47 protein-coding genes are annotated in these 47140 nt (G+C 66.0%); 25 read left to right on the top strand and 22 right to left on the bottom strand.

The window, feature by feature from the left end; genetic code table 11:
* Nucleotides 1–151: 151 nt before the first annotated feature.
* The 4 genes from HUW43_RS10140 to HUW43_RS10125 form a co-directional block, all read right to left on the bottom strand.
* Complete coding sequence (locus HUW43_RS10140) at nucleotides 152–1741, bottom strand: sulfatase-like hydrolase/transferase (RefSeq protein ID WP_188237294.1); 1590 nt, start codon at nucleotides 1739–1741, stop codon at nucleotides 152–154.
* Between the two features lie 61 nt (nucleotides 1742–1802).
* Nucleotides 1803–2495 carry a DsbA family oxidoreductase gene (locus HUW43_RS10135; protein WP_223181451.1) on the bottom strand — a complete coding sequence of 231 codons (693 nt, stop codon included), beginning with the start codon at nucleotides 2493–2495 and terminating at the stop codon, nucleotides 1803–1805.
* Nucleotides 2496–2784: 289 nt separating this feature from the next.
* Nucleotides 2785–3270, bottom strand: a complete 486-nt coding sequence (locus HUW43_RS10130; RefSeq protein WP_223181450.1) for a DUF1465 family protein — start codon at nucleotides 3268–3270, stop codon at nucleotides 2785–2787.
* 90 nt (nucleotides 3271–3360) lie between these two features.
* A complete protein-coding gene (locus HUW43_RS10125; protein ID WP_188237293.1) occupies nucleotides 3361–3558 on the bottom strand; it encodes a YdcH family protein in 198 nt (65 codons plus the stop codon).
* A 124-nt stretch (nucleotides 3559–3682) separates the two neighbouring features.
* On the opposite strand from HUW43_RS10125, the gene HUW43_RS10120 reads away from it, so the two are divergent.
* On the top strand, nucleotides 3683–3841 hold the full coding sequence (locus HUW43_RS10120; protein ID WP_188237292.1) for a DUF465 domain-containing protein: 159 nt from the start codon (nucleotides 3683–3685) through the stop codon (nucleotides 3839–3841).
* Nucleotides 3842–3885: 44 nt separating this feature from the next.
* Here the strand turns inward: HUW43_RS10120 and HUW43_RS10115 are convergent, their stop codons facing one another.
* The 3 genes from HUW43_RS10115 to HUW43_RS10105 form a co-directional block, all read right to left on the bottom strand.
* A complete protein-coding gene (locus tag HUW43_RS10115) occupies nucleotides 3886–4275 on the bottom strand; it encodes a PilZ domain-containing protein (protein ID WP_188237291.1) in 390 nt (129 codons plus the stop codon).
* A gap of 87 nt (nucleotides 4276–4362) precedes the next feature.
* On the bottom strand, nucleotides 4363–4824 hold the full coding sequence (gene dksA / locus HUW43_RS10110; protein ID WP_188237290.1) for an RNA polymerase-binding protein DksA: 462 nt from the start codon (nucleotides 4822–4824) through the stop codon (nucleotides 4363–4365).
* A gap of 709 nt (nucleotides 4825–5533) precedes the next feature.
* The gene (locus tag HUW43_RS10105) at nucleotides 5534–6568 is read right to left on the bottom strand and encodes a hypothetical protein (protein ID WP_188237289.1); all 1035 of its coding nucleotides are present in this window, start codon (nucleotides 6566–6568) and stop codon (nucleotides 5534–5536) included.
* Nucleotides 6569–6696: 128 nt separating this feature from the next.
* Here HUW43_RS10105 and serS point away from each other — a divergent pair, with 128 nt between their 5' ends.
* The 3 genes from serS to HUW43_RS10090 all read left to right on the top strand — a co-directional run bounded on the left by serS (nucleotide 6697) and on the right by HUW43_RS10090 (nucleotide 10080).
* Nucleotides 6697–7971 (top strand): serine--tRNA ligase, encoded by a 1275-nt coding sequence (serS, locus tag HUW43_RS10100; protein WP_188237288.1) that lies wholly within the window; start codon nucleotides 6697–6699, stop codon nucleotides 7969–7971.
* A gap of 103 nt (nucleotides 7972–8074) precedes the next feature.
* Entirely contained in the window at nucleotides 8075–8848 is a 774-nt protein-coding gene (surE, locus tag HUW43_RS10095) for a 5'/3'-nucleotidase SurE (protein ID WP_188237296.1), read from the top strand.
* Between the two features lie 164 nt (nucleotides 8849–9012).
* Nucleotides 9013–10080, top strand: coding sequence for a potassium channel family protein (locus HUW43_RS10090; RefSeq protein ID WP_188237287.1), 1068 nt, complete (start codon nucleotides 9013–9015; stop codon nucleotides 10078–10080).
* Nucleotides 10081–10092: 12 nt separating this feature from the next.
* Here HUW43_RS10090 and HUW43_RS10085 read toward each other — a convergent pair whose 3' ends face one another.
* Nucleotides 10093–10494, bottom strand: a complete 402-nt coding sequence (locus HUW43_RS10085; RefSeq protein WP_188237286.1) for a DUF1761 domain-containing protein — start codon at nucleotides 10492–10494, stop codon at nucleotides 10093–10095.
* An 85-nt stretch (nucleotides 10495–10579) separates the two neighbouring features.
* On the opposite strand from HUW43_RS10085, the gene rimO reads away from it, so the two are divergent.
* Nucleotides 10580–11947, top strand: a complete 1368-nt coding sequence (rimO, locus tag HUW43_RS10080; protein WP_188237285.1) for a 30S ribosomal protein S12 methylthiotransferase RimO — start codon at nucleotides 10580–10582, stop codon at nucleotides 11945–11947.
* A gap of 140 nt (nucleotides 11948–12087) precedes the next feature.
* Here the strand turns inward: rimO and HUW43_RS10075 are convergent, their stop codons facing one another.
* Both HUW43_RS10075 and HUW43_RS10070 read right to left on the bottom strand, forming a co-directional pair.
* Nucleotides 12088–13101 (bottom strand): inorganic phosphate transporter, encoded by a 1014-nt coding sequence (locus HUW43_RS10075; protein ID WP_188237284.1) that lies wholly within the window; start codon nucleotides 13099–13101, stop codon nucleotides 12088–12090.
* A 138-nt stretch (nucleotides 13102–13239) separates the two neighbouring features.
* Nucleotides 13240–14364 carry a DUF47 family protein gene (locus HUW43_RS10070; RefSeq protein WP_188237283.1) on the bottom strand — a complete coding sequence of 375 codons (1125 nt, stop codon included), beginning with the start codon at nucleotides 14362–14364 and terminating at the stop codon, nucleotides 13240–13242.
* 217 nt (nucleotides 14365–14581) lie between these two features.
* Here HUW43_RS10070 and HUW43_RS10065 point away from each other — a divergent pair, with 217 nt between their 5' ends.
* Nucleotides 14582–16093 (top strand): flavin-containing monooxygenase, encoded by a 1512-nt coding sequence (locus HUW43_RS10065; RefSeq protein WP_188237282.1) that lies wholly within the window; start codon nucleotides 14582–14584, stop codon nucleotides 16091–16093.
* 56 nt (nucleotides 16094–16149) lie between these two features.
* On the opposite strand, the gene HUW43_RS10060 is transcribed toward HUW43_RS10065, so the two are convergent.
* The gene (locus HUW43_RS10060) at nucleotides 16150–16980 is read right to left on the bottom strand and encodes a PdaC/SigV domain-containing protein (RefSeq protein ID WP_223181449.1); all 831 of its coding nucleotides are present in this window, start codon (nucleotides 16978–16980) and stop codon (nucleotides 16150–16152) included.
* Between the two features lie 58 nt (nucleotides 16981–17038).
* On the opposite strand from HUW43_RS10060, the gene HUW43_RS10055 reads away from it, so the two are divergent.
* The 3 genes from HUW43_RS10055 to argC all read left to right on the top strand — a co-directional run bounded on the left by HUW43_RS10055 (nucleotide 17039) and on the right by argC (nucleotide 20391).
* The gene (locus HUW43_RS10055; protein ID WP_188237280.1) at nucleotides 17039–18442 is read left to right on the top strand and encodes a leucyl aminopeptidase family protein; all 1404 of its coding nucleotides are present in this window, start codon (nucleotides 17039–17041) and stop codon (nucleotides 18440–18442) included.
* Nucleotides 18443–18516: 74 nt separating this feature from the next.
* Nucleotides 18517–19461, top strand: a complete 945-nt coding sequence (locus tag HUW43_RS10050) for a C40 family peptidase (protein WP_317450856.1) — start codon at nucleotides 18517–18519, stop codon at nucleotides 19459–19461.
* 3 nt (nucleotides 19462–19464) lie between these two features.
* Nucleotides 19465–20391, top strand: coding sequence for an N-acetyl-gamma-glutamyl-phosphate reductase (gene argC / locus HUW43_RS10045; RefSeq protein ID WP_188237279.1), 927 nt, complete (start codon nucleotides 19465–19467; stop codon nucleotides 20389–20391).
* Between the two features lie 110 nt (nucleotides 20392–20501).
* On the opposite strand, the gene HUW43_RS10040 is transcribed toward argC, so the two are convergent.
* Nucleotides 20502–20717, bottom strand: a complete 216-nt coding sequence (locus HUW43_RS10040; RefSeq protein ID WP_188237278.1) for a hypothetical protein — start codon at nucleotides 20715–20717, stop codon at nucleotides 20502–20504.
* A 181-nt stretch (nucleotides 20718–20898) separates the two neighbouring features.
* Here HUW43_RS10040 and HUW43_RS10035 point away from each other — a divergent pair, with 181 nt between their 5' ends.
* Nucleotides 20899–22242 (top strand): PQQ-dependent sugar dehydrogenase, encoded by a 1344-nt coding sequence (locus HUW43_RS10035; protein ID WP_188237277.1) that lies wholly within the window; start codon nucleotides 20899–20901, stop codon nucleotides 22240–22242.
* Nucleotides 22243–22426: 184 nt separating this feature from the next.
* On the opposite strand, the gene dnaN is transcribed toward HUW43_RS10035, so the two are convergent.
* Nucleotides 22427–23542, bottom strand: a complete 1116-nt coding sequence (dnaN, locus tag HUW43_RS10030) for a DNA polymerase III subunit beta (RefSeq protein ID WP_188237276.1) — start codon at nucleotides 23540–23542, stop codon at nucleotides 22427–22429.
* 172 nt (nucleotides 23543–23714) lie between these two features.
* On the opposite strand from dnaN, the gene HUW43_RS10025 reads away from it, so the two are divergent.
* A complete protein-coding gene (locus HUW43_RS10025) occupies nucleotides 23715–24215 on the top strand; it encodes a hypothetical protein (RefSeq protein ID WP_188237275.1) in 501 nt (166 codons plus the stop codon).
* On the opposite strand, the gene HUW43_RS10020 is transcribed toward HUW43_RS10025, so the two are convergent.
* The gene (locus HUW43_RS10020) at nucleotides 24216–25097 is read right to left on the bottom strand and encodes a LysR family transcriptional regulator (protein ID WP_188237274.1); all 882 of its coding nucleotides are present in this window, start codon (nucleotides 25095–25097) and stop codon (nucleotides 24216–24218) included.
* A gap of 149 nt (nucleotides 25098–25246) precedes the next feature.
* On the opposite strand from HUW43_RS10020, the gene HUW43_RS10015 reads away from it, so the two are divergent.
* From HUW43_RS10015 to HUW43_RS10000, 4 genes are all read left to right on the top strand, one after another.
* The gene (locus tag HUW43_RS10015) at nucleotides 25247–25570 is read left to right on the top strand and encodes a UrcA family protein (RefSeq protein WP_188237273.1); all 324 of its coding nucleotides are present in this window, start codon (nucleotides 25247–25249) and stop codon (nucleotides 25568–25570) included.
* A gap of 416 nt (nucleotides 25571–25986) precedes the next feature.
* Entirely contained in the window at nucleotides 25987–27237 is a 1251-nt protein-coding gene (gene rlmN, locus HUW43_RS10010; RefSeq protein WP_188237272.1) for a 23S rRNA (adenine(2503)-C(2))-methyltransferase RlmN, read from the top strand.
* A 295-nt stretch (nucleotides 27238–27532) separates the two neighbouring features.
* Nucleotides 27533–27991: an outer membrane protein gene (locus tag HUW43_RS10005; protein ID WP_188237271.1), complete on the top strand. Its 459-nt coding sequence runs from the start codon at nucleotides 27533–27535 to the stop codon at nucleotides 27989–27991.
* Between the two features lie 86 nt (nucleotides 27992–28077).
* The gene (locus HUW43_RS10000; RefSeq protein ID WP_188237270.1) at nucleotides 28078–28401 is read left to right on the top strand and encodes a YnfA family protein; all 324 of its coding nucleotides are present in this window, start codon (nucleotides 28078–28080) and stop codon (nucleotides 28399–28401) included.
* A gap of 140 nt (nucleotides 28402–28541) precedes the next feature.
* Here HUW43_RS10000 and HUW43_RS09995 read toward each other — a convergent pair whose 3' ends face one another.
* Nucleotides 28542–29228, bottom strand: a complete 687-nt coding sequence (locus HUW43_RS09995) for an arylesterase (protein ID WP_223181448.1) — start codon at nucleotides 29226–29228, stop codon at nucleotides 28542–28544.
* Between the two features lie 45 nt (nucleotides 29229–29273).
* Between HUW43_RS09995 and HUW43_RS09990 the strand changes: the two genes are divergently transcribed.
* Nucleotides 29274–29975, top strand: a complete 702-nt coding sequence (locus HUW43_RS09990) for an ABC transporter ATP-binding protein (RefSeq protein ID WP_188237268.1) — start codon at nucleotides 29274–29276, stop codon at nucleotides 29973–29975.
* A 115-nt stretch (nucleotides 29976–30090) separates the two neighbouring features.
* Nucleotides 30091–32592 carry an ABC transporter permease gene (locus tag HUW43_RS09985; protein WP_188237267.1) on the top strand — a complete coding sequence of 834 codons (2502 nt, stop codon included), beginning with the start codon at nucleotides 30091–30093 and terminating at the stop codon, nucleotides 32590–32592.
* Here HUW43_RS09985 and HUW43_RS09980 read toward each other — a convergent pair.
* The 4 genes from HUW43_RS09980 to thrS are packed head-to-tail and all read right to left on the bottom strand — an operon-like array spanning nucleotide 32589 to nucleotide 37245.
* On the bottom strand, nucleotides 32589–33350 hold the full coding sequence (locus tag HUW43_RS09980) for a sulfite exporter TauE/SafE family protein (RefSeq protein WP_188237266.1): 762 nt from the start codon (nucleotides 33348–33350) through the stop codon (nucleotides 32589–32591). The two genes, HUW43_RS09985 and HUW43_RS09980, sit on opposite strands and share 4 nt — an antisense overlap.
* A 41-nt stretch (nucleotides 33351–33391) precedes the next feature.
* Nucleotides 33392–34549 (bottom strand): hypothetical protein, encoded by a 1158-nt coding sequence (locus HUW43_RS09975; protein WP_188237265.1) that lies wholly within the window; start codon nucleotides 34547–34549, stop codon nucleotides 33392–33394.
* A 9-nt stretch (nucleotides 34550–34558) separates the two neighbouring features.
* A complete protein-coding gene (locus HUW43_RS09970) occupies nucleotides 34559–35245 on the bottom strand; it encodes a helix-turn-helix domain-containing protein (protein ID WP_188237264.1) in 687 nt (228 codons plus the stop codon).
* Nucleotides 35242–37245, bottom strand: coding sequence for a threonine--tRNA ligase (gene thrS, locus HUW43_RS09965; protein WP_188237263.1), 2004 nt, complete (start codon nucleotides 37243–37245; stop codon nucleotides 35242–35244). The genes HUW43_RS09970 and thrS overlap by 4 nt, the downstream gene beginning before the upstream one ends.
* Nucleotides 37246–37390: 145 nt before the next feature.
* Here thrS and HUW43_RS09960 point away from each other — a divergent pair, with 145 nt between their 5' ends.
* From HUW43_RS09960 to HUW43_RS09930, 7 genes are all read left to right on the top strand, one after another.
* Complete coding sequence (locus HUW43_RS09960) at nucleotides 37391–37801, top strand: MerC family mercury resistance protein (RefSeq protein WP_188237262.1); 411 nt, start codon at nucleotides 37391–37393, stop codon at nucleotides 37799–37801.
* 74 nt (nucleotides 37802–37875) lie between these two features.
* Complete coding sequence (locus tag HUW43_RS09955) at nucleotides 37876–38130, top strand: DUF6356 family protein (RefSeq protein WP_188237261.1); 255 nt, start codon at nucleotides 37876–37878, stop codon at nucleotides 38128–38130.
* 127 nt (nucleotides 38131–38257) lie between these two features.
* Entirely contained in the window at nucleotides 38258–39013 is a 756-nt protein-coding gene (locus tag HUW43_RS09950) for an alpha/beta hydrolase (RefSeq protein ID WP_317450855.1), read from the top strand.
* Nucleotides 39014–39022: 9 nt separating this feature from the next.
* Nucleotides 39023–39460: an acyl-CoA thioesterase gene (locus HUW43_RS09945; RefSeq protein ID WP_188237259.1), complete on the top strand. Its 438-nt coding sequence runs from the start codon at nucleotides 39023–39025 to the stop codon at nucleotides 39458–39460.
* A 9-nt stretch (nucleotides 39461–39469) separates the two neighbouring features.
* Nucleotides 39470–39907, top strand: coding sequence for a VOC family protein (locus HUW43_RS09940; RefSeq protein ID WP_188237258.1), 438 nt, complete (start codon nucleotides 39470–39472; stop codon nucleotides 39905–39907).
* 109 nt (nucleotides 39908–40016) lie between these two features.
* Nucleotides 40017–40748, top strand: coding sequence for a hydroxyacylglutathione hydrolase (gloB, locus tag HUW43_RS09935; RefSeq protein ID WP_188237257.1), 732 nt, complete (start codon nucleotides 40017–40019; stop codon nucleotides 40746–40748).
* Between the two features lie 67 nt (nucleotides 40749–40815).
* Nucleotides 40816–41262, top strand: a complete 447-nt coding sequence (locus tag HUW43_RS09930; RefSeq protein WP_188237256.1) for a hypothetical protein — start codon at nucleotides 40816–40818, stop codon at nucleotides 41260–41262.
* A gap of 242 nt (nucleotides 41263–41504) precedes the next feature.
* Here the strand turns inward: HUW43_RS09930 and HUW43_RS09925 are convergent, their stop codons facing one another.
* From HUW43_RS09925 to HUW43_RS09915, 3 genes are all read right to left on the bottom strand, one after another.
* Complete coding sequence (locus HUW43_RS09925) at nucleotides 41505–43334, bottom strand: AMP-dependent synthetase/ligase (protein ID WP_188237255.1); 1830 nt, start codon at nucleotides 43332–43334, stop codon at nucleotides 41505–41507.
* A 128-nt stretch (nucleotides 43335–43462) separates the two neighbouring features.
* Complete coding sequence (gene ggt / locus HUW43_RS09920; RefSeq protein ID WP_188237254.1) at nucleotides 43463–45154, bottom strand: gamma-glutamyltransferase; 1692 nt, start codon at nucleotides 45152–45154, stop codon at nucleotides 43463–43465.
* 197 nt (nucleotides 45155–45351) lie between these two features.
* Nucleotides 45352–46422, bottom strand: coding sequence for a quinone-dependent dihydroorotate dehydrogenase (locus tag HUW43_RS09915; protein ID WP_188237253.1), 1071 nt, complete (start codon nucleotides 46420–46422; stop codon nucleotides 45352–45354).
* A 71-nt stretch (nucleotides 46423–46493) separates the two neighbouring features.
* On the opposite strand from HUW43_RS09915, the gene HUW43_RS09910 reads away from it, so the two are divergent.
* The gene (locus HUW43_RS09910) at nucleotides 46494–47111 is read left to right on the top strand and encodes a DUF885 family protein (RefSeq protein ID WP_317450854.1); all 618 of its coding nucleotides are present in this window, start codon (nucleotides 46494–46496) and stop codon (nucleotides 47109–47111) included.
* The last annotated feature ends 29 nt before the right edge of the window (nucleotides 47112–47140 follow it).

Here is a 47140-nt window from a genome sequence, read left to right as displayed (position 1 = left end):
GGGCTGCCGCCCTGCCGAAGTAGACATCGGCGGGCGTCACGTTGTTCAGGCGCATCCCGAACGCGACTGGACCGAAGCGCGTCGCCGCCTCGCGACGCTCAACAAGCTGATCGCCGGACCGCCGCGCCCGCGCGCGCACTGACGCGCGGGCTCAGCTGCCCGGAAAATCGGCGCCCGCGGTGACGTCGATCGCCGTCTCGCCGCCGGTCGGGATCACCGTGCGCCCGAACCAGACGAAGCGCGCGGTCGGCTGCGCCAAATCGTGGTCATAGCGCGCCGTGACCGCCGCCGGATCATATCCCATCCAGATCAGCGTCGCGGGGAAAATCTGGCTGACCGAATGGCCCCGGCGCGGCGCATCGGCATAGCGCGCCGCGATCCGCGGCGGGAGAAAGGCGAGCAGCGGCACGCGAAACTCGTCGGCCATCGCCTCGCGGCTGCAATGCGGCAGCGCGCCGGGCGACAGATTCTGTCCATGGTCGGACGTATAGATGATCGCCGTCTGATCGCGGTCGACCCCGGCGAGCAGCCGCCCGAAAAAGCCCGCCTTTGACCAGCGGAGCGCGGTCGCATATTGCTGCGCGACAGGGGCGTCCGCGGGGATGGCGCCTGCCGGATAATGATCGCGATACTGGAAATGGACGCCGCGCAGCACGGCAAAGGTAAATGTCTTTGCGTCCCCTTTCAGCGCTCGATTGATCGCGTCGGCCATCTTCAGGTCGGTGTCGATCCCGCCGGGCATCGGCCGATAGGCGTCGATCAGCGCGCGTTCTGGCGGCAGCAGCAGATTCTGCGGCGCCCCCGACGTCTGCCCATCCATCAACACCGTCCGATATCCCGCCGCCTTCGCATAGGCCCAGATCGACGGCGTGCGGCGCAGGTCGGCGCCCGCATCGACGCGGCGCACGTCAACGCCTGAGCGCAGCGCCACCTGCGCGGGCGCGCTGCAATGCCCCATCGCCGCCGCGACCCCGAAGTCGACGTGCGGCGTGTCCGCCAGCGTCGGTGCGATCAGCCGCCGAAAGGGCGCTTCGGCAACGCTCTCGTCGATCACCCACACGATGTGCCGCGGCGTATCGGCGGGCGCGCGCGCCACGATCTCGACCGCGCCGCGTGGCGGGGGCGGCGACGCTGCCGCAAGATCGGCAACCAGCCCATAAAGGCTGCGCTCGGCACCCTCCGGCCACAGCGCGGCATGGCGATAAACGATGCTCGGCGCGATGAGCAGCGCGAGCGTCGCTACCGCCAGGCCACCGCCCCACGGCCAGCGCACCGCGCGCCGCGCAAGCCGCCGCGCCGCGACGAACAGCGCCAGTGCAGCCGCGACCTGTGCTGCGGCCCACAGCAATTCGCCGCCGAACTCGCCTGCGGCATTACCCGCCTGCCGAACTTCGGCGAGCAGCCAGGCAAGCGAGCCCGCATCGAGCAGCTCGGCGACAAGCTGCGCGTAACTGACGTTCACGGCGATCGAGACGCCCGCGAGAAAAAGCAGCACCGCGGCCCAGCGACGCGGAAAAAGCCACAACGCCGCCATCAGCGCCGCCGCCTGGAAGGCGAGGAAAAACAGCGCCGTCGCGGCGCTCGGTGCGTCGCCCGCGGCGAACCGATAGGCGACGCTGTGGATCAACTGAAAGCGGTTGGCGATAATGTAGCCGCCGCCGAACAGCAGCAGCGCGGCCGCCACCTGCGCCATTACGGGCGCGCCAAAGCTCCGCCCGATCTTCGCCCCGATGCCCCTCATCCGCCTCGCCTTAGGCCATAAAGCTTGAAAAATCTCAAAGGATTGGCCTGCACGCGGCCGCTCAGGCGGCGGGCGCCAGGATCTTCCTTTCGATCACGCGGATGAACAGCTCGGCATCCTGCGCTCCCGACACCAGCATCTGCCCGCCCAGAATGAAGGCGGGCACCCCGGTGATGTTCCGCTCCGCCCACCAATGCTCTTCGGTCCGCACCATTTCCCCGAACTCGTCCGACGCCAATATGGCGGCCGCCCGCGTGCGGGCGAGTCCGACCGACGCCGCGACATCGGCGAGCACGCCATGGTCGCTGACATCGCGATTGTCGGTGAAATGCGCGCGGAACAACGCCAGCTTGAGCGCCGTCTGAACGCCCGTCGCCGCCTGTTGGTCGGAAGATTCCAGGGCGCCAGCCCAGGTCAGCAAACGGTGCGCATCGAAACTGTTGCGCATCCGGAAATCGGGGCCACGGTTGAAGGCAAAGCCCAGCTTGTCCGCGATCGCTGCGAGCCGCGCCGCATTGGCGCGGCTCTGATCGGCGCTGATGCCATATTTGCGCATCACATGCGCCGCGGCGTCTTCGCCATCCGGCGGCATGTCGGGATTGAGCTGGAAGGGATGCCACTGAACGCGGAAATCGAGCCGCCCCTTGAAATGATCCATCACCTGCCGGAACTTCAGCCAGCCGATGATGCACCAGGGGCACATGACATCGGACACAATGTCGACACTCAGGCGCGGCAGGTGCGGCTCCGTCAATTGCCTTCTCCCGTTGCGCTCGCCGCAGCGCTCACTTGTCCGATCGGCGGTCCCTGCCTGAGCGCCGGTCGCCCTTGCGACGATCCGGCCCCTGGAAACCGGGATTGTCGGCAACGCGGCGATCGCCAGTCCGCCGTTCCGACCTGGCCCGCTTGTCTCCATCATTGTCCATACGCTTCCTCCCCACTCCAACGGCGATGAAGCGACCCCGCGCCAATTGCTCACAAAAAACTGGTCCTGACAAGCGGAGGCGGCAAAGCTGATTGGTCGCGCGTTGCGCCCGCCCGCGTCACAGCCGCGCTTCGAGCCGGGCGAGCAACTGCTGCACGGGGGGCGTCGCCGCGGGCGCGTTCCAGCCAGCCTCGATCAGCGCAATCCGCTCGAACAAGCGCTCGCTGGCCGCGATGATGCGGCGAAGCGACGCGTCGAATCCGGCGCATATCGCCCAGTCGGCCGCCACAGGTTCGCCGATCCGCGCCGCGCTGTCGTGCGGACCCGCGCCGGGATCGCCCGCCAGCATCGCCCGGCGGTGCAGCAGCCAGGCGATGATGTGCATCAGCCGCGTCGTTGTCTTGAGCGATTCGCACGCCAGCGAAACCTGCGCCAACGCGTCGACCTTTGGTGCGCCGTCGTCGCCGAGGCTCAGGTCGCGCTGCGCCGCAAAGGCCGCGTGCGCCTCGTCGGCGAGCAGCATCGCCTCGACATAGAGATTTTCGACCTGCGCGCGCTGCACCGGCCGCGCCTGCGCATTCAGGTCTGTTCGTTCACCGTCCATGCCAGCGGAAATGCCATGCGGCGCATGGATTGGGCAATGGCGCTAACCATGAAATCTGAAGACGCGGCTGTCCCGCTTTGATCGCGGCGTTCAGGCGATGATGTCGGGGATCAGCTGATCCTCGCACCAGGCGATTTCGTCGCGCAGTTTGAGCTTGCGCTTCTTGAGCCGCGCGAGCTGCAGCTGGTCGGCAACCGCGGCGCTGCCGAGCGCGATGATCGCCGCGTCAAGGTCGCGGTGCTCGATCCGAAGCAATTCGAGGCGCTGGCTGATCTCTTCGGGGCTCACGCATCAACCCTGCCACGTTCACCACTGGTCCGCAACGGGGACCGACTGGCCGAATCGTGACGACATTGCGCCCGATTCATGATTTACTCAGGGCCGTCCATCGAGTCGAAAAGGAGAATGCCTTATGAGCAGGTCGCACCTTTCCACCCTGAAGTCCCGCCACGCGGACCTCGATGCGAAAATTGCGAATGAAGAACGTCGCCCCGCCCCCGATACGGGCTTGCTGGCGCAGCTCAAGAAGCAGAAACTGAAACTCAAGGAAGAAATGCTCGCGATCGGCTGATCGCCAGCGCTATCGCCGGCGGATGCCGCCCCTTACGGGATGCATCAGCGTCGGCGATAGAAGGGGGCGCCGACCAGCCCCCGGTGCCGCAGATGTGGCGGCAGATCAGACTGTGACACCAGTTGACGGCGCACCGCCTGGGGATCAACCAGCCGATCGAACGCGATGCCGAACTTGCCTTCGCCGGTCCAGACCACGCGTCCCGGAACCGGCCCGATGTTGCGCAAATCGACCTCGACCGCCGCTCCCCGTTCGATCGCCAGCGTCGATTCGGCGAGCATCCCGCCCGGCGACAGGTTGCGCACACGCACGGTGGTCCGGTCGGACCGTCCGGCCAGCGCCAGTTCGGCCTGCATGAACAGGCTGTCGCGATCGGCGCTGCGCGACAGCGCCGCAACCTCCTCGTCCACTGTTGCCGGCCGTTGCGAATCCATGGCTGCGCCCCATTTCGTGTCGTTGCGGCACGGAATCTAGGTCGGCGCGGTTGCCGAATCGTAAATGGCTGGGGCGGATGCGCGCGATCAATCCTCGCGCGAAATCCTTTCGTTGCGTTCGTGGCGTTCCTGCGCTTCCAGCGTCATCGTCGCGATCGGCCGCGCCTGGAGCCGCGCGAGCGAGATCGGCTCGCCGGTCACCGTGCAATAGCCATATTCGCCTTCGTCGATCCGGCGGATCGCGGCGTCGATCTTGGCGATCAGCTTGCGCTGGCGATCGCGGGTGCGAAGCTCGATCGCCCAGTCGGTCTCGCTCGACGCGCGGTCGGCAAGGTCGGGTTCGCGCAGCGGGCCGTCCTGCAAATGCGCCAGCGTCGATTCGGCTTCGCTGAGGATCGATTTCTTCCAGGCGACAAGCAGGCCGCGGAAATATTCCTGCTGCCGCTCGTTCATAAACTCTTCGTCGTCGCTCGGGACATAATCCGAATCGAGATTGGATCTGGCTTCGCGAAGCGCGTCAGCGCCAACATCGGCAATCTTGGTCGGCATGAGGGGCTCTCGCGTCCTTTCCTGTCACCGGCGGCCGCAATGCGGCTCGGGGAGTGGCGCGCCTATAACCAGCCGCTTGCGACGATACAAGCGCCGAAGCCGCCGATAGAGATATGGTGTGAAGCCGCGATGAACCGGCGGCGATTCTTGCCGCCCGTCGCCCCTGCCCGCCACGGCCGCGCCGACGATCATTTAGGTCCGAAGATTAACCAATCGTATAGAATCATTGCATTTTACGTTCCGTTTTGGGACAGATAGGGCGATTTGGGTTGATTTCGTGCTCCCTTTCCCGCTGTCGGACAGGCAAATGCGGTTAACGCGATTGCCGCGTTCACAAAGCTTTGGCCTTTCTGCGTCTAGCGAATGGCGAAAGCGGATTGGGGATGCCGGGTCGCTGGCGCTTCGCACCTGCAACGGGAAAGAGAGAAGAACCTATGTCTGTCCGGATGGCTCTCGCCAAGCTCTGTGCCTGCACCTGCGGCGGCGCGATTATCGGCAGCGGCGCGATGCAGGTCGCCGATGTCCCCTCGGCGCGCGCCCAAACGGTCAAATGCTCGCCCTGCGCACCCAAGAAAGTCGTGCGCAAGCGCCACGCCGCCCGCAAGCCGGTGAAACGCGTGCGCCGCGTCGTGACGACGAAAAAAGTGATCCGCACCGCAACGCCGCAGCAGCAAGTGGTGACACAGACCATCCCCCTGCCCCCGATCCCCTATGCCCCCTTTCCGCAAGCGGGCTGGGAAGGCGGTGGCAGCGGCGGCGGCGTCACCGTGATCGGCGGCGGCTTTGGCGGCGGCTTCGGCGGCGGTTTCTTCGGCGGCTTTTTCGGCGGCAGTTCGGGTGGCAGCAGCGGCAGCATCGTCGTGACCTCGACCACCACGGGGGGGCTCAGCACGACGAGCAGCAGCACCTCCGGCGGCGTGTCGACCTCTACCGGGGGCGTCAGCACCTCGACCTCGACGGGCGGCGTCTCGACCTCGACCGGCGGTGTGTCGACCTCGACTTCCACCGGTGGCATCAGCTCGACCACCTCGACAGGCGGCGTCTCGACCTCAACCGGCGGCGTCAGCACATCGACCGGGGGCGTCAGCACCTCAACCGGCGGCGTCAGCACCTCAACCGGCGGCGTCAGCACATCGACTGGGGGCGTCAGCACTTCAACCGGCGGTGTCAGCACTTCAACCGGCGGTGTCAGCAGCACGTCGTCAAGCAGCAGCTCGTCGTCGAGTTCGTCTTCGTCCTCCTCGTCCTCGTCAAGTTCGTCATCGGGCGGCAGTTCGTCGAAGGGCGGCTCGTCGCACGGCAGTTCGAGCTGGGGCGGGTCCAGCGGGTCGAGCGGGTCGAGCGGCAGTTCGGGCGGATCGAGCAGCAGTTCGTCGGGCGGTTCGGGAAGCTCCTCGTCGAGCAGCAGCAGCAGCTCGTCGTCATCCTCATCGTCGAGCAGCACGTCGAGCGGCGCGACCTCGTCGGGCGCGACGGGCGGCAGCAGCAGCTGGGGCTCGACCGGCAGCACCGGCTCCTCCTCCTCTTCGTCGTCGAGCAGCAGCTCGTCGTCGAGTTCGTCCAGTTCCTCCTCTTCAACTTCGTCATCGGGCGGCAGCACAAGCAGCTCGTCGGGTGACCCGACGCCGGTTCCCGCGCCGCCGATGCTGCTTCTGTTCGGCGCCGCGGCGGCCGCGCTCGTCGCACGCCGCCGCGCCGCAAATCGCAACGACGACAAAATCGACGCGGCCTGATCCGAATCCACTGGCGGCCAGGGGGGCTAGCCCTGACCACAGAACTGAGGGCCGCTCCATGGAGCGGCCCTTTTTTACGCACGCCGCGTCCGAGCAACGGGGTTGCGCGCGCCCGGCGGTAACGCCATAGCGCGTGGCCATGCACGACATCCGCTTCATCCGCGACAACCCACACGCCTTTGACGCTGGCCTCGCGCGGCGGGGCCTTGCCCCCCTGTCGGCCGAGATCCTCGCCGCCGACGCCGCGCTCCGCGCGCTGCAGACCGACATGCAGGCATCGCTCGCGCGGCGCAACGAAGCGTCGAAGCTGATCGGGCAGGCGATGGCCGCGGGCGACAGGGACAAGGCCGAGGCGCTGAAGGCAGAGGTCGCCGATCTGAAAGCCGCGCTCCCCGCGAAGGAAGAGGCCGAGCGCGCGCAGCTTGCGGCGCTGCACGACCGCCTTGCGGCGCTCCCCAACCTCCCCGCCGCCGATGTGCCCGATGGCGCGGACGAAGAAGGCAATATCGAGATCGCGCGCTGGGGCACCCCGCGCCGCTTCGATTTCACCCCGCGGGAACATGCCGACTTCGCGCCCGCGCTCGGCCTCGACTTCGAGACCGCGGCCAAGATGTCCGGCGCGCGCTTTGCCTTTCTCAAAGGCCCGATGGCGCGCCTCGAACGCGCGCTGGGCCAGTTCATGCTCGACAAGCAGACGACCGAGGCGGGTTATGGCGAATGTGCCACGCCGCTGCTGGTTCGCGACGACGCGGCTTTCGGGACGACGCAGCTTCCAAAGTTCCGCGAGGATCTGTTCCAGACCACCGACGGCATGTGGCTCATCTCGACCTCTGAAATGAGCCTGACCAACGCGGTGCGCGAAGAGATTCTCGCCGAGGCCGACCTGCCGATCCGCATGACCGCGCTCACCCCCTGCTTCCGCTCCGAAGCCGGATCGGCGGGGCGCGACACGCGCGGCTATATCCGTCAGCATCAATTCTGGAAGGTCGAGCTGGTCTCGGTCACCCGGCCTGAGGATTCGGACGCGGAGCTTGAACGCAAGACACGCGCCGCCGAAGCCATACTCGAAGCGCTGGAGCTACCCTATCGCAAGATGCTGCTGTGCGCCGGCGACATGGGCTTCGCCGCGCGCAAGACCTATGACCTCGAAGTCTGGCTGCCCGGCCAGAACGCCTATCGCGAGATTTCGAGCTGCTCGAATTGCGGCGATTTCCAGGCGCGTCGCATGAACACGCGCTTCCGGCGCGAGGGCGCCAGGGGCAACGAGTTCGTCCACACGTTGAACGGTTCGGGCCTCGCGGTCGGGCGCACGCTCGTCGCGATCCTCGAAAACTATCAGCAGACCGACGGCAGCGTCGATATTCCCGCGGCACTGCTGCCCTATATGGGCGGGATCTCTCGCCTCACCCCCTGAATCCCTTCGCGCTGAGCTTGTCGAAGGGCGGCTCTTTCCTTCAGCGTTGAAGAGAAGGAGGGTGCTTCGCAAGCTCGGCACGAACGGGAAAGAAAGAAACATGATGCGCATCCTCCTCACCAACGACGACGGCTACCACGCGCCCGGCATGGCGGTGCTCGAAGCGATCGCGCGCCAGCTTTCCGACGACATCTGGGTCTGCGCCCCGGCCGAGGAACAATCGGGCGCCGGCCATTCGCTTACCCTCTCGCGCCCCGTGCGCATTCGCCAGCACGGACCGCGCCGCTGGTCGTGCAGCGGCACGCCGACCGATTCGGTGATGATGGCGATCGGCAAGCTGATGCCCGAAAAACCCGACCTGATCCTCTCTGGCGTCAACCGCGGCGCCAATCTGGGCGACGACATCACCTATTCGGGCACCGTTTCGGCGGCGATCGAGGGGGCGCTCGCGGGCATCCGCGCGATCGCGCTGAGCCAGGTCTATGCCCGCGAAGGCATGGGCGACAGCGTCCCGTTCGAAGCCGCCGAGCAATGGGGCGCCAGGGTGCTGCGCCCGCTCATGGCGCACGACATGCCGCCGCGCACGCTCATCAACATCAACTTCCCCGCGATTCCCGCCGCCGAGGTCAGGGGCATCCGCGTCACGCGGCAGGGTTTCCACGACTATGGCCGCGGCTCGATCGTCGAAGGCACCGACCCGCGCGGCTATCCCTATTATTGGTTCGGCCTCCATGGCATCGAGCATAGCCTGGGCCACGACAGCGACCTCGAAGCGATCGACGACCGCTTCATCTCGGTCACCCCGCTCCAGCTCGACCTGACGCACGATCCCTCGCTCGCCGCGCTGCGCGCCGCTTATGGGATGGGCGACGCCTAACCCTTTGCATCCGTCCCCGCGAAGGCCGGAATCTTGCCGGCGGGCGTGGCGCAACGTCGAGAGGCCCGCCCCTTCGACCGCCTTGCAGGCGGTCAGGACAGGCTCCGCGGGAATGACAACAGGGGAACTGGCTTTCCGCCCGCGGCTTTGGCACAAGGGCCGCGATGCGCAAGAGGACCAAAACCCGGCTGCATATCCAGGGCCGCTTCCACCTGCTCAAACGTGCGAGCAAATGGCCGATCTGGGCCGACGTCGTCACGCGTCTCAGCATCGCCTTCGCCCTGATCGGCGTTGTCGTGCTCGTTCACTGGATCGACCGCGACGGATTGATCGACCATCACGATGGCCACATCAGCTTCCTCGACGTCGTTTATTTCACGATGATTTCGGTCACGACAACGGGGTTCGGCGACATTGCGCCGATCTCCGACCGTTCCCGGCTGATCGAGGCGGTGATCGTCACGCCGATCCGCATCGCGGTGCTCTTCATCTTCGTCGGCACCGCCTATAATTTCGTCATCAAGCGCACATGGGAAAAATGGCGTATGGCCCGCATCCAGTCCAAGCTCACCAATCATATCGTCGTGCTCGGCTATGGCGTCAGCGGCGCCGAGGCGGTTCATGAGCTGATCCGGCGCGGCACGGACCCGTCGTGTATCGTCGTCATCGACCAATCGCCCGCGCGCATCAGCGCGGCCGAGGCGGCGGGATGCAATGTGCTCGCGGGCGATGCCTCGAACGACGAAACGCTCGTCGCCGTGCGCGTTGCAGAGGCGCATTCGGTGCTCGTGTCGGCGGGGCGCGACGACACCTCGATCCTCATCGTGCTTACCGTTCGCCACCTCGCTCCGAAGGTGCCGATCAGCGTGGTCATCCGCGCGCAGGACAATGAACTGCTCGCGCGGCAGGCGGGGGCGAACAATGTCATCAACCCGGTCAGCTTTACCGGGCTGCTGCTCGCCGGATCGGCGCAGGGCGCGCATGTCGCCGACTATATGGCCGACCTTGCCAGCGTCGGCGGCCGCGTCCAGCTCCGCGAACGTCCGGTCGCCGCCGAAGAGATCGGGCGCAGCCTCGACCAGCTCGCAAGCGGCGGGCGCGGGCTGCGCGTTTATCGCGCGGGCACGCCCTATGGCTTTTGGGAGCCCCAGGCCGGGCGGCTCGAACCTGGCGATTTCATCGTCGAAGTCATCCGCTGTGAGGACAATGAGGCGGCCGTTTCCGCGGCCTGACAGGTCGCCCGATCAGCCGAGAATGACGAACACCGCACCCATCGCCGCATAGAAGAGCAGCCAGTATCCCGCGTCGATCGCGAACAGCCTGCCGCTCGCGCGGCTGAACAGATAGTTGGTGCCGATCGCCGGAACGACGAAGCCCAAGGCAACGCCCACCGAAATCATCATCGTCGATCGCGCGCTCATCTCGCCGAAATGGGCGAGCAGATGGCCCAGAAAGACCGCCGACACGAAGCTGAGCAAAAAGGTCGTGCCATAGATCAGCGCGAAATTGCCCTGCTTCAGCTCCTCTTCGGTAAAGCCATGCTCCTTCATCCACGCCTTGCCGAACAGCGGCCCGTACCAGATGCCGCCGACAACGAAGCCCGCCGCCGCCGCGACGATGATTGCAATCCAGCTCAGATTGGCCATTTCATCCTCCCCTTCCGGCGCGCATCATGCTCGGTCTCGCCACGCGTGACAAGCGGCGCAAAATCGACTATGCGCGCCGCCGATCATGACAACCAAGACTCTTCCTGCCCAGCCGAAAGTCGGCATGGTGTCGCTCGGCTGCCCCAAGGCGCTTGTCGACAGTGAACGGATTCTGACCAAGCTGCGCGCCGACGGCTATGGCCTTTCCCCGGATTATGCGGGCGCCGACGTCGTGCTCGTCAACACCTGCGGCTTTCTCGATTCGGCGAAGGAAGAAAGCCTTGAGGCGATCGGCGAGGCGATGGCCGAAAACGGCCGCGTCATCGTCACCGGCTGCATGGGCAACGAGGCCGAGGCCATTCGCGCGCGCTTCCCCAACGTCCTCGCGGTCACCGGCGCGCATCAATATGAGCAGGTCGTCGATGCGGTTCACCAAGCCGCGCCGCCGACGCAAGGTCCCTTCGTCGATCTCGTTCCCGAAGGCGGGCTGAAACTGACGCCGCGCCACTACAGCTATCTGAAGATCAGCGAAGGCTGCAACCACAGCTGCGCCTTCTGCATCATTCCCGACCTGCGCGGCAAACTCGTCAGCCGCCGCATCGACGCGGTGCTGCGCGAGGCCGAAAAGCTCGTCGCAGCGGGAACGAAGGAACTGCTGGTCATCAGCCAGGACACATCGGCCTATGGCGTCGATATTAGCCACGACCCGCGCCAATGGCACGGCCGCGAGGTGCGCGCGCACATGACCGACCTTGCGCGCGAACTCGGCCAGCTCCGCACCGGCGAGGGCCGCGCGCCGTGGGTGCGCCTCCACTATGTCTATCCCTATCCGCACGTCGACGCGGTCATCCCGCTGATGGCCGAAGGGCTGCTGACACCTTATCTCGACATCCCCTTCCAGCACGCGAGCCCCAGCGTGCTCAAGCGCATGAAGCGCCCCGCCAATGAAGCGAAGGTGCTCGAACGGCTCAAAAGCTGGCGCGCCATCGCTCCCGACATCGCGATCCGGTCGAGTTTCGTTGTCGGCTTTCCCGGCGAAACCGAAGAAGATTTCCAGTATCTGCTCGACTGGCTCGACGAAGCGCAGCTCGACCGTGTCGGCGCCTTCCGCTTCGAGCCCGTCGCGGGGGCACAGGCGAACGCCCTGCCCGACCCCGTGCCCGAAGAGGTGAAGGAAGAGCGTTTCCAGCGCATCATGGCGAAAACCGCCGCGATCAGCGCCGCCAAGCTGGAGGCCAGGATCGGCCGCACCCTCCCCGTCATCATCGACGAGGTCGGCGACGCCGACGACGAGGGCAGCATCGGCGCAACCGGACGCTCACAGGCCGACGCCCCCGAAATCGACGGCCACGTCTACCTCCGCGACGTCGCGGCGACGCTGAAGGCCGGCGACATCGTCGATGTCCTCGTCGAGGATGCGGACGAGCACGACCTGTTCGGGGTAGTGGCCTGAACGCTGTCCTGCCGAAAATCGTTGTCCTGCATGGCGCGGGTCACATAGGCTTGCGGGATCGTCATGGCCCGCGACCCTGAACGGCGATTGGCGAGCAAGTTACGAAGTTTTCCGCCGCTTTCGCCGCGGCTGCTCCATCCTTAAAACAGCCGCGTAAGCGCGTAGAAGAGCGCCGCCACCGCCGCGCTGGCGGGAATGGTGATGAACCACGCCGCGATGACATTGCCCGCGACGCCCCAGCGCACCGCGCTCGCGCGCCGCGCGACGCCGGCGCCGATGATGCTGCCGGTGATCGTGTGCGTCGTCGATACGGGGATACCGAGCAGGCTGGCGGTGAACACCATGATCGACCCGCCGGTCGAAGCGGCAAAGCCCTGATGATGCGACAATTTGGTGATGCGCCCGCCCATCGTCTCGATGATCTTCCACCCGCCCGACAACGTGCCCAGCGCGATCGCGACATAACAGGCGAACGCGACCCAGTGCGGCACATGGAACTCACCGGACAGATAGCCGGTCGAATAGAGCAGCACAGCGATGATCCCCATCGTCTTCTGCGCATCGTTGAGCCCGTGGCTCAGCGAATAAGCCGCCGACGAAAAGAGGTGGAGATAGCGAAAGGTCGATTCGGCGAATTTTGCGGTCGCGCGGTGCAATGCCCAGCTGCTGGCCAGCATCACCAGCATCGCCAGCAACATGCCGAGCATCGGCGACAGAAAGATCGCGATGACCGTCTTGTTGAGCCCGCTCCACTGGATTCCCTCGAACCCCGCATGGGCGACCCCCGCGCCGACGATGCCGCCAACAAGCGCGTGACTCGACGAGGACGGGATGCCCTTCAGCCAGGTGACGACATTCCAGACCATCGCGCCGACCAGCGCCCCGAACACGACCGCGGGCGTCACCAGATCCTTGTCGATCAATCCCGCCCCGATCGTCTCGGCAACCTTGTGCAGCGCCGGGAAGGCAAGGCTCAGGAAATAGGCGGCAAAGTTGAAAAAGGCCGCGAACACGACCGCCTGCACCGGGCGCAGCAATCGCGTCGCAACAACGGTCGCGATGCTGTTCGCCGCGTCATGCAGGCCGTTCAGGAAATCGAACGCCAGCGCAAGGATGACCAGGCCGACAAGGAGCGGGAACGCGAGTTCATGCATGGGCTTGTCTTCCCGAACGCGGAAGCCCGCTCGCACCGGGCGAAGTCGAGACACGCTTCGGGCCAGCGCCATGCGGACGGGCATCTGGGCTTCGCTGGATGCGAACGGATTGGTGGGCGTGCATTTGCGATTGTCCGCCTAGGCGTGGTCGATGACCAGGCCGTCGATTTCGTTCGCGACATCCTCGAAACTGTCGGTCACGCGCTCAAGGTGACGGAACAGCTCGCGCGCGATCAGAAAGCGCGTCGGGTTCGCCTCGCCATGCTCGCGGAACAGCCGCTTCAGGCCCGATGCGTGGATTTCGTCGGCATGCCCCTCCATCCGCACCAGCCGCTCGGTGAGTTCGTGGAGCCGCGCACCGTTGGCGCCGATGTTGCGGAGCAAGGGCAGCGCTTCCGCCGTCAGGCGCGCGGCATCGACGATGATACCCGCAATGTCGCGCATCTCCGGCTCGAACTCGGTAACGTCGTAGAGGTCGACCGCGCCCGCGGTCTTCTGCATCTCGTCGATCGCATCGTCCATCGACGCGATAAGGTCGGTGATCGCGCCCCGGTCAAAGGGGGTCAGGAAGGTGCGGCGGACGGTCTGGAGCACCTCGCGCGTGATCGCGTCGGCGTCATGCTCGCGCTCGACAATCTCGCGCACATGATCGGCCATGCCCTCGCCGCCCTGCAACATCCGCGACAAGGCGTTGGCGGCTGCGACCAGCGTCGCCGCATGGCTTTCGAACAACTCGAAAAAATTGCCCTGTCGCGGCAGCAGCCGCTGAAACCATGCGAACATCCGCCTTGCCCCCGTCTTGTCATCCCTGTTCGGCACCACGCCGCGCGGCTGCGCGACAGCACGGAAGCCGCCATCACCGAAGGACCGGATCAACGCCTGCAGGTCCGCCTCATCGACCGCCGCTGCCGCGTCGGCGAAGGCGAACCATTTGCGTTCGCGCTCGTCCATTTCCTTCCACTCGTTAAGCTCATTGGTCACCGCGAGCGGGAAAACTTCGACATGATACATGATCGACGCGCCGTTCGCGCGACGCTTGCGATACTGATAACTGCCGATCGGGGTAGGGCAGACGGCGCCGATCACGCCCGCTTCCTCTTCGGCCTCGACCGCCGCGGCGGTGTGGCGTTCCATCCCGGTCAGCGGATTGCCTTTGGGAATGACCCAGCGCTTCGTCTCGCGCGAGGTGATCAGCAGGATTTCGGTCGGACCATCCTGCGCCGGACCCCCGAATCGATAGGGAAGGACGGCGATTTGACGCATAAGGTTCCATCCTTTCCGGGGGTTGGAGTGACCGGGTGTCCGGGGGTTGGAGTGACCGGGTGGCCCAAAGATGACAAATTGGTTTCGCGCCTATGACATTTTTGTGACAGCTACAAGTTGAGCTGCACCAGTTCGTCGCGCTTTCCGTGAACGTCAATTCGATTGCAAAATGCAACGCGGTGCGTAAGCTGCCCGCAAACGACGTCCGGGAGATGACATGATGGCGAACAGGGCAAGCCCCGTGGATCAGGATGTGCTGATCGTCGGCGCGGGCATATCGGGCATCGGCATGGCGGTTCACCTCCAGATGCACTGCCCCGACCGCAGTTTCGCGATCGTCGAGCGCCGCGCGCAGCTCGGCGGCACCTGGGATCTTTTCCGCTACCCCGGCATCCGTTCGGACAGCGACATGCACACGCTGGGCTTTATCTTCGAGCCGTGGAAACATGAAAAATCGATCGCCGACGGCCCCGCGATTCTTGAATATCTGAACCGCATCGTCGACGAACGCCACATCCGCGAACGCATCCGCTTCGACCGCAAGGTCGTCGGCGCCGATTGGGACAGCGCCGCCGCGCGCTGGACGGTGAGCATGGAGGACAGCGAGGGCCGGGTTTCGACAACGACCGCGCGCTGGCTCTATCTGGGGGCGGGCTATTACGACTATGACGAGCCGTTCGACGCCAATTTTGCGGGGCGCGAGGATTTCCAGGGCCAGATCGTCCACCCGCAATTCTGGCCCAAGGACCTGGATTACAGGGACAAAAAGGTCGTCGTGATCGGATCGGGCGCCACCGCGGTGACGATCGTTCCTTCGATGCAGGAGGCGGCGCATGTCACGATGCTCCAGCGCACCCCGACCTGGTATTTCATCCGCCCGGCGAAAGACGGCCTGGCCAATTTTCTGCGCAAGATCCTGCCCGAAAAACTCGCGTACAAGATCACGCGCTTCAAGAACATCCGGCTTCAGGACATCGCTTTCCGCCGCGCGCGCGAAAAGCCGGAGAAGGTCAGGGAGTTCCTCACCAAGAAACTGAAAGCGACCCTTGGCGACCATTATGATGCAGAGGCCTTCACCCCGCCCTATAACCCGTGGGAACAGCGGCTCTGCCTCGTCCCCGACGCCGATTTCTTCGAAGCGATGAAGGCGGGCAAGGCGTCGGTCGTCACCGATCATGTCGAGCGTTTTGACGCGAATGGCATCCAGTTGAAATCGGGCAGGCATCTGGACGCCGACATCATCATCACCGCGACCGGGCTCAAGCTGGCGGTCGCGGGCAAGATCCCGGTGCGCGTCGATGGCGATCGGATCGATTGGCACGAGCATTTCTATTACAAGGCGTGCATGTTCTCGAACATCCCGAACTTCTCGGCGGTGTTCGGCTATCTCAACGCCAGCTGGACGCTGCGCGCCGACATTGTGTCCGAATATGTCTGCCGCGTGCTGAACCACATGAAAGCGACGGATACGCTCGTCGCAACGCCGGTGCTTGCCGATCCGTCAGCCCTTGAGGAAGAAAATGTCTTCGACTTCTCGTCGGGCTATATCCAGCGCTCGCTGCATATCATGCCCAAAAGCACGGCGTCGCTGCCGTGGCGGCTCAGCCAGAACTATGTCCAGGACCGCATCGACATGCGCACCGGCGCGATCGACGACGGCATTTTGACCTTCACCAACGCGAAGGCGAAAGCAGAACCGGCGCCAACCGAACTCGAAGCCGCGGAATAAGGATCAAACGACCTGTTCGGTTTTACCCGTGCCGAACCATGTGTCGACTCACTCGCTCAGTTGAGCGGCAGAACGTCGCGCGCAAACTCGTCCTTCACGACTTTCGCCACCGCGCGGGTCATCGGCACGTTGATCCGGTAACTCCCCTCGGCATAGGGTCCGACTTCATAGGGGGCGATCGCGATCGTCAGGCGGTCGAGATAGCGGCCGTCGGACGAGCCGATCCAGACCGTTTGCGCCGATGCCGGCGGGCATTGGGCAAAGGGGCTGTCGGCCGCCTCGTCGACCATGATCCCTTTCGCGGCTTTCGCGCGCCTGATCCCGGTGCAGAAGGCATCGCGGACCGCGACATCAAAGGCGGCGCTGCTCTCGAACAGGTCGAGCGGGTTCATCCGCTTGCGTCGGCCCCGATCCCAAAGCAGCGTGTCGAACAGCTGCATCCCGTGGGCACCGCCCATATAGGTATCGACCTCGGCCGACAGGCTGAGGAAGCGCGGCGTGTCGGTCACGCGCTGCCAGGTCTGGCGATGGCTGTGCGGGCGATAGGGATAGCCGTTCGTTTCGGCCGCGGCCTTGTCGCGTTCCGCCGCCGCGACCAGCGCTGCGCGCTTGGCCGCGCGGTCCGCGTCGAGCGCCGTTGCGAGTTCGGGAATACGCGCGGCGTCGGCCGGATAACTATAGCTGAAATCGATCAGGTCGTTGCTTTCGCTGACATGCGATGCCGGGGCATTTTTGGCCGCTTCGTCGGTGGCGCCACTGGGCGGCGCACCGGGAACGGCGGCCGCGGCCGCCTTTTCCGCCGGCGTCGGCTGGTCTTCGGAACAGCCCGCGAGCAGCAATGCACCGGCAAGCAAAGCGATGGTGGTCGGCCATGGTCTGCAGATCATCATGTCCGCATAACGCCGGGAATCGACAAAATATCCCGAGCAGCCTAGCACCGGCCGCATGACCGACTATTCCGACCTGATCCAACCCGACAAGGGGCAGGACGCCCGCCCGATCCATCTCGTCGACAAAAAACGCTATGACGAATGGCTGAAAGGCCGCAGCGCCCGCGAACGCGCGCATCTGGCCGCGGTTGATTTCAAGCCCGATGCCTATGTCCACGCGATCCTTCCGGGCGACGATCCCGACAAATGGTCGGTCGTCACGACGGTCGCCGATGTGGAAAGCCTGTCGGCATGGTGCCTTGCCAAGCTCGGCCAGATTCTGCCCGAAGGCCGCTACCGGGTCGAGGGGAGGCAGCCCGGCAAGGCGATGTTCGGATGGATGAGCGCGCAATATCGTTTCGATAGCTATAAATCGAAACCGACCGCAAAGGGACCGCGCATCCTGCTCACCAGCGACGTCGCGGCGATCGCGCCCATGGTGGCCGAGGCGCGCGCGGTGGCGCTCGTTCGCGACCTCGTCAACACGCCTGCCGCCGACATGGGACCGGCAGCGATCGAAAAGGCCGCCGAACGCATCGCCAGGGCGCACGGCGGCAAGCTGACCGTCACCAAGGGCGAGGCGCTCGAACAGGGTTATCCGATGATCCATGCGGTCGGGCGTGCGGCGGCCAAACATCACGCGCCGCGGCTGATCGAAGTCGAGTGGGGCAAGGAGGATCACCCGCGCATCGCGCTGGTCGGCAAGGGGATCAGCTTTGACAGCGGCGGACTCGACATCAAGCCCGCAGCGGGGATGCGGCTGATGAAGAAGGATATGGGCGGCGCGGCGCATGTGCTGGCACTGGCCGAACTGGTGATGGCGAGCGGCCTTCCCGTGCGGCTGCACTGCCTGGTCGCGGCGGCCGAAAACGCCATTTCGTCCGATGCCTTTCGCCCCGGCGACGTGCTCAAAAGCCGGAAGGGGGTGACCGTCGAAATCGGCAATACCGACGCCGAAGGGCGGCTGGTGCTTGGTGATGCACTGGCAAAAGCCGCGGAGTCGGAACCCGAACTGATCGTCGATTTCGCGACGCTGACGGGTGCGGCGCGCGTCGCGCTTGGTCCCGACCTGCCGCCGCTGTTCGCCAATGACGATGCACTGGCGGAGGCGATACTGGCAGGCGGGATCGATCGCGACGATCCGCTGTGGCGGATGCCGCTGTGGGACGGCTATGCCGACCTCCTCGAAACCGACATCGCCGACCTTGGCAATGCCGGCAGCTCGTCCTTCGCCGGGGCGATCACCGCAGCCTTGTTTCTGAAGCGCTTTGTTCCCGACGGGACGGCGTGGGCGCATATCGACACCTTCGCCTGGCGCCCGTCGGCGAAACCCGGCCGTCCAAAAGGCGGCGCGGCGCTGGGTCTGCGCGCCGCATGGGCGATGCTGCAAGCGCGCTACGACCGCCGCGGCAAGGCTTGATAAAGCCTCTTCCGCTGGTCTAATGGCCCGCGATCGTCCGCACCCCCGCGGACCCGGTTGCAACAGGACGGCAAGTGACAGCAGACAGCGGTGACAATTCAGCGGCGAGCCGCGTGCGCATGGGACGCCCCGGCACCGTCGGAGCGGGCCGCGACCGTTTTGGCCTGACCGGGACGTCGCAGGCCTTCGATCCGCGTATCGTCGCGATCCGTCCCGACCTTGCCGACATTGCGGTCGCCGGCACCTATTTCGCGCCACATTATGCAGCGCCGATGATGCGGAGCGGGGTGTTGCCCGCCGCGGCGCTGCGCGCATCGCCGTCGCTGGACGCCGAACAGACGAGCGAATTGCTGTTCGGCGAAGGCTTTGCGCTGCTCGACCTGACCGGCGGCTGGGCGTGGGGCTATTGCCTGGCCGACCATTATGTCGGCTATCTCGCCGCGGAAGCGCTTGGCGCGCCGATCGCGCCGACGCATCGCGTGCAGATGGTCGAGGCGATGCTGCACAGCGCGCCCGATGCCGCAAGCGGCGGTCCGGGCGTGCTGCCGCGCGGCGCGCTGGTCATGGGGGAAGCCGAGGGCGAATGGCTGGCGACCGCGCACGGCTATCTGCCGCTCGCGGCGCTGGTGGAGGTCGGGGCGGCCGAGAACGACCCGGCGGCACTGGCCGAAGAGATGATCGGCACGCCTTATGTCTGGGGCGGCCGCACGGCCAAGGGCATCGACTGTTCGGGGCTGGTCCAGATTGCCTGGGCAGCGGCGGGAATCCAGTTGCCGCGCGACACCGATCTGCAACTCGCCGCGCTCGGCGCCGACAAGGATGTCGATCCCGCCCGGCTCGCACGCGGCGACCTTGTCTTCTTTCCCGGCCATGTCGGGATCATGGCGGACGCGGCGACGATCATTCACGCCAGCCAGCACTGGATGGAAGTGCGTGCCGAACCGCTCGCCGACCTGATTGCGCGAACAAAGGCCGATGGGCATGAGGTGCCGGTTAGCGGCGCGAAGCGGCTGATTTAGGCCATGACCCGCAGCATATTCATCGACGGCGCCGCGGGAACGACGGGCCTGGAAATCGCCGAACGGCTTGCAGGGCGAAGCGAATTCACGCTGATCGCGCTCGACGAGGCGCGCCGCAAGGATGCCGCCGCGCGGCGCGAAGCGCTCAACGACGCCGATTTCGTCATCCTCTGCCTGCCCGACGATGCGGCGCGCGAGGCGGTGGCGATGATCGGCAATGACCGCACCCGCGTGATCGACGCCTCGACCGCGCACCGCGTCGCGCCGGGCTGGACCTATGGCTTTCCCGAAGTCGTCGGCCCCGATGCGGTGGCCACGGCCGCTCGCGTATCGAACCCCGGCTGCTATTCGACCGGCTTCATCGCACTTGTTGCGCCGCTGGTGGGCGCGGGTCTCCTGCCTGCCGACTGGCCCTATGTCTGCCACGCGGTCAGCGGCCATTCGGGTGGCGGCAAGGCGTTGATCGAACGTTTCGAGGGCGATCGCGACATCGCCTGGCGCGGCTATGCACTGACGCTCGGCCACAAACATGTGCCCGAAATGATGGCGCACTGCGGCCTGTCGATCGCCCCGCTGTTCTCGCCCGCGGTGATCCCGGCGCATCGCGGGATGGTGGTCGAAGTGCCCTTGCCGCTCGGCGCCATGCCCGGCGCCGCCGCGCCCGATACGCTGCGCGCTGCGCTCGTCGATTTTTACGGCGCGAGTCCGGTCGTCGTCATGGGCGACGCGCCGACAGACGGCGAAATGCTGCTCCGCGCGTCGGACACGGGGGATGACCGCATCGCATTGTTCGTCTTTGCCAATGCCGACGCCAGCCAGGCGCGGCTCGTCGCGCGGCTCGACAATCTGGGCAAGGGCGCCAGCGGCGCCTGCGTCCAGAACCTCAACATCATGGCGGGATTGCCCGAAACTGCGGGTTTGCGTCTGTAAGCCTTGCCATCAGTCGCCGTGATCCCGACGACAGCCGGGATATCGACCTCAGGTCGAAAAACGATGACAAGGCCCCAGCCGTCGCCGGGATGCGGTGGTGAAATCCCCGCTCAATGAACCGTGTCGAGGACGTCTTCGACCGACAGATAGGTGATCAGCCGTTCGATCTGGCGCCAGCGGGCGAAATGGACGTGGTTGCCCAGCACACGATATTGTTCGGCGCGGGCAGCCGCCGCAAAACCGGCTTCTTCGCCGTGCAGGCTGATGAGCGCATGGGCATCCTCGACCGCGGCACGGTCGACAAGAAAAGGGGCTGGCAGGTGCATCGACTTCCTGGTCCGTAACGTGATCGCCCGCTGTAAACCCTGCGCCTAACCGCGCCGTTCCCAACCGTGATGAACGATCGGGTAAGGTTAATCCGATGCCGCGCCGTCTTAACCAAACAGCTCCGCCGGGCATATGTTTCGCCCCTTTGCCGCCGCGCTTTGCCCGTGTAGACAGGGCATTATGCGCAAGATCCTGAAATATGTCGGCCTCGCCCTTCTGCTGCTGCTCATCGTGGGCGGCGTCACCCTCTATTTCATGTCGCGGCCCGATGTGGCACGTTTCTCGACCGCCGAACTCAGCGGCCGTGTGCCGGTGATGGCGTCGCAGCGCACCGAAACATTCCCGACGATCAATGTGCCCGAAGCGACAAGCTGGCCCGCCGGACAGGCGCCGCGGGCCGCGCAAGGGCTGACCGTCCAGCGTTTTGCGGAAGGACTCGACCATCCGCGCACGATCCTCGTCCTTCCGAACGGCGATGTGCTGGCCGCCGAATCGCAAAGCCCGCCGCGCAAGGATGGCGGCGTGCAGGGCGCGGTGATGAAGAATCTGATGGGCAAGGCCGGGGCGGGGCGCAAACCGTCGGCGAATCGCATCACCCTGCTCCGCGATGCCGATGGCGACGGCAAGGCCGAGGTGAAGACCGCCTATATCACAGGACTTAATTCTCCTTATGGCATGGCGCTGGTCGGGGACACGCTTTACGTCGCCAACACCGACGCGCTGCTCGCCTTTCCCTATGTCGAGGGCGAGACGAAGATGAGCGGCAAGCCGGTCAAGGTCGTCGACCTGCCTGCCAAGGGCACCAATCGCCACTGGACCAAGAGCCTGGCCGCGGCACCGAACGGCTGGCTCTATATCGGCGTCGGTGCCGATTCCAACATCGGCGAAGCGGGCATGAACCGCGAGTTCCGCCGCGCCAGCGTGCTCGAAGTGCGGCCGGAAAATAAATATATCCGCACCTTTGCCGCGGGCATCCGCAATCCCGTCGGGCTGGCTTTCTATCCGGGCAGCGACCGGCTGTGGACCGTGGTCAACGAGCGCGACATGCTGGGCAGCGATCTGGTCCCCGACTATCTGACCGATGTCGACGAGGGCGACTTTTACGGTTGGCCCTGGTATTATTGGGGCGGGTTCATCGACCCGCGCGTCGAACCCGAAGCCGAGGACCGGCGCCAATATGTCAAGCGGCCCGAATATGGGCTGGGCGCGCACACCGCACCGCTTGGCTTTACCTTCACCGAAGGGCTTGATCTGGGCGAGCGTTGGACGAACGGGGCACTGATCGCCCGGCACGGGTCGTGGAACCGCGAACCGGTCGCGGGTTATGATGTCGTGTTCGTCAAGTTCGGGGCGAACGGCAAGCCGCTGGACGCGTTGCCGATCACGCTGCTCGACGGCTTTCTCGCCGCCGACGGCAAGACGACTCGCGGCCGCCCGGCCGATGTCAAGGTCGCGAAGGACGGCAGCGCGCTGGTTGCCGACGACACCGGCGGGGTGATCTGGCGGGTCGCGAAGGCGGGGTAAGGCCCTCCCCCTTGACGGGGGGCGGCACCGAAACTTGCGAACCTGTTCGCTGGTTGCAGCGGTGGGGTGCGCTGTCGCCGTGAAACGACGACGCGATGACGCACCATTGCCCCCATCCAACTCCGCCTGATGCCCTTGGCATCAGGCTTCATATGCTTCTCCCGTCGAGGGAGAAGCAATGGGACTATACCCGCATCGGCATCAGCACGTAGAGCGCCGGGCTCTTTTCGCTCTCACGGATCAAGGTCGGCGCGTTGGCGTCGGCGAGGTGGAGTTCGACGCTGTCGCCGTCGACCTGCCCCAAAATGTCGCTGAGGTAGCGGGCGTTGAAACCGATCTCCATCGCGTCGCTGTCGTAACCCGCGGCGAGTTCTTCGGCCGCCGTGCCGTTTTCGGGGCTGGTGACGCTGAGCGTGATGCGGTCCTTGTCCAGCCCGACCTTGACCGCGCGCGTCTTTTCGCTGGCGATCGTCGATACGCGGTCGACGCCCTGGAACAGGCTCTTCGGATCGACCTTCAAAAGCTTGTCGTTCGCGGTCGGAATGACGCGACTGTAATCGGGGAAGGTGCCGTCAATCAGCTTTGAGGTGAGCACCGCATTGCCGAGCTGGAAGCGGATCTTGCTCGCCGACAGGCTGATCTCGACGTTGCCCTCGGCCTCGTCCAGCAGCTTGCGGATTTCGCCGACGCATTTGCGCGGCACAATCACATCAGGCATCCCTGCGGCGCCGTCGGGGCGCGTCACCGTGTAACGCGCGAGGCGATGACCGTCGGTCGCCGCGGCCTTCAGCACCGGCCCCGTCGCATCCTCGGCGACGTGCAGGAAAATGCCGTTCAGATAATATCGCGTTTCCTCGGTCGAAATGGCAAAGCGCGTCTTGTCGATGATCTGGATGAGCTCGGCGACGGGCAATTCGAAATTGGTCGGCAGATCGCCCTCGGCGATCACCGGGAAATCGTCGCGCGGCAAGGTCGGCAGGTTGAAGTTCGAGCGCCCGGCCTTGACCTGCATCTTGCCCTCGGCGGCGGCCAGGCTGACTTCCGCCCCTTCGGGCAGCTTGCGCGCGATCTCGAAGAGCGTGTGCGCCGATACGGTGGTGGTGCCGGCCGTTTCGACCTTGGCCGCGATCGTTTCGACGACCTGCAGGTCGAGGTCGGTCGCCATTAGTTTGAGCTGGCCCGATGCGTCGGCTTCGATGAGGACGTTCGACAGGATCGGGATCGTGTTGCGCCGTTCGACCACCGACTGAACATGGCCGAGGCTCTTCAACAAGACTGCGCGTTCGATCGTCGCTTTCATTCCTAATCCGCCATCCTGTTTGTTTCGCGGGAGAAGTCCCTTGAGAGACAGAGGAACGGAGGCGATTCGTGCCCCGATTCTGGCCCCTGAAAATGCCCACCTTCCTTAACGCACGCAACGCGCCGTGCAAGCCATGCTTGCAAAGCGGCGGCAATCGCGCAAACGAGGCGCGATGCGGCGCTGGTCCCTTTCCCTGATGATGCTGGCGGCGATGCCGGCCGCGGCCCTTGCCGCCGCGGCACCGACCGCGCTCGGCATTTTCGATGGCTGGGGCGCCTTTCGCGATGCCGCGCGGGCACGCTGCTATGCGATTGCCGCTCCCTCGGCAACGGTCGGCCCGCCACAGGTCAAAGCCTATGCCAGCGTCGGTTACTGGCCGAAATCGCGCATTCGCGGTCAATTCTATGTCCGGCTGTCAAAGCCGCGCGCAGCGGAGCGCGATTTGCGCCTGACGATTGGCAGCCGCCGCTTCATCCTGACCGGCCAGGGCGTCCATGGCTGGGCGAGCGACGCGCGGATGGACGCCGCAATCGTCGCTGCAATGCGTTCGGCGCCGAGCATGAGCGTCGAAGGCCGCACAGCGACGGGCGGCGCGATCGCCGACACCTATCGCCTGCGCGGCGCCGCGACGGCGATCGACGCGGCGGCGCTGGGGTGCGCGCGGTCGAAATAGTCAATCGCGCGCCAGCCTGGTCAATTCCCTCGCCAGAAAATCGAGCACCATCCGCACGCGCGGCACATGCCGCAGCCGTTCGTGGGTGAGAAGCCATAATCCCGTGGTGTCGTCGCTCTTGGGCGGCAGGCAGCGGATGAGATCGGGTTCGCGGTCGGCGAGATAGGCCGGCAGCACCGACAACCCCATCCCCGCGCGCACGCCCGACAGCAGACCGGTCGCCGTGTCATATTGCATGACCACCGCTTCCTCTAGCCCATATTGGCGAAGCCATGCGCGATAAGGCTGCCACACGCCGCCCCCACCGCCGATGAAGGGGTGCGCCGCAAGTTGTTCGCGCGTGTGCGGGACGCCGTGGCGTTCGGCATAGTCGCGGCTGCAATAAACGGTCCACGGATTGTCGGCGATGCGGCGCCCGACAAGCCCAGCGCCCGACGGCTGCTTGCTGCTGCGGATCGCTATGTCGGCGACGCCCGCGGCCAGGTCGCGCGGCTCGTCCGACGTGTCGAGCTGGATATGGATGCCGGGATGTTCGGCGCGCAGGTCGCGCAGGATCGGCGGCAGGATCGTCATCGCGATGATTTCCATCACCGTCAGGCTGACCGTCCCCCCTGCGTCGCGCGAGCGCGCGCCCGCGGCCTCGCCGAATCGTTCGGCAGCATCGCGCACCGCAGCGGCGCTCGGCAGCATCGCCTCCCCCACCGGAGTCAGCGCATAGCCCGCCTGCCGCCGTTCAAAGAGCGTGACCCCGGTTGCCGCCTCGAGCGCAGCGATACGCCGCGCCACGGTCGTCTGGCTGACGCGCATCGCCTGCGCGGCGGCGAGCGTGCTGCCCGTTTCGGCAACGGCCAGAAAGGCCTTGAGGTCGTTCCAATCGTACATGGCGCCTTGTGCGCCATAATCGCCCTTGCCTCATTCTGCAATTTTGCAGAATGATCGCGCAACATCGTTGCTCCATCGCGAATGTCCGGCGCGATATACCGCGTCTTACCGGCTTCCTCCCCTCCCCAGCCGGCCGATGGAGACACAAGATGCAAAAGCTTATGATCCTCACCGCCGCCGCTGCCGCCCTCGTCGGCCAGCCCGTATCGGCAGAACCTGCCCAAACCAGCGTTGCGGTAGCGCACCGCGACCTTGACCTTGGCACCGAGGCCGGTACCAGGGCGCTCGATCGCCGCATATGGCGCGCCGTCGTGGCAGTGTGCGGCGAAGCGCCCGGCTATGACCTCGCCGGCAAGAATGACGTCCGCCAGTGCCGCCGCGACACGCGTGCCATGGCGACCGCACAGGCCGAAATCGCGATAGCGGGCGCCATGCGCAATCGGGCGATCCAGGTCAGCGCGATCCGTAACTGACCGCGAACCGAAGTTGCACGGTTCGTCAGCGCCGGGGCCGCGATCAGGGCACGATCGCGGCCCCGGCTTGTTGCGGGCTGGACGGAGTCTTTTCCTGTCAGGGTGCGATGGGGCAGCCTGGGGCGGATTCGAGACCTTCCCTTCTTTCCGTTCGTGTTGAACCGTTCGACTGCCGTGCGGCCGCTCAGGATAAACTTCGACCTTTGGTCGAAGTCGAAGCACGCATCGACACCGCACAACGCCGACAGGCATTTCGACTTCGCTCGATGCGAACGGATTGATCGAGACGGCGATGGCCGATTCCGCTGGCTTTTTTTGACCTTGCAGCTCAGGCCCCTCGCCACGGCTTCGCCACAGGGAGGATCGACCGCGCACAATTGCGCTTTTCCGCCTTCGCCCCTATATGCGCGCCCATCATGCAGATTCCCGGCCATATCGACCCCGTCACGACGGGCAGCGTGCCCTTGCGCGGGGGCAATCGCATCGACCTTGTCGGGCTGTCGCGCGAGGCGATCGGCGGCGTGCTGGTCGAGGCCGGGCTCGATGCCAGGGCCGCGAAGCTGCGTGCCAAGCAGATCTGGCACTGGATCTATCACCGCGGCGTCACCGATTTTGAAGCGATGACCGACATCGCCAAGACGATGCGCCCATGGCTGACCGACCGCTTCATCATCGGCCGCCCGACGGTGCGCGAGGCGCAGGTGTCGAGCGACGGCACGCGCAAATGGTTGCTCGCCGCCGCCGACGGGCAGGAATATGAGATGGTGTTCATTCCCGACGCCGATCGGGGAACACTCTGCGTGTCCAGCCAGGTGGGCTGCACGCTCAATTGCCGCTTCTGCCATACCGGCACGATGCGGCTTGTCCGCAACCTGGGCGCGGGCGAGATCGTCGGGCAGGTGCTGCTCGCGCGCGACGCGCTCGGCGAATGGCCGAAGGGGACGATGGCGGGCTTTGGCGCCGACCCGGAAGACGAGGACGCCGACGACGATGCGGTCGGCCATTACACCGCCGACGGCCGGATGCTCACCAACATCGTGATGATGGGCATGGGCGAGCCGCTCTATAATTTCGACGAGGTCAAAGCCGCGCTCAAGATCGTGATGGACGGCGACGGGCTGGCGCTGTCGAAGCGGCGGATCACCCTGTCGACCAGCGGCGTCGTGCCGATGATGGCCCGCGCGGGAGAGGAGATCGGCGTCAATCTGGCCGTCTCGCTCCACGCGGTGACCAAGGAAATCCGCGACGAAATCGTGCCATTGAACCGCAAATACGGGATCGAGGAACTGCTCCAGGCATGCGCCGATTATCCGGGCGCGAACAATGCGCGGCGCATCACCTTTGAATATGTAATGCTGAAGGACAAGAATGACCGCGACGAGGATGCGCGCGAACTCGTCCGACTCATCAAACACTATAAACTGCCCGCAAAGGTCAATCTGATCCCCTTCAACCCCTGGCCCGGCGCGCCTTATGAATGTTCGACCCCTGAGCGGGTGCGCGCGTTCAGCAATCTTATTTTCAAGGCGGGCATCTCCGCTCCGATCCGCACCCCGCGCGGGCGCGACATCATGGCGGCGTGCGGGCAGCTGAAGAGCGCCGCGACCAGGCCGACGCGCGCCGAACTCGACCGCATCGCCGAGGAAAAGCAGGCCGCGCTGGGATAGCCGGACAAGCCTGCCGTCATTCCGGCGAAGGCCGAAAAACGCGCCGCTGGCGCGGACCGCACGGGCGATATCCCCGCCTTCGCGGGGATGACGGAATCTGAAAAGCCCGCCTTTTCCGCCGGTTTGACGGCGTTTCCATCGCATAGCTATTCCATACTGTGTGGTAAAAATAACACAGGTAAGAAAATTGTCATAATCTGAACGATCCATTCATTGAAGCGACAGGCCCAAACGCCATCTAGGGGCCGGACGCGACCCAAAGGGCGTGGTCCTGATCTGAATGAAGGAAGAAAAAATGAAAAAATTCGCAGTTGCAGCCGCTCTCCTCTCGGCCGTTGTCGCCACCCCCGCGCTCGCCGCCGAAGGCGGCGAAGGCCGCGTCGAAGTGCGCGGCGGTCTGATCACCGGCAACGGGATCGACGAAGGCACGCTCGGCGTGGCCGCCGGTTATGATTTCGACCTTGGGTCGGCCGCTTTCGTCGGCGGTGAAATCGCCGGTGACAAGGTGCTGGTCGACGGCGCGAATGTCCAGTTCTCGGCCGGCGCGCGCGCCGGCGCCAAGGTTGGCGCCAACGGCAAGCTTTACGCCACCGGTGGCTACACCTTTGGCGACATCGACGATCCCTATGTCGGTGCCGGATACCAGCACAAGCTGGGCCAGAACCTGTACGCGAAGGGCGAATATCGTCACCAGTTCATCGAGAATTTCGGTGACTTCGACAGCTTTGTCGTCGGCGTCGGCTTCGCTTTCTGATCCTTCGGACCAGCGATGAAACAGGAAGGGGCGGCCCGCCGGGTCGCCCCTTTTCATTTGCGCGCCATCGGGGCACGATGCCGCCCATGATGGCATGGGCATATATCGGCGCGGCGCTGGCCGAGATCGCGGGCTGCTTTGCCTTCTGGGCCTGGCTCAGGATGGACAAGTCGGTGTGGTGGGTCGCCCCGGGGATAGCGTCGCTTGCGCTGTTCGCCTGGTTGCTCACGCTGGTCGAAGCCGAGCACGCCGGGCGCACCTATGCTGCCTATGGCGGCGTCTATATCACCGCGGCGCTATTCTGGCTGTGGGCGGTCGAAGGGGCAAAGCCCGACCGCTGGGACCTGATCGGCGCCGCAGTGTGCCTGGGGGGCGCGGCGATCATCCTGTTCGGGCCGCGCGGGAGTTAAGGCTAGCCCATCCGCATTGAAGCGTCGGCATCCCCGCAAAGGCGGGGATCCATCGCCTGCGGGGCGCGAGTTGGCGTCGGCCGGTGACAGATCCCGCCTTCGCGGGAGTTCAGGGCGTTATCATGCACGGGCCGCCGGTTTCAGTCCGCATCCGGCAGCGCCTGCTCGACAAGCGGCGCCAGTGCTTTGGCCACGACTTTCACGCCCTCGGCATTGGGGTGGAGATTGTCGCCAAGCATCAGCGATTTGTCGGTGATGACATTGTCGAGGATGAACGGATAGAAGCTCACGTCATATTTCGCCGCAAGGTCGGGATAGATGGGGTTGAACCTGGCCGCATAGTCGCTGCCGAGGTTGGGCGCAGCCATCATGCCGGTGAGCAGCACCGGGATGTCACGCTTGCGAAGCTCGGCGAGCATCGCGTCGAGATTGGCACGCGTCTGATCGGGGCCGATCCCGCGCAGCATGTCGTTGCCGCCAAGCCCCAGCACGACGAGCGCGGGCTTTACCTTTGCATTGTCAAGAACATAGGTCAGCCGCTGGCGCCCCGCCGCGCTCGTGTCACCCGACACACCCGCATTCTGCACCCGCGCAATCACGCCGTCCTCGGCGAGCGCGGCCTGAAGCTGCGGCGCGAGCCCCTCCCTGGGGCCGAGCTGGTATCCCGCATAAAGGCTGTCGCCGAACGCGATGACGAGCGGCGCATCGGCGGGGATGGCCGCGGTCTTGGGCGCAGCAGCCTTGTCGTTCGTCGACGCCGGTGGCGCCTCCGCCGAGCCGCAGGCGGCAAGCGGTTGGCAAAGCGCGATGACGCAACCATATATCAAGGCAGACCGCCATCCGGCCGTTTTCTTTTCCAAAGGGTTCTCTCCTTGCCCGACGTTTCCCGACCGTCGCCGGATCTGGCGATCGCCGCCCATAATGTGACGCTGACCCTGGGGAGCGACAAGGCCCCCGTCGAAATTTTGCGCGGGGTCGACCTGGAGGTCGCCGCGGGCACCTCGGTCGCGCTGCTCGGCCCGTCCGGGTCGGGCAAAAGCTCGCTGATGGCGGTGCTCGCGGGGCTTGAACGCGCGAACGGCGGCTCGATCAAGGTCGCGGGGCTCGATTTCGCGGCGATGGACGAGGACGGCCTGGCGCGCGCGCGGCGCGGCCGCATCGGCATCGTGCTTCAGGCCTTTCACCTGCTGCCGACGATGACCGCGCTCGAAAATGTCGCGGTGCCGCTGGAGCTGGCGGGCATCGCCGATCCGTTCGGCCGTGCCGCAAAGGAACTGGAGGCGGTCGGGCTCGGTCATCGTCTCACTCACTATCCCGCGCAATTGTCGGGCGGCGAACAACAGCGCGTCGCGATCGCGCGCGCGATGGCGAGTTCGCCCGCCATCATCTTTGCCGACGAGCCGACGGGTAATCTGGACACCGCGACGGGTCATGCGATCATCGAGCTGATCTTTGCGCGCCGCGCGGCGCTGGGCGCGACCTTGCTCATCATCACGCACGATCCCGAGCTGGCCGGGCATTGCGACCGGGTGGTGGTGATGCATGACGGGCGGATCGAGGAGCGGGCGGCGTGATGACCGTTCCATCCCGCTCGCATCGAGCGAAGTCCGGCTGCCCCGCGACCCTGCTTCGTTTCGTCGCCTGTCTCGACTTCGCCCGACATGAACGGTCTGGGAAGGGGCCGCTCTGATGCTGCCCCTCGCCTCGCTCTGGCGGATCGCGCGCCGCGATCTTGCCGCGCGTATTCGCGGGCTGCGCCTGCTCGCAATCTGCCTGTTCCTGGGCGTTGCAACGCTGGCGGCGATCGGCAGCCTGACGCGCGGCATCACGTCCGAGCTGGAAGTGCGCGGGCAAACGATCCTGGGCGGTGACATCGAGTTCAGCCTGCCGCAGCGCGAGGCCACGCCGGAGGAAATGGCCGCTTTCCGCCGCGTCGGCACGCCATCGGCCACGGTGCGGATGCGCGCGATGGCGAACGATCCCGATGGCGACGCACTGCTGTCCGAGCTGAAGGCGGTCGATGACGCCTATCCGCTCTATGGCCAGCTGCGGCTCGAAAGCGGCGCGCGGCAGGGGCCGCCGCCCGCGGGCGCGATCTGGATCGGCAAGGATATGGCCTCGCGGCTCGATCTGGCGGTCGGCGACGCGGTGAAGTTTGGCGACAAAAGCTTTCGCATCGACGGCATCATTGCCGAGGAACCCGACCGGCTGGGCGAAGGCTTCACGCTGGGGCCGGTCGCAATCATCGGCCTTTCGGACCTGCCCGCGACGCAGCTGATCCAGCCGGGCAGCCTCTATGAAAGCAAATATCGCCTCCGCCTGCCCGTGGGCGCCAATCCCGAAGCGGTCGGCAAGGCGCTGAGCGACCAGTTTCCTGACGCCGGATGGGACATCACCGACCGCAGCAACGGTGCGCCCGGCACGCGGCGCTTTATCGAGCGCATGGGGCAATTCCTGTCGCTCGTCGGGCTGGCTGCGCTGGCGATCGCCGGGATCGGCGTCGGCAACGGCGTTGCAAGCTATCTCGCGGGCAAGCGCCCCGGACTCGCGACGCTGAAGGTGCTCGGCGCCGACAGCGCGACGGTGCTGCGCATCTATGGGTTGCAGATATTGGCGGTCGCGGCGGTGTCGATCGTCGCAGGGCTGGCGGTCGGCGCACTCGCGCCCGCCGCCATCGGCTGGATCGCGGGCGATGTGCTGCCGGTGCGGCCGGGGTTCGCGCTCTATCCGCTGCCGCTTGGCGTCAGTGCCGCCTATGGCCTGCTCATCGCCATCGCCTTTGCGCTGCCCCCGCTCGCGGCGACCAAGCATGTGCCCGCGGCGGGGCTGTACCGCGCCACGGTCGACCGCGCGGCGCGGATCGACCGGCCCGCGCTGATCGCCGTCGCGGTGGCCTTTGCGGCGATCGTCGTGCTCGCGGTTGGCACCGCGCGCGAACCGCTGTTCGCGCTGGGCTTCGTCGGCGCGGCGGTCGGCCTGCTCCTGATTCTGGTTGCGCTCGGCTGGCTGGTGCGCCGCATCGCAAGCCGCCTGCCGCGTCCACGCCGCCCGCTGCTGCGCCTCGCGCTCGCGAACCTGCACCGCCCCGGCGCGGCAACCGGCGCGCTTGTCGTCGCGCTCGGCCTTGGCCTGACGCTGTTCGTCACGCTCGCGGCGATCCAGACAAGCATCACCGCCGAAATCACCCGCACCGTGCCGCAACGCGCGCCGAGCTTCTTCGTGCTCGATGTGCCGCGCAGCGACGCCGCGCGCTTCCGTTCCCTTGTGACCGGCGCAGATACACAGGCCGAGATCAACATGATCCCCGCGCTGCGCGGCAGCATCACCGAATTCGGGGGGCGGCGCGTCGACGAACTCGCCGAACTGCCCGAAGGCGCTTGGGTGCTGCGCGGTGACCGCGGGCTGACCTACAGCCCCGGATTGCCGAACGGCAGCGAACTGGTCGGCGGCAACTGGTGGGCGGCCGATTATGCGGGGCCGCCGCTGGTCAGCGTCGAGCAGGAGGTGGCGACCTCGCTCGGCCTGAAGCTTGGCGATACGCTGTCGGTGAATGTGCTGGGGGTCGAGGTGCAGGCGAAGGTCGCATCGTTCCGCACCGTCAACTGGGACAATTTCGGGCTGAACTATGCGCTCGTCTTTTCGCCCGGCACGTTCGACGCCGCGCCGCACAATATGGTCGCGACCGTCGCCGTCAACGGCGCGGCCGAAGAAGCGCTGGCGCGCAGCATACCCCGCACATTTCCGTCGGCATCGCTGATCGCGGTGCGCGATGTCGTAAGTCAGGTGACGCTGCTGCTCACCCAGATGAGCCAGGCGATCGCCGCCGCGGCAAGCATCGCGATCCTGGCGGGCATCGCGGTGCTGATCGGCGCGATCGCCGCGAGCCGCGAACGGCGCGTCTATGACAGCGTGATCCTGAAACTGCTTGGCGCGACGCGCGGTCAGATTTTGGGGGCACAGGCCATGGAATATGCGGTGCTTGCGGCGGTGCTGGCGCTGCTCGCGCTGGGGCTGGGGCTGATCGCGGCGCGCTATGTCGTCGTCAGCCTGTTCGAATTTTCCTTTGCTCCCGACCCGCTGATCGTCGGCGCGACACTGATTGGCGGCGCCGGCCTGTCCTTTTTGATCGGCATCGCGGGAAGCTGGCCGCTGCTGTCGGCGAAACCGGCGCAGGCGCTGCGGAGTCTTTAGTTCAGCAGGCGCACCACCGCCGACACCGCCGCAACCCCCAGAACCACTGCGACCATTGCCTGCCAGATATGCGGGGGGACGCGACCGAAGTGACGGGCGCCGACACGGTTGCCAAGCCACATCGGGATAAAGAGGATCAGCGAAACGATCAGCAGCCGCCAGCTCGCGATGCCGAGCCAGAGCGCCGCGAATGTCCCTGCGATCGCGGTCATGAAGAAGATCATCAGCATCGACGCGCGGGCGACCCGCGGCTCGAGGTGGCGGCGCAGATAAAAGGGCACGACGGGCGGGCCGGGCATCGCGGCGAAGCCCGTAAGGATTCCCGATGCTATTCCCGTGCCCGCGACGGCGAGCGTGCCGGGCCGGTGCCCCTCCGCCTGTTTGGGAAGCAGCACCGCGACGAAGGCGGCGACCGCGGCGAGCGTGATGAGCAGGCGCGCGAGGTCGGCGGGCGTGTGATCGAGCGCGACCATGCCGAGCGGCGTCAGCGCCATCGCCAGCAGCCCGATCGGCCAGGCAGTCGCGCGGTCAGCATCGGCGAGGATGACGCGAATACCGACAGGTCCGATGAGCAGTTGCAACAGGATGCCCAACACCACCGCTTCGCCCGGCGGCATGATGAGACCGAGCAGCGGCACGAGGATGATCGCCATGCCGAAGCCGGTGAGCCCGCGAACATAGGCGGCGCCAAAGGTCATCGCGGCGGCGCCGGCGAGCGTCAGCGGCGCAAAGCCGACAAGGTGGGACAGGCCGTTCATCGCGCGGCCGATACCGCGTTGTGGTTCGACCGGCTAGTCCCTCAGCCGAGCGGCCAGAGCGCGTTCACCGGCCGTTCGAGTATCTGCGCCGCGATCGCGTGGAGCCGCGGCGGATCGAAACGACCCGCGCGGACCGCGCCCGCCAGCCAAGCCTCGATCGAACCGCCGGTTTCGGTCCAGCGGTCCTGTCGCAGCATTCCGTAAATCGCGCCCGCAAGCACATGGATGCCGTCATCGGCCCTGCGCCAGCGGTCGGCGGGGTTGCGCGCGACGCCCAAAGCCTCGCTGATGAGCTGGTCGAGCGCCTGCGCCAGATCCTCATCGAACATCCCTTCGAGCGTCGTATAGCCCCATTTGGGATCATGTTCGGCGACGATGCGCGGGATCAGCGGGTCTTTGGCGAGCAGCGCCAGCGCCGCGGTTGCCGCGGGTCCGTCCATCGGCACTGGCGGATGCAGCATTTCGTGCGCGGCGTTGCGCACGGTGATCGGCACACCCCAGTCGGTCGCCTGCAGGAACGTCTGCCCCTGGACCTTGATCCCGTGCGGTTTGCAGAATTGCAGCAGCACGACGTCGATCTGCGGGTCGAATCCGCGCCCCGTGAGCTTTTCGTGCCAGCGGATCACGTCATAATCGCCAAGGGCGCGCGTCAGCTCGGCGATGCGCGCACCGATATCGCCGATACGGCGTTGGCGAAACGCGGCAAAGCCTGCCGTCTGCATCGTCTCGAACACAGAGCGCAGCCGCGGCGCCATGCCGACGAACCAGCGCCAGTCGGCCTCGGCCCAATAGGGGCTGGCCCGATAGGCGGGCAGCAATCGCGCCTCCGGCTCGGCGGCCCCCTCGATCAGCGCCGCGAGATCGCCATCATTGCCGTTCGAGAAGAGCACCGAGAGGTTGGGGCCGAGCAGACCAAATTGGGCGCGTTCGGCGTCTTTCCACAGTGCCGCAATCTCGGCGCGCGCGGCGGCAGGCAGCGCTGCGGCGAAGGCGTCGGCATCGGCCTTGTAATAGGGGAGGTAAAGCTCGCCGCCCGCCAGCGGGCCGAGAAAGGCGAGCGCATCAAAGCCTTCAGAGGCGCGAACCTTCCACCGCGTGCGCATCGGCGGGGGTTGCGACTGCGCGAAGGAGGGGACGGCGGGCAGAAGCGAAAGGGCGGGAGCGGCGAGCGCGGCAGCGAGGAGATTTCGGCGGTGCATGGCCGCTGCCTAGCGGCGCAGCCCTCTGCTGGCTTGAACGGACTTTGCCTGCAGACGCACAGGCGGCACCCCGGTCATCGCGGCGACCGCGCGCGCCATATGCGCCTGATCCGCGAAACCCTGATCGGCGGCGAGATCGGCGAGCGTGCCGCGCCATCCGGACAGCGCGGCAATGGCGCGCCGCGTCCGTGCCTCGATCCGGAAGCGCTTGGGGCTGGTGCCATAGGCGCGCGCGAAACCGCGGCTGACCGAAGCCGGGTCAAGGCCGATGCCGCGCGCCCATGGTGCGATCGCAAGGTCGGGGTCGGCGCAGAGCGCGGTGGCGAGCAGGTCGGGCCAGTCGGCGTGTCGTTCGCCGCTCGCGCCGAACCGCTCGGCAACGAATGCCGCCGCGGCACGCGGGTCGCGCTCGGCAAGCCGCACCGCGGTGTCGGGATCGTCTATCGTGCCCACCCCTGGCGCCAGCCCTGGCGCCACGGGCAGGTTGAGCAATTTTGCCCCATCAATGCCAAAGCGATCGAGATGCGCGGTCCAGCCGCCGTGGACGACGACCATGCCGGGCCGCAGGGTAAACCGCCCTTCGTCGCCGGCCTCCTCATATCCGCCGTCAAGCACGACCGCGATATAGCCTTCCGCATGGCGATGGCGCGGCAGCCGCTCGTCCGCGGCGTGGCGGCCGAGGCCGACCACACTCACCGGGCGCGCAGATCCGGCGGGGTCGCGTCCGCTTTCAGCATCGCGATCGCTTCGGCAAGCGGCATGACGCGCTGGCCGTCCTGGCCGAGCGTGCGGATCGCGACCGTGCCTTCCTCGGCCTCGCGCTTGCCGACGACGAGCAGATAGGGGACTTTGGCGAGGCTGTGTTCGCGCACCTTGTAGTTGATCTTTTCGTTGCGCAGGTCGGGCTGAACGCGAATGCCTGCGGCTTCCAGCTGCGCGGCCGCATCCTTTGCGTAATCGTCGGCGTCCGAAACGATCGTCGCGACGACCGCCTGCACCGGCGCGAGCCAGGTCGGGAAGCGACCCGCATAATGCTCAATCAAAATGCCGATGAAGCGTTCGTAGCTGCCGAAAATGGCGCGGTGGAGCATCACCGGCCGATGCCGTTCGCCATCCTCGCCAATATAGGCGGCGTCAAGCCGGTCGGGCAGCACGCGGTCGGACTGGATCGTGCCGACCTGCCAGGTCCGGCCGATCGCGTCGGTCAGGTGCCATTCGAGCTTGGGCGCATAGAAGGCCCCCTCGCCCGGCAGTTCCTCCCAGCCATATTGATCGGTCGCAAGCCCCGCCTCGACGACCGCATTGCGCAGTTCGTCTTCGGACTTGTCCCACATCTCATCGCTGCCGAAGCGTTTTTCGGGGCGCAGCGCGAGCTTGATTGCATAGGTAAAGCCGAAATCCTTGTAGATGCGATCGGCGAGCGCGCAGAAATTGCGGACTTCCTCGACAATCTGATCCTCGCGGCAGAAGATATGCGCATCGTCCTGCGTGAACTGGCGGACGCGCATCAACCCGTGCAGCGCGCCGTGCGGCTCGTTGCGGTGGCAGCAGCCATTTTCGTAGAGCCTGAGCGGCAGGTCGCGATAACTTTTCATGCCCTGGCGGAAAATCAGCACATGTGCCGGGCAGTTCATCGGCTTCAGCGCCATCCATTCGGCATCGTCGGAGACGATCGGGCCTTCATCCTCGGTGTTCGGCACCTCGTCGGGGATGACGAACATATTTTCGCGATATTTGCCCCAGTGGCCCGACCGTTCCCACTGGCGTGCGTCCATCACCTGCGGCGTCTTGACCTCGCGATAGCCCGCGGCGTCGATCGCGCGGCGCATATAAGCCTCCAGCTCGCGCCACACGACGAAGCCGTTGGGGTGCCAGAAGACCGAGCCATGCGCCTCCTGTTGCAGATGGAACAGGTCCATCTCCTGCCCCAGCCGCCGATGGTCGCGCTTCGCGGCTTCCTCCAGCCGGACGAGATGTTCGGCGAGCTGTTTCTTGTTCAGCCAGCCGGTGCCGTAGATGCGGCTCAGCTGCGCATTTTTCTGGTCGCCGCGCCAATAGGCGCCCGAAACGCGCGTCAGCTTGAACGCCGCCGGGTCGAGCTTGCCCGTCGAGGCAAGGTGCGGCCCGCGGCACATGTCCATCCAGTCATCCCCCGACCAATAGACGCTGATTTCTTCGCCCGCAGGAAGCTCGGCGGCCCATTCGGCCTTGAAGTTCTCGCCATCCTGCCGCCAGCGCGCAATGAGCGCGTCGCGATCCCAGACTTCGCGGCGCAGCGGCTTGTCGGCGGCGATGATGCGGCGCATCTCCTCCTCGATCAGCGGCAGCTCGTCGTCGCGAAACGGGCCATGTTCGGCAGTTGGCGCGAAGTCGTAATAGAAACCATCGCTCGTCGCGGGGCCGAAGGTGATCTGCGTTCCGGGGAACAGCTTCTGCACCGCTTCGGCCAGCACATGCGCATAGTCGTGGCGTACGAGTTCGAGTGCGTCCGCCTCGTCGCGGACCGTCACCAGCGACAGGTTCGTATCTTCCTCCAACGGGCGCGTGATGTCGCGCAGTTCGCCGTCGATCTTTGCGGCGAGCGCGGCCTTGGCGAGGCCCGGACCGATCGCGGCGGCAATGTCGGCCGGGGTAGTCCCGCGCGCGACTTCACGGGCAGAGCCATCGGGAAGGGTGACGCGGATCATCTGGGACATCGAAAAATCGGCCTTTCAGGGCAAAATTGCCGCGCCCCTTTGCCAGTATGCGATAGGGGCGGCAAGGGGCGGATTCACAACAAGGCTTGTAATGATACAATGTATCATTATCTGGCATCGCGATCCCTCCTGCGAAAGAAATGCCATGTGCCTCCCTTCCCCGCGCGCCCGGACCGCGGACCTTGCCGGCATCGCCCTGTCGTCGGCCTGCCTCGTTCACTGCCTTGCGTTGCCGCTTGCGCTGCTGGTCGCGCCCGGCCTGTCCGGCTGGCTCCGTCTGCCCGAATGGCTGCATGCGGCGATCCTGCTGCTCGCCCTGCCCGCGGCGTTGATTGCGATGACGGACGGCTGGCGGCGCCATCGCCGGCTGACGCCGACCTTGCTCGCGGCGGCAGGGCTGGGATTGCTGACGCTCGGCCTTGCCGCGCACGAGGGATGGCTGGCCGCCGCCGACCCCGAACGCGCCGACCGGCTGTTCAGTTCGGCGGGCGCTATTGCGCTCGCGTCGGCGCATCTGCTGAACTGGCGGTTGCGACATGGCACCGGACATCGCTAGGCGGCCAGCCCGCCCTTGCGACCGCCCCGCATGGTCGCTAGGGCGGCAACGAGCCGCAGCAAGGGGTCGCCACCATGTTCAAACGCCTGTTCGTCGATCATCCCAAAAGCGTCGATGAAAGCTATGTCGAGCATTTCTTCGTCGCCTCGCGCTTTGGCGTGACGATGATCTGGGGCGGCCTGTGCGCGCTGGTCCATGCGGTCGTGCCGGGATGGTGCATCACCACGGGCAGCGACACGATCCAGCGCCTGAACCGGATCATGGTCGAACAGCGCCGCGCCAAGGGACAGGCGGTGGCACAGATGAGCACCGTCGACTGGGTGATCTGAACAGCGTGATTTCTGCGTCAACCTCCGATTCCCCGTTCGCATCGAGCGAAGTCGAGATGCCCGTCGGGATTGCCCGCGTGCAGCGGGCCGCGACCTCGCTCGACATGAACGGAAGGGGGAGGTGAGCGTGGCCGAGGTCGTCGACTATCTCCACCGCACGGGCCGCCCGCGGCTCGCCTATCGCTTTACGCCGGGCGCGGCGCCGACGATCGTCTTCCTGCCCGGCTATATGTCCGACATGGCGGGGGGCAAGGCGACCGCGCTGTTCGACTGGGCCGCGGCCGATGGGCGCGCATGCCTGCTGCTCGATTATGCAGGGTGCGGGCTGTCGGACGGGCTGTTCGCCGACCAGACCCTGCTCGACTGGCGCGGCGATGTGCTCGACCTGCTCGACGCCAGGGTGGACGGCCCCGTCCTTTTTGTCGGATCGTCGATGGGCGGCTGGCTGATGCTGCTCACCGCGCTGGCGATGGTCCAGCGCGACGGGCCGGGTCGCATCGCCGGGCTGGTCGGGATCGCGGCCGCGCCCGACTTTACCGACTGGGGTTTCACGGCGGAAGAAAAGTCGATCATCCTTGCCGAAGGCGCGCTGGTCGAGGAAACACCCTATAGCGACCAACCCTATGTGACGACGCGGGGCTTTTTCCGGTCGGGCGAGGCGAACCGCTTGCTCGATGCCGAAATCCCCCTCGCCTGCCCGGTGCGGCTGCTGCACGGGCAGGACGATGGCGACGTGCCGCCCGACATCAGCCTGCGCCTCGCCGCGGCGCTCGCAAGCGATGACGTGCAGGTCACGTTCGTCAAGGGCGGCGACCACCGCCTGTCGCGCGACAGCGACATCGCGCTGCTGATCGATACGGTCGCGCGACTTACCAACCGTTAAAGGACAGACATGGCCCGCAGCGATTTTCGATTTCACGTCACCAAGCGCGTCCGCTATGCCGAGATCGACGCGCAGGCGGTGGTGTTCAACAGCCGTTATCTGGAATATTTCGACCTCGGCATCACCGAATATTGGCGTGCGGCGGGGGTTTATGACCGCTGGCCGCTGCGCGACAGTCCAGAGTTTCACGTCGCGCGCGCCGAGGTGGATTACAAAGCGCCGATCCTGCTGGACGAAGAGATCGACATTTGCGTGCGCGCATCGCGCGTTGGCCGGAGTTCGATGACCTTTTTGTTCGAACTGCACGGCAAGGACAGGGACGAACTTCGCGCCGCGGGCACGATCGTCAACGTCCATGTCGAGGAAGCGCAAGGCGCGTCGGCACCGGTTCCCGATGCATTCATATCCTTGTTCGAAGCGTTTGAAGGGCGGCGCCTGCGCGCCTAATATGGGCATATGACCAAATATCTTCATACGATGATCCGCGTGTCGGACCCGCAAGCCACCATCGACTTCTTCAAGCTGATCGGGCTGGAGGAAGTGCGCCGTTTCGACAATGAAGCCGGACGCTTCACGCTCATCTTCCTCGCGGCCCCCGGACAGGCGGGCGTCGCCGAGGTCGAGCTGACCTATAACTGGCCGCCCGCGGACGGCAGCGCGCCCGAACAATATGACGGCGGCCGCAACTTCGGGCATCTCGCTTACCAGGTCGACGATATCTATGCGACGTGCCAGCGGCTGATGGACGCGGGGGTGACGATCAACCGCCCGCCGCGCGACGGCCATATGGCGTTCGTCCGATCGCCCGACGGCATTTCGGTCGAGCTGCTCCAGGACGGCCATCTGCCGCCGCAGGAACCCTGGGCGTCGATGCCGAACACGGGAAGCTGGTAAGACGCTGCCGCGCGGGAAGCGAGACTTTCCGGGGCGGCTGTGGCAGGATGAACCACCAAGGTCCGCTGGCATCCGCTCCGTCTGTGGGTGCGAGAGCTGGAAAGGAGACATGGTGGCTGCACTCGAAATCGTCCGGATTCCCGTTCTCAGCGACAATTATGTGTGGCTGGTTCACGATCCCGCCAGCGAGGCGACGATGGTGGTCGATCCGGCGGTCGCCGATCCCGTGCTGGCGGCGGCGGCGACACGCGGCTGGACGATCACCGACATCTGGAACACGCACTGGCATCCCGATCACACCGGCGGCAACGCGGCGATCAAGGAAGCAACAGGGTGCACGATCACCGGCCCCGCAGCCGAGTATGAACGCATCCCGACACTCGACGTTCGGGTGACGGGCGGCGACAGGGTGCGGCTCGGCGGACATGTCGCAGAGGTCTGGGACGTCCCCGCGCACACTGCGGGCCACATCGCCTATCATTTCGCGGACGACGCCGCGATCTTTGTCGGCGACACGATGTTCGCGATGGGGTGCGGCCGCCTGTTCGAAGGGACGGCCGAACAGATGTTCGCCAATATGCAAAAGCTCAGGACGCTTGACGATGCGACGCGCGTTTATTGCGCGCACGAATATACGCTGTCCAACGCCCGCTTCGCGATCAGCGTCGATCCCGGCAACGAAGCGCTGGCGGCGCGGCTCGCCGCGGTCGAGGCCGCGCGTGCCGCAGGCGAAGCGACGGTGCCGACGAGCATCGGCGCCGAGCGCGCGACCAATCCCTTTTTCCGGGCGCCCGACGCCGCCGAACTGGCGCGCATCCGCGCGCTCAAGGATATGGCGTGATGTCGCTGTTCCTTCAGCGCGGGTTCATCGGCCGCGGCTATTCTGACCGATTACAAGGAGCGATTTCATGGCCAAGCTGAACCCGATAGCGGCCGTGCTGGCCGTTGCGGCGGCGCCGCTCGCCGCAAGCTGCGCGCCGGCGGGGTCGGGGGAACCCGGCGCGGCGGCGCTGACCCCGAAACAGGCCGAACGGCTGGACAAGCAACTCGCGGGCAAGGTGCCCGGCGCGCCGCTCAAATGCCTGCCCAATTATCGCAGCAACGACACGATCCGCGTGTCGGACAGCATCCTCTTGTACCGCGCGAGCGGCAAGCTCGTGTATCGCAACGACCTGAAAGGCAGCTGCCCCGGCCTCGCGCGCGACAGCGACATCATGGTCGTGCGTCAGTTCGGATCGTCGACCTGCGAAGGCGATTTTTTTCACCTGGTCGACCGGACGAGCGGCATTCGCGGCCCGACCTGTGTTTTTGGCGAGTTCGTCCCCTATCGCAAACCGGCGGGGGACGAAGGCTGAGCCCAAGGGCTTGGCCGCAGGCGGGTGCCGGTTTGCGCCGAGGTCTTCGGGTCGCACCCCGCCTGCTCTTACGGCCTTTCCCCTTGATGGGGGAAGGACAGGCCGCCTTGCCGCAGAGCGGTCAGGCGAAGTTGGATGGGGTGATGATGCGGCATGGCATCTGGCGGAGAACGCTCCCCCGCCGCTGCGACTAGCGAACGAGCAAGCACATCTCGCTGACTCCCCCGTCAAGGGGAAGGGATTCAGGCCCTGTAAAGCGCCGCAATCCTGTCGGCATAAATCTCGCGCAGCACATGGCGGCGAATCTTCATCGATGGCGTCATCTGTTCATTCTCGATCGTGAAGGCTTCGTCGGCAAAGTCGAACTTGCGAACCTTTTCGATCACCGAAAGCTGACCGTTCACGCGGTCGACCGCGGCGCGGATCGCGGCGCGGAACTTTTCATGTTCACGCAGCAGCGTCATTTCCTTGGGCAGTCCTTCGACTTCGGCCCATTCGGCGGCCCATTCGGGATCGGGAACGAGGATGGCGACAAGATGCGGGCGCTTGTCGCCATAGACCATCGCCTGCAGGATTTCGGGCTGGAGCGTCAGCATCCCTTCGACTCGCTGCGGCGAGACATTGTCGCCCTTGTCGTTGACGATAAGGTCCTTCTTGCGGTCGGTGATGACGATCCGCCCCGCCTCGTCGATATGGCCGATATCGCCGGTATGGAGCCACGGCGCGCCCCCCGGATCGGCGGGGTCGGCGATCAGCACGCGCGCGGTCTCGGCGGCGTTGCGCCAATAGCCTTTCATCACCAGCTCGCCGCGCACACAGATTTCGCCGTCGTCCGCGATGCGCACTTCGGTGTTCATCAGCGGTGGGCCGACGGTGTCCATCTTCAGCCCCGTCCTCGGCCGGTTGCAGCTGATCACCGGGCCGGCCTCTGTCTGCCCATATCCCTGAAGCAAGGTGAGGCCAATCGAATGGAAAAAGACGCCAATTTCGGGATTGAGCGGGGCGCCGCCCGACACCAGTGCCTTTATCCGGCCGCCGAATCTTTTCTGGATCTTGGGACGGAACAGCCGATTGAGCAGCAGGTCGACCGGGCGGTCGAGCACGCCCATGCGCCGCTCATAATGTTTTTCGCCAACGCGCAGCGCCTGGCTCAGCATCCAGTTCGCAAGCCTGCCCTGTTTTTCGACCGCCTTGATCATCCGCGCGCGGATCACCTCGAACAGGCGCGGGACAACGACCATGATCGTCGGTCGTGTTTCCTCGATATTCGAGACGAGCTTTTCCAGCCCCTCGCTGTAATAGATTTGCGCGCCGACCATGATCGGCAGGAACTGGCCGCCCGAATGTTCATAGGCGTGACTGAGCGGCAGGAAGGAGAGGAACACTTCCTCATCGCCGATGCCGAAATCATTGACCAGTATTTCGGCCGCGCCCGCCGCATTGTGCAGGATCGCGCCATGATGCTGCATCACCCCGCGCGGTGCGCCGCCAGTGCCGCTGGTGTAGATCAGGCAGGCGGTATCCTCGCGCTTGACGCCGAGGCCGCGCGCCCTGGTTTCCTCGATCCACGCCGCGCCGCCGACAACCATTGGCGCCCAGTCATGCACCGACACCTCGCCCTGTTGCCCGACGCGCAGGCTTTCCATGGTGATGACAATATGCGCGTCGGACCGCATCACCGCGGGCATCAGCACGCGCGCGAGCTTTGCGGTCGACACGATCACCGCGCGCGCGCCGCTGTTGTCGAGAATATGCTGATGATCGCGCTCGGTGTTGGTCGTATAGGTCGGGACGGTGATGCATCCCGCGGCCATGATGCCAAGGTCGGCGATACACCATTCGGGCCGGTTCTCGCTCACCAGCACCACCCGATCGCCCTCTTTCAGCCCAAGCTTGCGCAAATTATGCGCGAGCGCCGCAACCTGTTCGGCGACCTCGCGCCAGCTCAGCGCCTGCCACGCGCGGTCGGCCTTGCGCCACAGAAAGGGATCGTCGCCGCCGCGCGCCGCGCGGTCGAAGAACATCGCGACCAGGCTGGGAAAATGGTCGAGATGGGGATTTTCCAGCTTCATGCCGCTCGCTCTCCTTGGGAGGATATTATTTCGTTGCGCCCGTTCTAGGGTCAATCGTTGCACGTTAGAAGTCCATAAGCGGTTCCGTCGTCGCGGCGAAGGCCGGGATGACGACGCGAACAGGACCATCACCCCTGCGGCGGCGCGCCATCGACCGCCGAAGTGCCGGGGCCGCGCGGATCGGCGGCGCCGCGCATCCCGTCCGCCGTGCGTTCGATGGCGTTGAGTTTCGAACCGAGGTCGGTGGGGGTGAAGCTGTAGCCGAAAGGCCGCATTTTCGCGGCGATCGCCCGCCCTGCCTCATTATCCTCGATCAGCACGCCCTCGCGACCGAAATAGAGATTGGGAAGCGCAATCGCTTCGTCCACGCCAAGACCCCAGTCGAGCACGCCGATCAGCGTCTTGGTGACATGCATGATGATGCGCTTGCCGCCCGCCGAACCGACGGCGAGCACGACCTTGCCGTCGGGGCCGTAAACGATCGTCGGCGACATCGAGGACAGCGGCCGCTTGCCCGGTTGCACGCGGTTCGCGGTCGGCACACCATCCTTCGTCGGCGCAAGGTCGAAATCGGTGAGTTCATTGTTGAGGAAATAGCCGTTCGCGATCAGCTGGCTGCCAAAGATGCTTTCGACCGTCGACGTCATCGAAACGACATTGCCCGCGGCGTCGGCGGCAACAAAATGCGTCGTGCCCTGCTCGTCGACCGGTGGCGCGGCCGCGCGTGGCGCCGCTCCGGGCGGGATGCCCGGATCATAGCGACCCGCCGCCCCATAGGGCGAGATGAGCTGGCGGCGCTGGGCAAGATAGGATTTGTCGAGCAGGCCTTTCACCGGCACGTCGACAAAATCGGCATCGCCCAGATAGGCGGCGCGATCGGCATAGGACAGCTGCATCGCTTCGGCGAGCAGGTGCCAGCTCATCGGATTATCCTTGCCCATCGCCTTGATATCCCAGCCTTCGAGCATCCCCAGGATGCCGAAGACCGTGGTGGCGCCCGACGACGGCGGCCCCATGCCGCAAACCTTGTAGATGCGATAGCTGGTGCAGACTGCGGGGCGTTCCTTCGCCTGGTAGGCCGCCAGATCCGTCAGCGTCAGCGTCGCGGGGTTGCGCGGCGCCCTGGCAACCGCATCGCGGATCGCGCGCGCATTGGCGCCGCTGTAAAAGGCATCGGGACCGCGCGCGGCGATGTCGCGGAGCAGTGCGGCATAGGCCGGGTTCCGAAGCCGCGTGCCAACCGGCGCAGGCTTGCCATCGACATAGTAGATCGCGCGCGCATCGGGAAAATCCTTCCAGACGGGCTCGAACCGCACGAGCCAGTTGTGGAGCGCGGGGGTGACTTCGAAACCGCCCTCGGCGAGCGCGATTGCGGGCTGGAACAGCACCTTCCATTCGAGCTTGCCCCACTTCTTGTGCGCCATTTCCATCAGGCGGACGTTGCCGGGAACACCGACCGACAGCCCGCCGGGCACCACGTCCATAAAGCCGCGCGGCTTGCCGTCGGGGCCGAGAAAGCGGTCGGGTGTTGCGGCGGCGGGCGCGGTCTCGCGGCCGTCGATCGTCGACAGGCTGCCGTCGCTGGCATTGTGATGGAGCATGAAGCCGCCACCGCCGATGCCGCTCGATTGCGGTTCGACGAGCGTAAGCACGGCGACCATCGCAATGGCGGCGTCGGCGGCGGTTCCGCCCTGATGCAGAATTGCGCGCCCGGCCTCGGTCGCGCGTGGATCGGCGGAGGAGGTGACGCCCTGCGCGGCGGCGAGTGTGGGGCAGGCGAGCGAAACGAAAGCGACGAGCGCGAGGAGACGGTTCAGCATGTGCGCGACATTGGCGCGGGGCAAAGGCTGGCGCAACCCCGGTGAACCAAGATTCCCCTCGCCCTTGATGCGGGATGCAGAAAGACTTGGCAGCTTGCTGCCCGGACGCAACGGTGGGGGTGCGCTTTCGGCCTGAGGCTGCGATAGCATGACGCGCCGCCGCTCCCTTCGAGCGTCGCCCATAAAGGGGGAAGGTGTCAGCCCTCAACCCCCACTGCATCGCTCACGCGCGCAAACCCGTCGCGCACCGCCAGCCTTTCCAGCCCGCGCGCGATGCGGCCCGCAAGGCCCGGCCCTTCATAGACCATCGCCGAATAGATCTGGACCAGGCTGGCGCCCGCGCGGATGCGCTCCCACGCCTGGCTCGCCGACGCGATCCCGCCCGCGGCGATCAGCGGCAGCCTGCCCCCGCTCGCGGCGCGGAAATCGCGCAGGCGCCGGAGCGCGAGTTCGGTCAGCGGCGCGCCCGACAGGCCGCCCGCTTCGGCGGCGTGGCGCGACGCCAGCGCCGGCCGCGCGACGGTGGTGTTCGACACGATCACCGCCGCAAGCGCCTTGTCCAGCGCGACCGCGACGATATCGTCGATGTCGGCGGGTTCCAGGTCGGGCGCGACCTTCAGGAACACCGGCATGGTGGCGCCCGCGGGCTGCGCCGCGGCGACGCCGTCGAGCAGCGCCTCGAGCGCGCCCTTGTCCTGCAAGGCGCGAAGCCCCGGCGTGTTCGGCGAGCTGATGTTGACGGTAAGGTAATCGGCGAGCGGTGCCATCGCCGCAGCGCCTTTCGCATAGTCGGCGATGCGGTCGGTGCTGTCCTTGTTCGCGCCGATATTGATGCCGAGCGGCACCGGCAGGCCATGGCGGCGCAGGCAGGCGATGCGCTCCGCCGCCGCCGCCTGCCCGCCGTTGTTGAAACCCATGCGGTTAATAATCGCGCGGTCCTCGACAAGCCGGAAAAGCCGTGGGCGCAGGTTGCCCTCCTGCGGCAGCGGGGTGAGCGTGCCGACCTCGACAAAGCCGAAGCCGAAATACGGCATCGCGTGCGCGACACGCGCGTCCTTGTCGAAACCGGGGGCCAGCCCGACGGGGTTCGGGAAGCGCAGTCCGGCAAGCTCGGTCGCGAGCACCGGGCTGGTCAGGGCGTGGCGCGCGCGCGGCATCGGCTGGAGCGCGGCGAGCGTCAGATTATGCGCCGCCTCGCCATCGGTCGCATGGACGATCGGGCGGGCGAGCGCATAGGCGGCGTCGGCGAGCGAGGTAAAAAGCGACATGGCCCGCCATTGCGCGCCCGGCGGCACTATGGCAAGCCCCCGCTTATATCCGCATAAACCGGGAGAAAATCGTGTCGCACCTTCGCACCCTCGCTCGCCTGTCCGCCGGCCTTGCCCTGGTCGCCGCGACCGGCTGTGCGCCCATGGCCGGCCAGGACGGCACCGTGGCGAGCGCGCCGACCCCGGCGGCGGCGGTGCCGGCGGGCGCCGGCCTTGCGCAATTTTTTGAAAATTACGATGCGGCGTTGTTGTCGCTGACGCCGCAGAGCAAGGCGTATCGCGGCATTCGCGACGCCGATTATGGCCGCTGGGACGACGTCAGCGACGAAGCCGCGGTCGCGCGTCACAAATTGCAGCAGGCGAGCGCCGCGGCGATGCGCGCAAGCTTCGACCCCGCGACGCTGTCCGCCGACGAGGCGCTGTCGTTCGAGTTGTTCAACGCCGCCGCGGCCCGCGCCGAGCGGCTGTTTGCCTACCGCAACCATGACTATATCTTCGACCAGATGAATGGCGCGCAGAGCCAGTTGCCCGCGTTCCTGATCAACATACACCGCGTCGCCAATGTCGCCGAGGCTGAAGCCTATGTTTCGCGCATCCGCGGACTTGGCCCGCTTCTCGACACATTGTCGGCGCAGTCGGCCGAGCGCGCGGCGCGCGGCATCCAGCCGCCGAAATGGGTCATCGTGTAATTGCGGCTACTTCCCTCGGACCTCGGTTG

Origin of the sequence: Sphingopyxis sp. LK2115 (assembly GCF_014595975.1) — a bacterium.
GTDB lineage: Bacteria > Pseudomonadota > Alphaproteobacteria > Sphingomonadales > Sphingomonadaceae > Sphingopyxis.
This window is presented reverse-complemented; position numbering and strand designations above follow the sequence as displayed.

What these genes read in the sequence shown, in the direction of transcription:
- HUW43_RS09925 (WP_188237255.1), bottom strand. Translation starts at nt 43,334, where the DNA reads ATGAAGCTGGAAAATCCCCATCTCGACCATTTTCCCAGCCTGGTCGCG.
- HUW43_RS10115 (WP_188237291.1), bottom strand. Translation starts at nt 4,275, where the DNA reads ATGGATTCGCAACGGCCGGCAACAGTGGACGAGGAGGTTGCGGCGCTG.
- HUW43_RS09980 (WP_188237266.1), bottom strand. Translation starts at nt 33,350, where the DNA reads ATGAACGGCCTGTCCCACCTTGTCGGCTTTGCGCCGCTGACGCTCGCC.
- rimO (WP_188237285.1), top strand. Translation starts at nt 10,580, where the DNA reads ATGACAACCAAGACTCTTCCTGCCCAGCCGAAAGTCGGCATGGTGTCG.
- HUW43_RS10055 (WP_188237280.1), top strand. Translation starts at nt 17,039, where the DNA reads ATGACCGACTATTCCGACCTGATCCAACCCGACAAGGGGCAGGACGCC.
- HUW43_RS10120 (WP_188237292.1), top strand. Translation starts at nt 3,683, where the DNA reads ATGAGCAGGTCGCACCTTTCCACCCTGAAGTCCCGCCACGCGGACCTC.
- dksA (WP_188237290.1), bottom strand. Translation starts at nt 4,824, where the DNA reads ATGCCGACCAAGATTGCCGATGTTGGCGCTGACGCGCTTCGCGAAGCC.
- HUW43_RS09915 (WP_188237253.1), bottom strand. Translation starts at nt 46,422, where the DNA reads ATGTCGCTTTTTACCTCGCTCGCCGACGCCGCCTATGCGCTCGCCCGC.
- HUW43_RS09940 (WP_188237258.1), top strand. Translation starts at nt 39,470, where the DNA reads ATGACCAAATATCTTCATACGATGATCCGCGTGTCGGACCCGCAAGCC.
- HUW43_RS10085 (WP_188237286.1), bottom strand. Translation starts at nt 10,494, where the DNA reads ATGGCCAATCTGAGCTGGATTGCAATCATCGTCGCGGCGGCGGCGGGC.
- argC (WP_188237279.1), top strand. Translation starts at nt 19,465, where the DNA reads ATGACCCGCAGCATATTCATCGACGGCGCCGCGGGAACGACGGGCCTG.
- HUW43_RS10060 (WP_223181449.1), bottom strand. Translation starts at nt 16,980, where the DNA reads ATGATCTGCAGACCATGGCCGACCACCATCGCTTTGCTTGCCGGTGCA.
- HUW43_RS09975 (WP_188237265.1), bottom strand. Translation starts at nt 34,549, where the DNA reads ATGCACCGCCGAAATCTCCTCGCTGCCGCGCTCGCCGCTCCCGCCCTT.
- thrS (WP_188237263.1), bottom strand. Translation starts at nt 37,245, where the DNA reads ATGTCCCAGATGATCCGCGTCACCCTTCCCGATGGCTCTGCCCGTGAA.
- gloB (WP_188237257.1), top strand. Translation starts at nt 40,017, where the DNA reads ATGGTGGCTGCACTCGAAATCGTCCGGATTCCCGTTCTCAGCGACAAT.
- HUW43_RS10025 (WP_188237275.1), top strand. Translation starts at nt 23,715, where the DNA reads ATGCGGCGCTGGTCCCTTTCCCTGATGATGCTGGCGGCGATGCCGGCC.
- HUW43_RS10090 (WP_188237287.1), top strand. Translation starts at nt 9,013, where the DNA reads ATGCGCAAGAGGACCAAAACCCGGCTGCATATCCAGGGCCGCTTCCAC.
- dnaN (WP_188237276.1), bottom strand. Translation starts at nt 23,542, where the DNA reads ATGAAAGCGACGATCGAACGCGCAGTCTTGTTGAAGAGCCTCGGCCAT.
- serS (WP_188237288.1), top strand. Translation starts at nt 6,697, where the DNA reads ATGCACGACATCCGCTTCATCCGCGACAACCCACACGCCTTTGACGCT.
- HUW43_RS10130 (WP_223181450.1), bottom strand. Translation starts at nt 3,270, where the DNA reads ATGGACGGTGAACGAACAGACCTGAATGCGCAGGCGCGGCCGGTGCAG.
- HUW43_RS10015 (WP_188237273.1), top strand. Translation starts at nt 25,247, where the DNA reads ATGCAAAAGCTTATGATCCTCACCGCCGCCGCTGCCGCCCTCGTCGGC.
- HUW43_RS09955 (WP_188237261.1), top strand. Translation starts at nt 37,876, where the DNA reads ATGTTCAAACGCCTGTTCGTCGATCATCCCAAAAGCGTCGATGAAAGC.
- HUW43_RS09985 (WP_188237267.1), top strand. Translation starts at nt 30,091, where the DNA reads ATGCTGCCCCTCGCCTCGCTCTGGCGGATCGCGCGCCGCGATCTTGCC.
- HUW43_RS09960 (WP_188237262.1), top strand. Translation starts at nt 37,391, where the DNA reads ATGTGCCTCCCTTCCCCGCGCGCCCGGACCGCGGACCTTGCCGGCATC.
- HUW43_RS10075 (WP_188237284.1), bottom strand. Translation starts at nt 13,101, where the DNA reads ATGCATGAACTCGCGTTCCCGCTCCTTGTCGGCCTGGTCATCCTTGCG.
- HUW43_RS10020 (WP_188237274.1), bottom strand. Translation starts at nt 25,097, where the DNA reads ATGTACGATTGGAACGACCTCAAGGCCTTTCTGGCCGTTGCCGAAACG.
- HUW43_RS09930 (WP_188237256.1), top strand. Translation starts at nt 40,816, where the DNA reads ATGGCCAAGCTGAACCCGATAGCGGCCGTGCTGGCCGTTGCGGCGGCG.
- surE (WP_188237296.1), top strand. Translation starts at nt 8,075, where the DNA reads ATGCGCATCCTCCTCACCAACGACGACGGCTACCACGCGCCCGGCATG.
- HUW43_RS10000 (WP_188237270.1), top strand. Translation starts at nt 28,078, where the DNA reads ATGATGGCATGGGCATATATCGGCGCGGCGCTGGCCGAGATCGCGGGC.
- HUW43_RS10040 (WP_188237278.1), bottom strand. Translation starts at nt 20,717, where the DNA reads ATGCACCTGCCAGCCCCTTTTCTTGTCGACCGTGCCGCGGTCGAGGAT.
- HUW43_RS10070 (WP_188237283.1), bottom strand. Translation starts at nt 14,364, where the DNA reads ATGCGTCAAATCGCCGTCCTTCCCTATCGATTCGGGGGTCCGGCGCAG.
- ggt (WP_188237254.1), bottom strand. Translation starts at nt 45,154, where the DNA reads ATGCTGAACCGTCTCCTCGCGCTCGTCGCTTTCGTTTCGCTCGCCTGC.
- HUW43_RS09945 (WP_188237259.1), top strand. Translation starts at nt 39,023, where the DNA reads ATGGCCCGCAGCGATTTTCGATTTCACGTCACCAAGCGCGTCCGCTAT.
- HUW43_RS10140 (WP_188237294.1), bottom strand. Translation starts at nt 1,741, where the DNA reads ATGAGGGGCATCGGGGCGAAGATCGGGCGGAGCTTTGGCGCGCCCGTA.
- HUW43_RS10035 (WP_188237277.1), top strand. Translation starts at nt 20,899, where the DNA reads ATGCGCAAGATCCTGAAATATGTCGGCCTCGCCCTTCTGCTGCTGCTC.
- rlmN (WP_188237272.1), top strand. Translation starts at nt 25,987, where the DNA reads ATGCAGATTCCCGGCCATATCGACCCCGTCACGACGGGCAGCGTGCCC.
- HUW43_RS10065 (WP_188237282.1), top strand. Translation starts at nt 14,582, where the DNA reads ATGATGGCGAACAGGGCAAGCCCCGTGGATCAGGATGTGCTGATCGTC.
- HUW43_RS10005 (WP_188237271.1), top strand. Translation starts at nt 27,533, where the DNA reads ATGAAAAAATTCGCAGTTGCAGCCGCTCTCCTCTCGGCCGTTGTCGCC.